At 72.4% G+C, this 57,671-nt stretch carries 44 protein-coding genes and 1 pseudogene (1 of these 45 running past the window's edge); 28 read left to right on the forward strand and 17 right to left on the reverse strand.

All coding sequences use genetic code 11. The features are described 5' to 3' along the window. Positions 1 to 859, reverse strand: partial view of a GH12 family glycosyl hydrolase domain-containing protein gene (locus RM704_RS01190; RefSeq protein ID WP_033528770.1) — the 5' portion only. It extends 269 nt beyond the left edge of the window; the window shows 859 of its 1,128 coding nt (coding positions 1-859); its start codon is at positions 857 to 859; its stop codon lies off the left edge, out of view. Positions 860 to 1,083: 224 nt separating this feature from the next. Continuing rightward, complete coding sequence (locus tag RM704_RS01195; protein ID WP_192829712.1) at positions 1,084 to 2,421, reverse strand: ferredoxin reductase family protein; 1,338 nt, start codon at positions 2,419 to 2,421, stop codon at positions 1,084 to 1,086. 272 nt (positions 2,422 to 2,693) lie between these two features. On the opposite strand from RM704_RS01195, the gene RM704_RS01200 reads away from it, so the two are divergent. Beyond that, entirely contained in the window at positions 2,694 to 3,854 is a 1,161-nt protein-coding gene (locus tag RM704_RS01200; RefSeq protein ID WP_033528771.1) for a PP2C family protein-serine/threonine phosphatase, read from the forward strand. Between the two features lie 99 nt (positions 3,855 to 3,953). On the opposite strand, the gene RM704_RS01205 is transcribed toward RM704_RS01200, so the two are convergent. From RM704_RS01205 to RM704_RS01215, 3 genes are read right to left on the reverse strand one after another with little or no spacing between them, the layout of a single operon-like run. Next, positions 3,954 to 6,257 (reverse strand): ABC transporter permease, encoded by a 2,304-nt coding sequence (locus RM704_RS01205; RefSeq protein ID WP_033528772.1) that lies wholly within the window; start codon positions 6,255 to 6,257, stop codon positions 3,954 to 3,956. 3 nt (positions 6,258 to 6,260) lie between these two features. Then, on the reverse strand, positions 6,261 to 7,010 hold the full coding sequence (locus RM704_RS01210) for an ABC transporter ATP-binding protein (RefSeq protein WP_033528773.1): 750 nt from the start codon (positions 7,008 to 7,010) through the stop codon (positions 6,261 to 6,263). Further along, positions 7,007 to 7,525, reverse strand: coding sequence for a PadR family transcriptional regulator (locus RM704_RS01215; protein ID WP_033528774.1), 519 nt, complete (start codon positions 7,523 to 7,525; stop codon positions 7,007 to 7,009). Before RM704_RS01215 ends, RM704_RS01210 begins: the two co-directional genes overlap by 4 nt. Before the next feature lie 124 nt (positions 7,526 to 7,649). Here RM704_RS01215 and RM704_RS01220 point away from each other — a divergent pair, with 124 nt between their 5' ends. The 7 genes from RM704_RS01220 to RM704_RS01250 all read left to right on the forward strand — a co-directional run bounded on the left by RM704_RS01220 (position 7,650) and on the right by RM704_RS01250 (position 17,919). Further along, positions 7,650 to 8,915, forward strand: a complete 1,266-nt coding sequence (locus RM704_RS01220) for an ABC transporter substrate-binding protein (protein ID WP_033528775.1) — start codon at positions 7,650 to 7,652, stop codon at positions 8,913 to 8,915. Between the two features lie 153 nt (positions 8,916 to 9,068). After that, positions 9,069 to 10,754, forward strand: coding sequence for a glycoside hydrolase family 13 protein (locus RM704_RS01225; RefSeq protein WP_311588778.1), 1,686 nt, complete (start codon positions 9,069 to 9,071; stop codon positions 10,752 to 10,754). Positions 10,755 to 10,835: 81 nt separating this feature from the next. After that, positions 10,836 to 12,170 carry an ABC transporter substrate-binding protein gene (locus RM704_RS01230; RefSeq protein ID WP_033528776.1) on the forward strand — a complete coding sequence of 445 codons (1,335 nt, stop codon included), beginning with the start codon at positions 10,836 to 10,838 and terminating at the stop codon, positions 12,168 to 12,170. Between the two features lie 5 nt (positions 12,171 to 12,175). Further along, positions 12,176 to 13,531 carry an ABC transporter permease subunit gene (locus tag RM704_RS01235; protein WP_033528777.1) on the forward strand — a complete coding sequence of 452 codons (1,356 nt, stop codon included), beginning with the start codon at positions 12,176 to 12,178 and terminating at the stop codon, positions 13,529 to 13,531. Beyond that, positions 13,528 to 14,373 (forward strand): carbohydrate ABC transporter permease, encoded by an 846-nt coding sequence (locus tag RM704_RS01240; protein WP_033528778.1) that lies wholly within the window; start codon positions 13,528 to 13,530, stop codon positions 14,371 to 14,373. The genes RM704_RS01235 and RM704_RS01240 overlap by 4 nt, the downstream gene beginning before the upstream one ends. Positions 14,374 to 14,537: 164 nt before the next feature. Then, positions 14,538 to 15,728, forward strand: a complete 1,191-nt coding sequence (locus RM704_RS01245; RefSeq protein WP_033528779.1) for an alginate lyase family protein — start codon at positions 14,538 to 14,540, stop codon at positions 15,726 to 15,728. Positions 15,729 to 15,939: 211 nt separating this feature from the next. Next, positions 15,940 to 17,919, forward strand: a complete 1,980-nt coding sequence (locus RM704_RS01250) for a M20/M25/M40 family metallo-hydrolase (RefSeq protein WP_033528879.1) — start codon at positions 15,940 to 15,942, stop codon at positions 17,917 to 17,919. Positions 17,920 to 17,973: 54 nt separating this feature from the next. Here RM704_RS01250 and RM704_RS01255 read toward each other — a convergent pair whose 3' ends face one another. Then, positions 17,974 to 19,023 (reverse strand): polyprenyl synthetase family protein, encoded by a 1,050-nt coding sequence (locus RM704_RS01255; protein ID WP_052146174.1) that lies wholly within the window; start codon positions 19,021 to 19,023, stop codon positions 17,974 to 17,976. Positions 19,024 to 19,035: 12 nt separating this feature from the next. Next, positions 19,036 to 19,551 (reverse strand): hypothetical protein, encoded by a 516-nt coding sequence (locus tag RM704_RS01260; protein ID WP_033528780.1) that lies wholly within the window; start codon positions 19,549 to 19,551, stop codon positions 19,036 to 19,038. Between the two features lie 96 nt (positions 19,552 to 19,647). Between RM704_RS01260 and RM704_RS01265 the strand changes: the two genes are divergently transcribed. Both RM704_RS01265 and RM704_RS01270 read left to right on the forward strand, forming a co-directional pair. Further along, positions 19,648 to 21,672, forward strand: a complete 2,025-nt coding sequence (locus tag RM704_RS01265) for a LodA/GoxA family CTQ-dependent oxidase (RefSeq protein ID WP_033528781.1) — start codon at positions 19,648 to 19,650, stop codon at positions 21,670 to 21,672. A gap of 77 nt (positions 21,673 to 21,749) precedes the next feature. Beyond that, positions 21,750 to 22,904, forward strand: coding sequence for an NAD(P)/FAD-dependent oxidoreductase (locus RM704_RS01270; protein ID WP_033528782.1), 1,155 nt, complete (start codon positions 21,750 to 21,752; stop codon positions 22,902 to 22,904). A gap of 23 nt (positions 22,905 to 22,927) precedes the next feature. On the opposite strand, the gene RM704_RS01275 is transcribed toward RM704_RS01270, so the two are convergent. From RM704_RS01275 to RM704_RS01290, 4 genes are all read right to left on the reverse strand, one after another. After that, a complete protein-coding gene (locus tag RM704_RS01275) occupies positions 22,928 to 24,481 on the reverse strand; it encodes an FAD-dependent oxidoreductase (protein WP_078937225.1) in 1,554 nt (517 codons plus the stop codon). Beyond that, positions 24,478 to 25,206 carry a class I SAM-dependent methyltransferase gene (locus RM704_RS01280; protein WP_033528784.1) on the reverse strand — a complete coding sequence of 243 codons (729 nt, stop codon included), beginning with the start codon at positions 25,204 to 25,206 and terminating at the stop codon, positions 24,478 to 24,480. The genes RM704_RS01275 and RM704_RS01280 overlap by 4 nt, the downstream gene beginning before the upstream one ends. A 70-nt stretch (positions 25,207 to 25,276) precedes the next feature. Further along, complete coding sequence (locus tag RM704_RS01285; RefSeq protein WP_311588787.1) at positions 25,277 to 26,530, reverse strand: lycopene cyclase family protein; 1,254 nt, start codon at positions 26,528 to 26,530, stop codon at positions 25,277 to 25,279. Between the two features lie 260 nt (positions 26,531 to 26,790). Next, entirely contained in the window at positions 26,791 to 27,417 is a 627-nt protein-coding gene (locus RM704_RS01290; RefSeq protein ID WP_033528785.1) for an RNA polymerase sigma factor, read from the reverse strand. A gap of 311 nt (positions 27,418 to 27,728) precedes the next feature. Between RM704_RS01290 and RM704_RS01295 the strand changes: the two genes are divergently transcribed. From RM704_RS01295 to RM704_RS01310, 4 genes are read left to right on the forward strand one after another with little or no spacing between them, the layout of a single operon-like run. Beyond that, the gene (locus tag RM704_RS01295) at positions 27,729 to 28,991 is read left to right on the forward strand and encodes a polyprenyl synthetase family protein (RefSeq protein WP_033528786.1); all 1,263 of its coding nucleotides are present in this window, start codon (positions 27,729 to 27,731) and stop codon (positions 28,989 to 28,991) included. Further along, positions 28,988 to 30,532 carry a phytoene desaturase family protein gene (gene crtI / locus RM704_RS01300; RefSeq protein WP_033528787.1) on the forward strand — a complete coding sequence of 515 codons (1,545 nt, stop codon included), beginning with the start codon at positions 28,988 to 28,990 and terminating at the stop codon, positions 30,530 to 30,532. Before RM704_RS01295 ends, crtI begins: the two co-directional genes overlap by 4 nt. Further along, positions 30,529 to 31,608: a phytoene/squalene synthase family protein gene (locus RM704_RS01305; protein WP_078937226.1), complete on the forward strand. Its 1,080-nt coding sequence runs from the start codon at positions 30,529 to 30,531 to the stop codon at positions 31,606 to 31,608. The genes crtI and RM704_RS01305 overlap by 4 nt, the downstream gene beginning before the upstream one ends. Beyond that, positions 31,605 to 32,609, forward strand: a complete 1,005-nt coding sequence (locus tag RM704_RS01310) for a Rieske (2Fe-2S) protein (RefSeq protein ID WP_033528788.1) — start codon at positions 31,605 to 31,607, stop codon at positions 32,607 to 32,609. Before RM704_RS01305 ends, RM704_RS01310 begins: the two co-directional genes overlap by 4 nt. Positions 32,610 to 32,664: 55 nt before the next feature. On the opposite strand, the gene RM704_RS01315 is transcribed toward RM704_RS01310, so the two are convergent. Next, on the reverse strand, positions 32,665 to 33,312 hold the full coding sequence (locus RM704_RS01315; RefSeq protein ID WP_033528789.1) for a class I SAM-dependent methyltransferase: 648 nt from the start codon (positions 33,310 to 33,312) through the stop codon (positions 32,665 to 32,667). Positions 33,313 to 33,460: 148 nt separating this feature from the next. On the opposite strand from RM704_RS01315, the gene pgm reads away from it, so the two are divergent. The 3 genes from pgm (at position 33,461) to RM704_RS01330 (ending at position 36,946) form a co-directional block, all read left to right on the forward strand. Beyond that, the gene (gene pgm / locus RM704_RS01320; RefSeq protein ID WP_033528790.1) at positions 33,461 to 35,101 is read left to right on the forward strand and encodes a phosphoglucomutase (alpha-D-glucose-1,6-bisphosphate-dependent); all 1,641 of its coding nucleotides are present in this window, start codon (positions 33,461 to 33,463) and stop codon (positions 35,099 to 35,101) included. Positions 35,102 to 35,649: 548 nt separating this feature from the next. Beyond that, positions 35,650 to 36,675: a trypsin-like peptidase domain-containing protein gene (locus RM704_RS01325; protein WP_033528791.1), complete on the forward strand. Its 1,026-nt coding sequence runs from the start codon at positions 35,650 to 35,652 to the stop codon at positions 36,673 to 36,675. A 22-nt stretch (positions 36,676 to 36,697) separates the two neighbouring features. Further along, on the forward strand, positions 36,698 to 36,946 hold the full coding sequence (locus tag RM704_RS01330; RefSeq protein ID WP_311588797.1) for a hypothetical protein: 249 nt from the start codon (positions 36,698 to 36,700) through the stop codon (positions 36,944 to 36,946). 82 nt (positions 36,947 to 37,028) lie between these two features. On the opposite strand, the gene RM704_RS01335 is transcribed toward RM704_RS01330, so the two are convergent. Further along, on the reverse strand, positions 37,029 to 38,834 hold the full coding sequence (locus RM704_RS01335) for a serine/threonine-protein kinase (RefSeq protein ID WP_033528793.1): 1,806 nt from the start codon (positions 38,832 to 38,834) through the stop codon (positions 37,029 to 37,031). 575 nt (positions 38,835 to 39,409) lie between these two features. Here RM704_RS01335 and RM704_RS01340 point away from each other — a divergent pair. The 3 genes from RM704_RS01340 to RM704_RS01350 are packed head-to-tail and all read left to right on the forward strand — an operon-like array spanning position 39,410 to position 42,247. Beyond that, a complete protein-coding gene (locus tag RM704_RS01340) occupies positions 39,410 to 40,315 on the forward strand; it encodes a universal stress protein (RefSeq protein WP_033528882.1) in 906 nt (301 codons plus the stop codon). A gap of 25 nt (positions 40,316 to 40,340) precedes the next feature. Beyond that, positions 40,341 to 41,363 (forward strand): zinc-dependent alcohol dehydrogenase, encoded by a 1,023-nt coding sequence (locus tag RM704_RS01345; protein ID WP_033528794.1) that lies wholly within the window; start codon positions 40,341 to 40,343, stop codon positions 41,361 to 41,363. Positions 41,364 to 41,368: 5 nt separating this feature from the next. Continuing rightward, positions 41,369 to 42,247 carry a universal stress protein gene (locus RM704_RS01350; protein ID WP_033528795.1) on the forward strand — a complete coding sequence of 293 codons (879 nt, stop codon included), beginning with the start codon at positions 41,369 to 41,371 and terminating at the stop codon, positions 42,245 to 42,247. Between the two features lie 17 nt (positions 42,248 to 42,264). On the opposite strand, the gene ppk2 is transcribed toward RM704_RS01350, so the two are convergent. Beyond that, complete coding sequence (gene ppk2, locus RM704_RS01355; protein WP_033528883.1) at positions 42,265 to 43,068, reverse strand: polyphosphate kinase 2; 804 nt, start codon at positions 43,066 to 43,068, stop codon at positions 42,265 to 42,267. A gap of 49 nt (positions 43,069 to 43,117) precedes the next feature. Between ppk2 and RM704_RS01360 the strand changes: the two genes are divergently transcribed. Continuing rightward, positions 43,118 to 45,496, forward strand: coding sequence for a phosphoketolase family protein (locus RM704_RS01360; RefSeq protein ID WP_033528796.1), 2,379 nt, complete (start codon positions 43,118 to 43,120; stop codon positions 45,494 to 45,496). 18 nt (positions 45,497 to 45,514) lie between these two features. On the opposite strand, the gene RM704_RS01365 is transcribed toward RM704_RS01360, so the two are convergent. After that, entirely contained in the window at positions 45,515 to 45,907 is a 393-nt protein-coding gene (locus RM704_RS01365; protein WP_078937227.1) for an STAS domain-containing protein, read from the reverse strand. A gap of 615 nt (positions 45,908 to 46,522) precedes the next feature. Here RM704_RS01365 and RM704_RS01370 point away from each other — a divergent pair. The 6 genes from RM704_RS01370 to RM704_RS01395 all read left to right on the forward strand — a co-directional run bounded on the left by RM704_RS01370 (position 46,523) and on the right by RM704_RS01395 (position 54,620). Continuing rightward, entirely contained in the window at positions 46,523 to 48,241 is a 1,719-nt protein-coding gene (locus tag RM704_RS01370; protein ID WP_311588812.1) for a sensor histidine kinase, read from the forward strand. Between the two features lie 329 nt (positions 48,242 to 48,570). Further along, the gene (locus RM704_RS01375) at positions 48,571 to 49,641 is read left to right on the forward strand and encodes a zinc-dependent alcohol dehydrogenase family protein (protein WP_033527597.1); all 1,071 of its coding nucleotides are present in this window, start codon (positions 48,571 to 48,573) and stop codon (positions 49,639 to 49,641) included. A gap of 232 nt (positions 49,642 to 49,873) precedes the next feature. Further along, complete coding sequence (locus RM704_RS01380; protein ID WP_033527598.1) at positions 49,874 to 50,314, forward strand: pyridoxamine 5'-phosphate oxidase family protein; 441 nt, start codon at positions 49,874 to 49,876, stop codon at positions 50,312 to 50,314. Between the two features lie 370 nt (positions 50,315 to 50,684). Continuing rightward, a complete protein-coding gene (locus RM704_RS01385) occupies positions 50,685 to 51,377 on the forward strand; it encodes a response regulator (RefSeq protein WP_033527599.1) in 693 nt (230 codons plus the stop codon). Positions 51,378 to 51,575: 198 nt separating this feature from the next. Next, positions 51,576 to 53,303 (forward strand): sensor histidine kinase, encoded by a 1,728-nt coding sequence (locus RM704_RS01390; protein ID WP_311588819.1) that lies wholly within the window; start codon positions 51,576 to 51,578, stop codon positions 53,301 to 53,303. Positions 53,304 to 53,453: 150 nt separating this feature from the next. After that, complete coding sequence (locus RM704_RS01395; protein WP_311589033.1) at positions 53,454 to 54,620, forward strand: pentapeptide repeat-containing protein; 1,167 nt, start codon at positions 53,454 to 53,456, stop codon at positions 54,618 to 54,620. A 208-nt stretch (positions 54,621 to 54,828) separates the two neighbouring features. Here RM704_RS01395 and RM704_RS01400 read toward each other — a convergent pair whose 3' ends face one another. Together RM704_RS01400 and RM704_RS01405 are read right to left on the reverse strand one after the other, a co-directional pair. Beyond that, positions 54,829 to 55,089 carry a DUF1876 domain-containing protein gene (locus RM704_RS01400; RefSeq protein ID WP_311588821.1) on the reverse strand — a complete coding sequence of 87 codons (261 nt, stop codon included), beginning with the start codon at positions 55,087 to 55,089 and terminating at the stop codon, positions 54,829 to 54,831. 228 nt (positions 55,090 to 55,317) lie between these two features. Beyond that, positions 55,318 to 56,664 carry a phosphoribosyltransferase family protein gene (locus RM704_RS01405; protein WP_033527742.1) on the reverse strand — a complete coding sequence of 449 codons (1,347 nt, stop codon included), beginning with the start codon at positions 56,662 to 56,664 and terminating at the stop codon, positions 55,318 to 55,320. A gap of 347 nt (positions 56,665 to 57,011) precedes the next feature. Here RM704_RS01405 and RM704_RS01410 point away from each other — a divergent pair. Further along, a pseudogene (locus RM704_RS01410) lies at positions 57,012 to 57,383 on the forward strand (Acg family FMN-binding oxidoreductase); the annotation flags it as partial. Positions 57,384 to 57,671: the final 288 nt, after the last annotated feature.

The raw sequence follows: 57,671 nt of genomic DNA on the forward strand, positions 1-57,671 counted from the left end.
TGAAGCCGCCCTGCCACACGGTGGTGGCGTACGACACCGCGCAGGCCGCGCCGCCGCCCGGGGTGCCGGGACCGCTCCCACTGGTGTCGACGGTCGACGAGAAGGAGTGCACCGTCAGACCGGTGCCGTTCTGCCAGGGTTCGAAGCCGGCCTGGACGCTGGTCAGGTACCAGTTGTTCTGGGCCAGTCCCCGGGACACGGCCTGGCGCACGAAGTCCATCACGTCGAAACTCCAGCTCGCGATGGCCGAGGGGGCGACGAAGGACAGCACGTCGTTGGTGCCGTTGTTGCCCTGCCACACCTGCCAGGAACGCCCGCCCACGGCGGCCGTACCCACCTGGGAGCCGATGGGCTGGATCGGGCCCACCTTGTTGAACCAGATCATGATCTCGGTCCGGTTGACTCCGTCGGTGCGCGGCGTCGGGTCCAGCCAGATGTCGTACGAGGCGTTGTAGACGGCGTCGCCGACGTAGCCGTACGAGATGCTGCTCGGCGCGCCGGAGATGCCCGAGAGCTGGGCGGGCAGGCTGGTCCCGGGCGAGCAGTTGGTGTAGTGGCAGCCGTTGAAGACGGAGGGGTACGACTTCGGGGCGCCGTTGGTGGGGACGGAACCGTCGGCCCGGGTGACCCGGAAACCGGTGTCGGTGGTGGTGACGCACTGGGGCTGGCTCGTGCCCCAGCGGTTGTTCTGGACGACGTAGCGCCCCTGGACGACGCTCGATCCGTACTGCTCACAGACGGTGGTGTCGGCCTGGGCCGACGGTGTGGCGGCGAAGAGCGCCGCGAGGGTCGCGAGCGCGGTGACGAAGGCGGCCAACGCGCCGCGCGCGGTGCGCGGCAGAGGTGGTGACGGTCGCATGGGGGACCTCTTTCGGAGGTACGGCCGGGAGGTGGGGGCGGCGCGGGCGCTCCACGGTTCCCCCGTATGGGAGCGCTCCCATTTCCGTTCTGTCACGGACTGTAGGAGTGCAGGCATGCCCCTGACAACCCTGGTGCGGCGGTTCGTCGCACAAGCGGTGGTCGCCCACGCGGTGCCACGGCGTCGGCAGGGAGCCTGCCGACGCCGCGAGCACGGCCGGTCCGTCAGGCGAGACCGAACCGCTCCGCGTGCACCTGCCGCCGCGGGACCGCCAGTTCGCGCAGGGCGCCGAGAACGGCCGAGGTCATCGCGGGCGGACCGCAGACATAGACATCGCGTTCGGCGATGTCGGGGACCAGAGCCCGCAGAGCGCCCGGCTCGAACGGCGGTGCTCCCTCACCCCTGCGGCCGGTGAGCAGGTGCAGGCGCCCGCCACGGTCCGCGACCAGCGCCCGTACCTCGTCGACCAGCACGGCATCGCTCTCGCTGCGCACCCGGTAGAGCACGACCACATCGCCCGCCCCTTCCTCCTCCAGCAGGGAACGGACCGGTGTGATCCCCACTCCTCCGGCGATCAGCAGGGCGCCGGGCCGCGTCCGATGCAACGAGGTGAACGCCCCGTACGGCCCCTCGACGAACGCGCGGCTCCCGACGGGGAGGTCGCGCAGACCGGCGCTGGCGCTGCCGACCGCCTTCGCGGTCAGCCGCAGCGTCCGGCCGTCGGGTGCCGCCGACAACGAGAACGGGTTGGCGAGCCACCAGTGGTTGTGCCCGGGGAACCGCCAGACGCAGAACTGCCCGGCGCGGGCCGGCAGCCGGTCGAGCCGGCGACCGGTGACGTGCACCGACACCACGTCGTCCGACTCCCGCACGACCGCGGCGACCCGGAACCGGTGATACGCGTTGCGCCACAGGGGCATGACGATCCGGCCCACGACCAGCGCACCGAACGCGAACAGCCACAGGGCCCACCAGTAGGTCCGCGCGAACGCGGAGGAGCTGAAAGTCGTGGTCTCCTGCAACTGGTGGACGAACGCCAGCCCCAACGCCAGGTACAGCAGCAGATGCAGACCGTGCCACGTCTCGTACCGCAGCCGGCGGCGCACCTCTCGGGCGGAGACCGCGGCGACCACGACGACGATCGCCGCGGCCAACATCCCGAGGAGGGAGGCCGGCACTCCGGCGAGCGCGAAGAAGGTCTTCGTCATCGACACGTCTTCGAGCCGCGCGTACCCCAGCACCACCAGCACGGCGTGGGTGAGGAGGGTCCACAGCAGGGTGAAGCCGACCCACCGGTGCCACACCGTCAGCCGGTCCATGCCGATACGACGGTCGAGCCACGGCACCCGGGCCACCAGCAGCAGTTGGAACAGCATCAGCACGGCCGCGTGCAGACCGAAGAACTTGGCGACCGTGAGCACCCCGTTCTTGCCCGTGCCCGTGGTGAAGAACAAGATCTCGACGATCGCCAGATTGACGATGACGAACGTCCACAGCGCCCACCGCGCCGCGGTGACGGGAGATGTGGTGCCGTGCCGCACCCGTGTACTCGTCGCCTCCATCGCTTCCCCCTCCGGTCCCTGTGATGGACTGCACCGCCCACTCCTGACGAGGTCGCGAGGACCGGGCGTTCGTATCCGATACGGCCCCTGGGCGGGGCAAGAATATGGAACGTGGCAAGAAGTAGACCCCGCTGGGTCCCGACCGGTTCCTCCCCGCCTCCGGGGCGCGCGAGGCGCCCACGCCTTGCCCGGTGCGCCCCCCGGCCGTGAGCGCGTCGGGTGATGTCACGAAAACTCGGGGAAGAAGGTGCGGCAACCGATCGGAGGTTGTCGTGGAAGGTGCAGACCTGGAACTGGGTGCGTTGTTGGCCGCTGCGGAGGCGGCCCCACCCGGCGATTCCGTCGAAGTCGTGGCGCACGATCTGCAGAAGCGGCTGGGTGCGCAGCGTGTGTCGTTTCTGTTCGCCGACCTCATGGGGCAGCGGCTGGTGCGGCTCACCGCGCCCGGCGGTGAGGTCCTGGACCGGGCCGAGCCGCTCGATCTGCGCGGCAGCGTCTACGACGACGTTCTGCGGAGCCAGCGCCAGCACGTGGAGCCGGACGGACAGGGCGGCCAACGCGTCATCACGCCGGTCACCAACCGCGGTGACTGCATCGGCATTTTGGAGGTGACCCTGCAGTACACCCCGGACACCGTGCTCCGACAGGTCCGCGACGCGGCACACGCGCTGGCCTACATCATCGTCACGGACCGCCGCTTCACCGATCTCTACCACCTCGGCAGACGCACCACCCGCACCAGTCTGGCCGCCGAGATCCAGCATCAGCTGCTTCCCTCGTCCCCCTGTTGCGAGGCGGCCCAGTTCACCCTCGCGGCCGGCCTCGTCCCGGCCGACGACATCGGGGGCGACACCTACGACTACACGCTCGACCGCGACACCCTGCACCTGTCCATCACCGACGCCATGGGCCACGACACGCAATCCGCCCTGCTCGCCACGTTGTTGGTCGGCGCGCTGCGGCAGGCGCGCCGCAGCGGCTGCGACGCGCTCAGACAGGCGAACCACGCCCATCAGGCCCTGCTGCGCCACAGCCGGGGCCTGGCCACCGGACAGTTGCTGTGCGTCGAACTCGACACCGGCCTGTGCGAACTGGTCAACGCCGGACACCCCTGGCCCCTGCGGCTGCGTGACGGCGTCGTCGAGGAGGTCGAACTCGCCGTCAATCTGCCCTTCGGAGTGTCGGCACCCGTCCCCTACCGCGTGCAGGAACTGCGACTGCGTCCCGGCGACCGCCTGATACTGCTCACCGACGGGATGCAGGACCGCGGCGCGGCGGCCGCCGATCTGTTCTCGGTCCTGCGGGAGACCCGCGCGCTGCATCCGAGGGAAGTCGTCCGCAGCCTGACCGCCGCGGTGCTCGACGCCTGCCACGGCCAACTCAAGGACGACGCCACGGTCGTGGTACTGGACTGGCACGGCAGTCCCGACTGAGAGCCGCCGTCTCCCGTGGCCGAAGGCCAGGAGGCCAGGAGGACCGAGGCGCCCGCTCGTTCGGTGTGCTGATCCGGTCGGGTCGGAGGACGAAGGCCGCTACGCCACCGCGCTCAGCGTGTCCGCGAGGCGTCGGCGGGCGGCGCGGGCCGCGGGGACGGCGGCGAGGGCCAGCGCCCCCAGGAGCGCCGCGGCCCCGAAGGCGGACAGCGCCACGGGGGAGGGGCTCTGCGCGATGCCGGCCCCGACGCCGCTGGACCGGCCCTGGGCGTCGATCAGCCAGCGCGCGAGGGGGAGCCCCAGCGCCAGGGCGACCGCGATCGCGGCCAGGGCGGTGCAGCCCGTGGAGGTCACGGTGATCGCGGTGATCTGGCGCGGTGACAGCCCGGCCGCCTTGAGCGCCAGCAGGTCCCGTTCGCCCTCGCGCACGGTGCCGCCGATGACGGTCAGCAGTTCGACGAGCCCGATGAGCGCGAGAACGCCGAGCAGACCGACGACGACACCCCGCAGCGGCGAGAGGCCGTCGACGGGGTTCGTCACGGCGTGCACGTCCAGCTGTCCTCGGCCCGCCGTGCGGGTCAGATCGGCGGCGACCGCGTCCGGATCGGCGTCAGGGCGCAGGCGCAGTTGGTAGAGCGTGGGGCGCAGCCCCGGGTCGTTCTCCCGGAGGGTGTCGAGGGAGGTGGAGACCACGCGGCCGGCGTTGTCCGGTTCGATGCTGCGGCCCACGATGTGCAGGATCTGCGGGCGGCCGCCCACCGTCATGCGCACCCAGTCGCCGACGCGCACGTCCAGCAGGTCCAGCAGGCCCTGCCCGGCCACCGCCTCGTCGGGTCCCCGGGCGGTACGGCCCTCGGCCAGCGCGAAGGGGTAGGGGTCCTCGTCCGTGCCGAGGCCGCGCAACGCGATCGTGGCCGTCTGCCCCGGCACCAGCGCGGCCACCTCGACACCGGGATGGGCGGCGGTCACCTCGGGATGACGGGCCAGGAGGGCCCGTGTCGCGGGGGCGGGCGTGCCGTCGTCGACGTGCACGGTCAGCGCGGCGGGCAGACCCATCCGCTCCGGACGGCTGTGGAAGCGGTCGATGGTCGTCCACGCGCTCATCGCCACCACGATCAGCGTCAACGGCAGCGCGAGTCGGGCGACGGTCGCCAGGGTGCGCGGTCGGCGGGTGAACGCCTTGTGCCAGCCGAGGACCAGCGCGGGCGGCAGCCTCAGGGCCAGCGCCCGGCGCGCTGCGGCGGACAGGCGTCCGCCGGCCGGTACGGCGGTCCGGGGCACCGGCACCGGGGGCACCCGCCCCGCCCGCCAGGCCGCCAGGCCGGTGGTCGCGCCGATGAACAGCACCACCGCCACCGGCACCGCGACGAGCGCGGCCGTGTGTCCGGGCAGCCCCTGCCACACACCGACCGCGTCCCCGAGCCGGCCCGGCAGCCGGGGACCCAGCGCCTCGGTGAGCGCTGCCGCGGCCAGCGCCCCCAGCAGGGCGTAGGCGAGGTGCTGGAGCAAGAAGACGCGCACCAGCTGGCCCGGGGTGAAACCGATCGCCTTCAGGATCGAGATGTCCCGCAGATGCCCTCGGATCCGGGTGCCGATCGCCCCGTGCACGGCGAGCCCCGCGGCGACCAGCGCGCCGAGTCCGAACAGCCCCAGCACCTGGCCGAGCAGCCGATCGCCGCCCTGGGCCTCGGACCGCGCCTGCTGCCAGGAGGACACCTCGCTGACGGCACCGGCACCGAGCAGGGTGACGGCACGCTGGACGGCGTAGTCGGTGGCGTCCGGGTCGGTCAGCCGCAGTCCGATCACCTGGCCGCCGACGGCGCCGGTACGGGGCAGGGCCGCCGGCGCCACCCAGGCAAGCCCGGGCCGCTCGCCCTTGCGGTAGCCGGGTTCGGCGCTGTCGGCGACACCGAGGACGGTCAGGGGCTTGGCGTTCCCCGGCAGGGTGAGGACGTCCCCGGGCCCGGCCAGCAGCGCCTGGGCGAGGCGGCTCTCCAGCACCACCCCGTCGGGCCTGTCGGCATCCAGCCAACGGCCGGAGGTGAGCAGCGGGCGGCCGGTGACGGGCCGCTCGCCGGTACCGCGCAGTTCGACCGGGGCGCGGGTGCCGCGGGAGGCGACCGTGGTGGCGGTGGTCGGGTAGGGGCCCGCCACGGCCTCGACCCCGTCCAGGTCGTCCAGCGCGGTGAGGTCCGAGGCGTCGGTGGAGGCGGCGGTGTGGATCCACACATGGGCGCCCCGGGACTGGGTGAAGACGCGCTGCCAGGGGTTCGTCGCGTAGCCGAAGAGGGCCGCCGCCAGCAGCAGGGAGGTGACGACGCCGACGGTGGCGAGGACCAGGAACAGCGCCTCACCGCGATGGGTCCGCAGGTCCGAGTGCGCCCAGCGCAACATGGCTCGCATCGGTCAGTCCTTCAGCTCCAGCACGGCGGGGACCCCCGCGCCGGGCGTCGGTGTGCCGTCCAGCTCGACGTCGTCGGCGATGCGGCCGTCGAAGAAGCTGATGACCCGGTCCGCCGCACTCGCCAGCCGTGCGTCGTGCGTGACCAGGAGGATCGTCTGCCCCCGCCGGTGGAAACGGGACAGCACGCGCGTCACCTCGCGGGTCCCCTTGCTGTCCAGGCTGCCCGCCGGCTCGTCGGCCAGCAGCAGCGGGGGCCGGTTCACCAGGGCCCGGGCGAGCGCCACGCGCTGCTGCTCGCCGCCGGAGAGTTCGCCCGGCATGCTCCGCTCCTTGCCCGTGAGGCCCAGCTCGGCCAGCAGTTCCTCGCGCTCGGCGCGCGCCCGCTTGGCGGAGGCCCCGGCCAGCAGTGCCGGAAGTTCCACGTTGTCCGCGACGGACAGGTCGGAGACCAGGTTGAAGAACTGGAACACGATGCCGATACGGCGTCGGCGCTCGACGGCCCAGCGCGCCTCGCTGTAGTCGTCCGTGGGCTCGCCACCCAGCCAGACGCTGCCGCTGTCCGGGCGCTGCAACCCGCCGAGCAGATGCAGCAGCGTCGACTTGCCCGCCCCGGACGGACCGGTGACGGCCACGAACTCGCCCTCGCGCACACACAGGTCCACGCCGCGCACGGCATGGGCGGGCGCGCCCTGCCCGTGGTGGGTCTTGACGAGGCCCTCGGCCCGCAGCACAGGGATGGGCGCGTGGCTCACCGAGGCTCCTCCAGTTCCTCCTGGCAGCGCTCCAGCCAGTCGAGGTCGGCCTGGAGGTGCAGCATGGCGCCCTCGATCAGCAGCCGGGAGACACGGTTGTCCCGGCCGTTCTCGGCTGTGGAGAGCTTCGACAGGTTGCGCATGGTGTTCAGGTAGTGGCGCCGTTGTCTGTTGATCAGGGCGATCTGGTCGGCGAGACCGGTCTGCGGGGCGAGCGCGAGTTTCATGAAGAACTCGTCCCGGACCCGCGGCTCGTCCGCCGTCTCCTCGTACCAGGCGCGCAGCGCCTCCCGCCCGGCGTCGGTGAGGTGGTAGATCTTCTTGTTGGGCCGGCTCGACTGCTCGACCTCCTCGCCCTCGATCAGGCCCGACTTCTCGAGGCGGCCGAGGGTCACATAGATCTGGCCGACGTTCGGCTGAGGGTACGCGGCGCCCAGCAGTTGCTCAAGGTCCTGCTTGAGCTCGTAGCCGTGGGCCGGGCCGCGCGCCAGCAGGGCCAGGAGGGGCAGGCGCACTCGAGCTGTCCTCCTCGCAGCCTCGTATTGTGTTCCAGGCCCTAGTATCGCCCATACCTAACAGGTATACATGGCCTCTGACTCCGGGCGAAGGTGCCCGGTGCCGGTGTACAGGGAGGAACCTATGCGGTGGATACGCGCCGCCGGTAGGGGCCTTCTCGTCCTCGCGGTCGTTCTGGCCGGTTATGGGGCCTCGGGCGCCCAGGCCGACGGCGGACTCAGGGGCCGGGGTCCGCTGACCCTCGCCACCGCGGGTGACCTCACCGGCTATCTCGGCCCGCTCCTGAAGGGCTGGAACCGCGCTCACCCCGGGGAGAAGGTCACCCTGGTCGAACTGCCGGACTCCGCCGACGAGACCCGCGCCCAGATGATCACCGACCTGCGCGCCGGTGAACGCGGCCGCTTCGACGTGCTCAACATCGACGTCACCTGGACCTCGGAGTTCGCGGCCGCCGACTGGATCCGCCCGCTGCCGAGGAACCGCTTCCCGCTCGGCAGCTTCCTCCCGCCGGTCGTGGACACGGCGACATACGACGGACAGCTCTACGCCGTCCCGTACGTCACCAACGCCGGCCTGCTCCTCTACCGCTCGGACGTCCTCGCGGAGGAGGGCGTCCCGCCGCCCCGCACCTGGGCCGACCTGGAGCGCTACGCGAAGACCATCGCGCCCCGGCACGGACTCGGCGGCTATGCGGGCCAGTTCCTGCCCTACGAGGGCCTCACCGTCAACGCGGCCGAGGCCGTGTACTCGGCGGGTGGCACCATCCTCGGCGACGAGGGCGAACGCGTCACCGTCGGCTCGGCGGCCCGCGAGGGGATCGGCTTCCTCGCCCGCGGTGTGCGCGAGGGTTGGATCCCCCGCGAGGCGCTGGAGTACAAGGAGGAGGAGTCCAGGCGGGCGTTCCAGGACGGCCGGCTGCTCTTCCTGCGCAACTGGCCCTACGCGTACGTCAGCGCCTCCGCCGAGGGCTCCGCGGTCGCCGGGAAGATCGGCGCCGTGCCGCTGCCGGGTCCGAACGGGCCCGGAACCAGTGTGCTCGGCGGCTCCAACCTGGCCGTCGGCGCCCACGCCGAACACCCCGACACCGCCGCGCGCCTGATCGCGTATCTCACCGGCGAGCGCGTCCAGCGGCAGGTCCTCACGCGGGGCGCGCTGCCACCCGTACGCGCGGAGCTGTACGAGGATCCTGAACTGGTCCGGGAGTTCCCCTACCTGCCGACGCTGCGCGCGAGCGTTCTCGCGGCCGCCCCCCGCCCGAAGAGCCCGCGATACGACCAGGTCAGCATGGTCGTCCAGGCGGTCGTGCACGACGCCATGGCCGGGCACCGCACGCCCGAGGCGGCGGTGCGGCGACTGACCCGCGAACTCGCGGCGATCTCCCGGGGCTAGTTCTTCCCCCGACACCCCCCTAGTTACATGTTAGGTAACGCGCGTGTCTCATGTGGCATTCGGCTGACCTGATAAGTCCGCATTTGGCTGCCCAACTGCCCGGTAGCTTCTGTCTACTCGTTGACACCTCCTCGACATGCCTACCTAACATGCATGCATAACCGTCAGGTCGCACAGACAGGTCAACGGGTGAGCTCCAAGCACATCGACACACGTCGTCGCTGGTGGCGCGACGCAGTGATCTACCAGGTGTACGTCCGCAGCTTCCTGGACAGCACGGGCGACGGCGTCGGCGATCTCGCCGGAGTCCGGGCCGGACTGCCGTACCTGAGGAAACTGGGCGTCGACGGGATCTGGCTCAGCCCCTTCTACCCCTCGCCGCAGCACGACCACGGCTACGACGTCGCCGACTACCGCGACGTCGACCCGCTCTTCGGTGATCTCGCCGAGTTCGACCGGCTGGTGGCGGACGCCCGGCGGCTGGGCATCAAGGTCCTGCTCGACATCGTCCCCAACCACTGCTCCAGCGAGCACCCCTGGTTCCGCGAGGCGCTCGCCGGACCGCCCGGCGGCACGGCCCGCTCCCGCTTCCACTTCGCCGACGGGCGGGGACCGGACGGGGCCGAACCGCCCAACAACTGGCACGCCATGTTCGGCGGCCCGGCCTGGTCCCGCGTCACGGAGGCCGACGGCCGCCCCGGCCAGTGGTACCTGCACATGTTCACGCCCGAGCAGCCCGACTGGAACTGGCGTGACCCCGAGGTCGGCGCGTACTTCGACGGCGTCCTGCGCTTCTGGCTCGACCGGGGCGTCGACGGCTTCCGCATCGACGTCGCCGCGGGGCTCTTCAAACACCCCGAGCTGCCCGACTCGCCGGACCCGGAGGCCGACGCCCGCACCCGCGACTCGGTCAACCCGCTCGCCTGGAACCAGCCCGAGGTCCACGACGTCTGGCGGCACTGGCGCGCGGTGTGCGAGGAGTACACGGCACACGACGGCCGGGAGCGGCTCCTGGTCGGCGAGGTCTCCGTCCCGACGGCCCGCGAACACGCCCGGTACGTCCGCCCCGACGAACTGCACCAGGCCTTCTTCTTCGACCTGTTGAGCGCCTCCTGGGACGCCGACGCCTTCCGCAAGGTCATCACCGAGGCCATGCAGGACATCGCCGGCACCGGCTCGACCGTCACCTGGGTCCTGAACAACCACGACCAGGTCCGCACCGTCACCCGCTACGGCGAACCGGCCACCGAGGGCAGCGGCCTCGGCGCCGCCCGCGCCCGCGCGGCCGCCCTGCTGATGCTGGCCCTGCCCGGCGCCGCGTACATCTACCAGGGCGAGGAGCTGGGCCTGCCCGAGGTGGTCGACCTGCCCGACGACGTGCTCACCGACCCGATCTTCCGCCGTACCGGAAGCCGTGCCCGCATCCGGGACGGCTGCCGGGTCCCGCTGCCGTGGTCCGGGCAGGCCTCACCCTTCGGCTTCACCTCCGGGGTGGAGGGCGCCAAGCCCTGGCTGCCGCAGCCCGAGTACTTCGCCGAGTACGCCACCGACCGGGCCCTCGCCGACACCCGGTCCTTCTGGCACCTGTACCGCGACGGACTGCAACTGCGCGCGGCCCTGCCCCAGTTGGGCGAGGGCACGCTGCGCTGGCTGGACACCCAGCCCGGTGTCCTCGGCTTCGTCCGCGGCGACGGCCTGGTCTGCGCGGTCAACTTCGGAACGGCACCCGCGCCGGCGCCCGTTCCCGGCACCCCTCTGCTGTCCAGCGGCCCCTGCCCGGCCGGGGTCCTCCCCGGCGCCACGGCCGCCTGGTGGATCGGCGACGACACCGATTCCTGAGCCCCACACCTCCCACACCTCCCGCACCGGCCCGCCCCGTTCTGGCCGTCTGCTCCATCACCTCCCGAAGGGACATCGACGATGATGCGACCACGTACCACCCTGCCCGCGAGCGGTACCGCCCTCGTCCTCACGCTGGCGCTCGGCGCGACCGCCTGCGGAGGCGGGGACCCCGTCGCTGCGGGCGGCGGCGACAAGCCGCTCGGCGGCCAGACCGTCTCCGTCGCCGGCGTGTGGTCCGGCACCGAGCAGAAGAACTTCCAGAAGGTCCTGGACGCCTTCACCGAGAAGACCGGCGCCAAGACCCAGTTCGTGTCCACCGGCGACAACGTCTCCACCGTCGTCGGCAGCAAGATCGAGGGCGGCAACGCCCCCGACGTGGTGATGGTCCCGCAGGTCGGCGTGCTCCAGCAGTTCGCCGAGGCGGGCTGGCTCAAGCCGCTGTCCGCCACCACCGCCAAGTCCGTCGACGCCGACTACGCGAGCGTCTGGAAGGACTACGGCAGCGTCGACGGCACCCTCTACGGCCTGTACTTCAAGGCGGCCCACAAGTCGACCGTCTGGTACAGCCCCGACGCCCTCGACCAGGCGGGCGTCCAGCCGCCGAAGACGTACGACGAGATGCTGCGGGCCGGGCGCACCGTCTCCGACTCGGGCCTCGCCGCCTTCTCCGTCGCCGGACAGGACGGCTGGACGCTCACCGACTGGTTCGAGAACGTCTACCTCTCCCAGGCCGGCCCCGAGAAGTACGACGCCCTCGCCGCGCACGAGCTGAAGTGGACCGACCAGAGCGTGGTCGACGCGCTCACCACCCTCGGCGACCTCTTCGAGGACAAGCAGCTCCTGGCCGGCGGGCAGAAGGGCGCCCTGAACACGGACTTCCCCGGTTCCGTCGAGAAGGTCTTCGGCCCCGAGCCCGAGGCCGGCATGGTCTACGAGGGCGACTTCGTCGCCGGTGTCGCCAAGGACCAGTTCGGCCGGAAGATCGGCGAGGACGCGGACTTCTTCCCCTTCCCGCCGGTCGGCGGCGGGAAGGCGCCCGTGGTCAGCGGCGGTGACGCGGCCGTCGTCCTGAAGGACGGCAAGAACACCAAGGCCGGCATGGCCCTCCTGGAGTACCTGGCGACCCCCGAGGCCGCCGCCGTGTGGGCCGAGGCGGGCGGTTTCCTGTCCCCGAACAAGGGACTCGACCTCTCCTCCTACGGCGACGACGTCACCCGCTCGACCGCCAAGTCCCTGATCGAGGCGGGTGATTCGGTCCGCTTCGACATGTCCGACCAGGCACCGGCGGCGTTCGGCGGCACGAAGGGCGCGGGGGAGTGGAAGATACTCCAGGACTTCCTGCGTGACCCGTCCGACCCGAAGGCGACCGCGACCCGGCTGGAGAGCGCCGCGGCCAAGGCCTACCAGGGCTGACCGCGATGACCGCCACACTCACGAAGGTGGCCGGTCCGCCCGCCGCCGGAACCGCCGCTCCCGAGCGGCGCGCCCGGCGGCGGGGCCGGATCGTCGCCCTGCTCTTCGTCTTTCCCGCGCTGCTCCTGCTCGGCGCCCTGGTCCTCTACCCGGTGCTGTTCTCGGTCGGCCGCAGCTTCTTCGACGCCTCCGGCACACGGTTCGTGGGCGGCGACAACTACACCGAGATGTTCCGTGACCCGGCCACCCTCAAGGCCGTGCGCAACACCACCGTCTGGGTCGTGGTGGCGCCCGCCCTGCTCACCGGGCTGGGGCTGATCCTCGCGGTGCTGGTCGAGAAGGTCCGCTGGGCCACGGCGTTCAAGCTGCTGCTCTTCATGCCGATGGCCGTCTCCTTCCTGGCCGCCGGCATCATCTTCCGGCTCGCCTACGACGAGGACCCCGACAAGGGCGTCCTCAACGCGGCGGTCGTCGGCGTCCACGACGCCTTCCAGGGCACCTCCTCCTACCCCACGGCCCGCGCGCGTGACGGACAGGGCCTCACCGCGGGCGGCGGCGGTTCGTACCGTACGACCGAGACCGTGTCGCCCGGCGACACGGTGGCGCTCGGCCTGGTCGGCGTCGCGCCGAAGGACCTCGACGGCGCGGCACCCGCGCACGCGGCGGCGGCCCGTGCGGCGGGCCCCGACGAGCTGCGCGGCGTCGTCTACCTGGACTTCACCCCTGGCGGTGGAGGCGAGCAGGGCGCGGTGGACCGCCGGGAGAGCGGACTGCCGGCGATGAAGGTCGAGGCGGTGCGCGAGGGGAGGACGGTCGCGAGCACGACCACGGCGTCCGACGGCTCCTTCCGCTTCCCGGACCTGGAGGCGGGCTCGTACACCGTCACGCTCCCCGGCTCCAACTTCGCCCCGCCCTACGAGGGCATCTCCTGGCTCGGTCCGACGCTCGTCACCCCGGCCGTCATCGGCGCCTACCTGTGGATCTGGACCGGCTTCGCGATGGTGCTCATCGGCGCCGGTCTGTCGACCCTGCCACGGGACACCCTGGAGGCGGCGCGGATGGACGGCGCCAACGAGTGGCAGGTGTTCCGCCGGATCACGGTGCCGCTGCTGGCCCCCGTACTGACCGTGGTCTTCGTGACCCTCGTCATCAACGTGATGAAGGTCTTCGACCTCGTCTACATCATCGCGCCGGGGCCGGTGCAGGAGGACGCCACCGTGCTCGCCACCCAGATGTGGCTGGTGTCCTTCGGCGGCGGCAACGACCAAGGGCTGGGCAGCGCGCTCGGCGTTCTGCTCCTCCTGCTGGTCGTGCCCGCGATGGTCTTCAACGTCCGCCGCTTCAAAGGGAGTCAGCGATGAACGTCACCGCGCTCAGGCGGGCGCTCGGCAACAGTCTCGTCCAGGCCTTCCTCGTGGTCGTCGGTCTGATCTGGCTCACCCCGCTCGCCGGGCTGCTCCTGTCCTCCCTCAGGTCCACCGAGGACACGGCCACGGGCGGCTGGTGGACGGCGCTCACCAGTCCGGGGCAGCTGTCCCTCGACAACTACTCGGCGCTGCTGGGCAACTCGGGCATCACCCAGGCGTTCTGGAACACGGTCCTGATCTCGGTGCCCACGACCGTCCTCGTCGTCGTCATCGCGGCCCTCGCCGGGTATGCCTTCGCCTGGCTGGACTTCCCCGGCCGCGACCCGCTCTTCCTGCTGGTGGTCGCCCTGTTGGTGGTGCCGGTGCAGATCGGCCTGCTGCCGGTGGCCAAACTCTTCGGTCAGCTGGGACTCTTCGGCACCATCCCGGGGGTCGTCCTCTTCCACGTCTCCTACGGGCTGCCGTTCGCGATCTTCCTGCTGCGGAACTACTTCGCCGAGATGCCGAAGGAGATGCTGGAGGCGGCCCGGATGGACGGGGGTGGCGAGTGGCGCATCTTCACCCGTCTCGTCCTGCCCGTGGGCCGGCCGGCCATCGCCAGCCTCGCCATCTTCCAGTTCCTGTGGGTGTGGAACGACATGTTGGTGGCGCTCCTGTTCGCCGACAGCTCGGCACAGCCGCTGACCGTGGAACTCCAGTCACAGATCAGGCAGTTCGGCAGCAACATCGACGTGCTGGCCCCGGGTGCCTTCCTGTCCCTGATCGTGCCGGTCGCCGTGTTCTTCGCCTTCCAGCGGCACTTCGTCCAGGGGGTGATGGCGGGATCCGTGAAGTAGTGCCGGTGCCATGACGCATGACAGGGGATGCGCGGGGAGCGCCCGCGCATCCCGCACCTCGCGCGCGCCGCTCGGTTGACATGTGCACGCTTGCTTCTTATGGTCCGGACCAAGCTTCTGTATTCGGAACGGCGTTCCCATTCCTGAACGGAAGAGGTCATCGGATGCCACGCACCAGAACCGCCCTGCTCGGTGTACTCGCCCTCCTGGCAGGCCTGTTGAGCGTTCAGTTCACCGGATCCGCCCCCCGCGCGACGGCCGCACCGGCCACCTTCACCCACCCGGGTGTCCTGGTGAGCCGGGGTCAGCTCGACCACGCCCGGTCGAAGGTGCAGGCCGGCCAACAGCCCTGGAAGGCCGCCTACGACGCCATGATGGCCAGCTCCTACGCCTCGTTGACCCGTACCGCCAGACCGCGGCCCGTCGTGGAGTGCGGCTCGTCGTCCAACCCCAACAACGGCTGCACCGACGAGCGTCAGGACGCCATCGCCGCCTACACGCAGGCTCTCGCCTGGTACTTCACCCGGGACAGCCGGTACGCCAGGAAGTCCATCGAGATCATGGACGCCTGGTCCGCGACCATCACCGACCACACCAACAGCAACGCCCCGCTGCAGACCGGCTGGGCGGGGTCCACCTGGCCGCGCGCCGCCGAGATCATCAAGTACACCTACGACGGCGGCTGGCCGGGTGCGAGCCGTTTCGCGACCATGCTGCGCGACGTCTACCTCCCCGAGGTGATCAACGGCGCGTCGACCAAGAACGGCAACTGGGAGCTGGTCATGACCGAGGCGGCGCTCGGCATCTCCGTCTTCATCGAGGACCGCGCCGCCTACGACAAGGCCGTCCGCACCTATCTCGCCCGCGTACCGGCGTACGTCTACCTGAACGCCGACGGTGACCTGCCCGAGCCACCCGCCGGCAGCGGCATCGACACCAGCGCCGAGATCATCAAGTACTGGCAGGGGCAGAGCACCTTCACCGACGGCCTCGCCCAGGAGACCTGCCGCGACTTCGGACACACCGGCTGGGGCATCGCCTCCCTCGCGAACATCGCGGAGACCAGCCGGATCCAGGGCCAGGACCTCTACCCCCGGATCCAGGACCGGCTGCGTCACGCACTGGGCTTCCACACGGCCTACGAGAACGGCGCCGCCGTACCCTCCTGGCTGTGCGGCGGCTCGGTCGACAAGGGGCTCGGCCGGGTCACCGAGGTCGCCTTCAACGCCCTGCACCACCGCCTCGGCATCGCGATGTCCCACACCCAGAGGTACACCGAGACACACCGACCGTCGGGCACGGACAACTACTTCAACGCGTGGGCGACGCTCACGCACGCCGGCAATCCCAACTGATCCACGACGCCCCCGCTCCGTGCCGTCTTCAACTGTCCGAAGTCGAACGGCCTTCGCCTACATCCCGGGATGCGCGTGCGCAACCGAAGGCGGACGATGGAGTGGTCGGGAGCCCGGTCCGGCAGTGGGGACCTGGGCGGCGGCCCGGAAGGTCCACCAGGTCACACGCGGATTCCGGGCCGTTCACTTCGTGGTTCGTGGAGGCACCGCCATGCCCGTGCTCTTCTTCGACGTAGGAGCGACCCTGGCCGATGCCCGGGAGGAGGCGGACGGATCGTTGACGCTGCGGCCACGACCCCGCGTCCTCGCCGTGCTCGACGCCTTCCCCGACCTGCGCAAGGGGGTCATCTCCAACCCGGGCTCGGGCGAAGGCGCCGCGGAGCGGGCGGCGTCAGCCCTGCACGAGGCGTTTCCCGGCCGGTTCACGGACGACTCGCTCGTCCACTGGGGCCCCAAGAACAGCCGGGCGATCTTCGACGAAGCCGTTGCCGGGACGGCGGCCGGGGGCGATCCGGCCTCCGCCGCGGACGAGTGCGTCTTCGTGGGCGAGGACCATCAGGAGCGCGCGTTCGCCCGCCGGGCCGGACTGCGTACGGCGGCGCATCCCGTGTTCACCGGCGCCGCCCTGGAGAACCGTCCGGTCCTGTGGGCGCGGATCGAGCCGGCGGAAGGGCTGGAGCTGTCCGCACTGGAGTCCGTCGCCAACCGGAGCGAGGTCGTCCCCGTGCACGTCGCCTCGACGCGGCTCGTGCTGGCCATGGTGAGCACGCGCGGTGCCGAGGCGCTGGAACAGGCCGGATTCACGGTCGACCTGCGGGGGCCGGTGGGGGACACGGCGGCCTTCCTGATCCGTGACGACCGTCCCCTCGCCCCCGGCCACGGCCTCGCGGGCGCCCAGGACCCGGCGACGAGCCGGGCCATGTCCGCCTTCGCGATCGTCGCCGAGGAGGTCGCCGGCTCCACGGCCTCGCCCCTGCTCCCGCTGGGTCCCGCTCCCGGCGGTGTCTACGTGGCGGCGCCCGCCGACGCCCCGATCGAGGAAGTCCACCTGCCGGGCGCGAAGCCGGGCCACACCGAGCGACTGCTCCCGGACCCGACGCTCCTGTCCCGGCCCGCCGAGGCGTGGGCCCGCGGGCTCGCCGGGGGCTTGGCGGAAGACCTCGCGGAGCCGGGTGGGCCCGACGCGGCGGCCGGTGACGGCCGTGCCTCACCGCGGACGATCGCCGCGGTACGCGCCGCCGTGACCCCGGAGGTGCTGCGCGGCCATGTCGCGCGCATCTCCGGAGTCGAACCGCTCAGGGAGGGCGAGGCGCTGCTGGTGCGCAGCCGTCACTCGTCCGCCGAGGACAACCCACGCGTCGTCGAGGCGCTCGCCGACCGCTTCCTCGGCCTGGGCCTGAGGGTGCGGCTGCACCGGTTCCGGTGGCAGGGACGCCGGCTGTTCAACGTGGAAGCCGAGCACCATGTGGACGGAGCGGACTCGACGGTCCTCATCACCGCGCACCTGGACTCCACCGCCTCCGGCGGTGAGTTCGTCGACGACAACGGCGACCCGCGCCCCTACGACCCCGCCGTGGACCCCGCGCCGGGCGCCGACGACGACGGCAGCGGAACCGCGGCCGTCATGGCCGCGGCCGAATGCCTGCACCACCTGCTCGAAGAGGGCAGGACACCGACGCGGAACGTCCGCTTCGTACTGTTCAACGCCGAGGAACAAGGCATGGTCGGCAGCAAGTTCTACGCGCGGGCCGCCGCGGCCGAGGACGACCGCATCGCCGGTGTCTTCCAGATGGACATGATCGCGGGCCGCCAACCGGGCAGCACACCCGTGGTCGAGATCCACGCCGGTTCCTCGGTGCCGGGGCCGGTCGTCGGCGCGTCCGACGCCCTCGGCGCCCTCCTCGCGGACACCCTCCCCGCCATCGACCCCACGGTGACGGTCCAACAGCTCACCGGCCCCTCCGATCCGGCGATCGGACGGAGCGACCACGCCAGCTTCCACGAGCGGGGATGGGCGGCCGTCGCCGTCTCCGAGGACCTCTTCGGCCCGACGGGCGAGCAGGACGGTACCGGCACCAGGAAGTACCACACCCCGGGCGACACCCTCGTCGACGTGGACCACAGCCCCCAGCACGCGGCGACGGTCGCCCGCTCCGTCACGGCGACCGCGTTCACCCTCGCGGGCCTGTGACCTCTGATCCGCCGGACGACCACCGGACGTCCAGCGGACCGGACCGAGGGCGGCTCAGCTGTCCCGCTCCACCATGTAGAACGGCAGGTCGAGCAGGAACTGTCTCTCCTCGGTCTCGGGATGGTCGGCGAACGCCTCCAGCGCCTCCCTGTGCGCCTCCTCGGCAAGGGCCCGCGCCCTCGCCCGTACCGTCTCGACACACCCCGAGCCGAGCAGTTCGTCCCGTACCCACTGCACCTCGTCCTCGGTGCGTTCGGCCCGGGTCCTGCCCAGGAACCGCTCCATCCGCGCCCGTCGCGCCGGAGTGCACCGGCGCATGTACTCGATGAGGACGAGTGTGCGCTTGCCCTCCCAGAGGTCCCCGGAGATCTCCTTGCCGTACCGCGCGTAGTGACCCGTCAGATTGAGCAGGTCGTCCTGGATCTGGAACGCGGCACCGAGATAGCAGCCGTAGCGGTCGAAACGGACCGTCGCGCTGTGCTTTCCCTCGGCCACGAGGGCGCCGACACGACACGGATGGATACACGTGTACCAGGACGACTTCTTCATGCACATCCGGTAGTAGTCGTCGTCGGCGAGGTCGCAGGCGTTGTTCCGGATCCAGCCGACCTCGATCGCCTGCCCCTCCAGCGAGTGCCGCATCATCAGCGCGGACTCCTGGAGGATCGCCCACGCGAGGTTGGGGCCGAGTGCCCACCGGTTGGCCATCAGGTGCTGCAGTGCCAGCAGATTGGTCGCGCTGCCGACGTTGACCGCGACCCCGAGGCCGTACTCGGCGGGCAGCGTCGGCGCGCCGCGGCGCATCTGGCTGCCGTCCTGCACGTCGTCGAGGATGAGGAACGCGTTGTGGGTGAGTTCGATGGCGACCGCCGAGTCGATCGCCTTCTCGATGTCGCCGCCGAGCGCCCGGCACACCGCCAGACACAGCGCCGGGCGCAGCCCCTTGCCGGACCGGCTGGGGTAGTCGCGCACGAGGCTGTACAGCTCGTCCGGCGTCGAGTCCGGAATGCCGGACAGCAGTCGCGCGATGGTGAGGTCGCGGTAGCGCGCGAGAACCGACTCCACGGCTGAGGGACCGACGCCCACGCCCGGTTCAGCGGTCATGGATCCGCCCTCTCAGACGCCGGGTCGCGGTGGTTCGCCGCCGGATTCCGCACCGGATTCCGCACCGGATTCGGCAGCGGTACCGGCAGTGGGATCCGACGCCGACGTCTCGCCCGTCGCCGGCATGGGGCCCGTCGGCGGCGTGGTGAAGCCGAGATTGGCCAGGGTCTTGGCGGTCGCGGGCGCGTTCTCGACGAGGTTCATCGTGGTGTCGACCACGTCGTGCGCGTCGGTGGCCATGCGTGACACCAGCGACTGGACCTCAGTGGTCTTGAGTTCGGTGAACATCTCCGCGGCCATCGCGATGAGGTCGTGCACGTCCTTGCGGACGCGGCTGCTCAGCATCTGGAACTCGTTGGGGTCGACCTTCTTCGTCGCCGCGTACTTCTTCTGCATGGCCGTGGCACGGCCCGAACCGTCGGTCAGCTCCTGCTGCAGGATCGTGGCCGCCTGCTTGACCACCTGGGAGACCGCGCGGGAGAGCTGAAGGCGCTCCGCGTCGACCCGATTGAGGTGCTCGTCGGACATTGGATCTCCTCATGTAGAGAAATGCACGGTTTGTAGAGATATGTGAGCGTAGTGGAAAGTGTCGGCGAGCCCGCGGAGCACAACGAAAGGTTCTCGATGGACGGTCACATCGTGCGGGTGAGGATCCACCCGGCAATCGGCGTCGCGCGGGTCGGCAACAGCGTCGAGGCGCCCTTCGTCGGCCCGGAGTCACCGGACCAGAAGCCCGCGGACCCCGGCTCCTTCAAGGACGCCGCGGGGGCGATCCGGAGGCAGGCCGCGCGTTTCCGGGTGTACGGCCACAACGCCGCGGGCGAGGTAGTGCGGGAACTGAAGCCGGGCGAGGCGGGAGTGTCCGAGATCCGGTGGACGGTGCACCTGGCCAACAAGAAGGCCGCCTGGTACCAGTTCCACGTGCCGCTCGACATTCCCGAGGGCGAGACACTCGCCCCCGAACAGTACGGCCGGCGCAACGCCGGCGTCGTGGGCGCCGACCGGAAGAAGCTGGTCAACGACCCCGGGAGCCGCACCGTCCGCGGCTCCCTGACGGAGACGCAGAAGTTCGAGACCGGCAAGATCATGGGAAAGGCCGTGTACCTCGGGGAGATCTCCACCCGCGCGGACGGCCGCTTGCTGGTGCTCGGCGGCAGGGGGCACTCCGCCTCGTACGCGAACGCTCCGATCACCGGAGTCGCCAACAACGACACCTGGTACGACGACGTGTCCGACGGCCCGGTGACGGCGAAGGTCCTCATCGACGACAGGGAACTGACGGCCACTCCGGCCTGGGTCGTGGTGGGGCCTCCGCACTACGCCCCGGGGGTGCGGTCCATCCGCACCCTCTACGACCTGCTCTTCGACGTCTTCGTCAAGGCCGGTTCACTGGCCCGCCCGCAGCAGATCTCGTACACCGATCACATCGAACCGCTGCTGCGCCGCTTCTGTGATCTGCAGTGGGTCAACCAGGGCTTCGCCACCCAGTTCGGCTGGAACGGTCCGAACCACTTTCTCTCTCCCGCGCTGCGCGCAAGACTCGCCGATCCGTCCCAACGGAACAGGGAACTGCGCCGGCAGACGTACGTGGCCCTGCGCGACTGGGACCGCGACGGCGTCTCCCCGCTGCCGTGGCCGTGGCTCTACGGCGACGCCATGGCCAGTAGGCCCAGGTCCGTGCGTCAGCACATCACGCTGTCCCCGACCCAGGACTGGATGCTGCGACGCTGGGCGGACGGCGCGTTCCAGCCCGGGCCGCTGCGGCAGCCCCGGCCCACGCTCGACGACGCCCCCGTCGCCGAGCAGCCGGGGCTGCTGGACCGGGCGGCCCTGGAGAACTGTGCCGCCGACGCCTTCCACCCCGGGTGCGAGGTCACCTGGCCGATCAGGTCCCCGACCATGTTCACCGCGCCCTTCCGCATCCGGCACCGCGCCCCGGGCACCACGGAACCCGACTTCGGACCCACCCTGACCCCGCAGGAGGCCGCCGCCGTGGGCGGCCCGCTGTACGCGCAGGGGCCGGGAGACCTCACCCGCTGGATGGCCGCCCCCTGGCAGGCGGACACCGCGAGCTGCCGTTCCGGCTATGAGGTGCTGGCCAACCTCGGGCCGCGCTACAGCCCGTACCTGCCGACCTTCTGGCCCGCCCAGGTGCCCAACCACGTGCTCAAGCTGGCGGACTTCGAGACGGTGAACACCCCGCCGAGCGGCGGCGACGACAGCGCCAGGGAGGAGGCGTTCGAGCGCCGGGCGACCTGGCTGCGCGGCTTGACCGGCACCATGAACGAGCAGCGCACCCAGATGATCACGGACTGGTCGAAGCTCGGCGTCGTCGAGGTGCGTGACTACACCGTGGGCGACGGGAAGTTCCCCGAACGGATCCAGGTGGAGTCCCGTCCCGGCTCACCGCTCGACCAGGCGTCGGACACGGCGAACCTCGTCAACCTGCACGTGCCCGAGGCGGGGCCGCCCACGCTGGCCGCCGCGGCGGGCGGCGTCCGGCCCGAGGACAGCACGGCCCTCATGGCGGACGAGGCCGCGTACGTGGCGCGGGCGGTCAGCGAGGCCGCGCGGGCGACGGGCTACCGCGAGGAGGAGATCGCCGCCGGGTACCTGGAAAGACTCGACCCCTTCCACGAGGCGCAGTGAGGTCCGTGCCTGCGGCTGTGCCTGTGCCTCTGCGGGGGCCTGCGCCCGCGCCCGCATGCGATCCCGCTTTCGGAACGGTGCCTTTCGATGTGGTGGTGGCGGGCGGCGGCCCGGCCGGGTGTGCCGCGGCGCTCACCCTCGCCCGGGCCGGCCGTAGGGTCCTGCTGGCGGACGCCGGCACCGGTCCGCCGAAGGTGGGTGAGACGCTCGTGCCCGCCGGACGGGTGGTGCTGGGCGATCTCGGCGTCACCGACCGCGTCCTCGGACCGGGGCATCTGCACTGCTACGGCACCCTGTCGGCGTGGGGCTCGGCCGACCTGCGCGCCACGGACTTCGTCAACGACCCGCACGGGCACGGCTGGCACCTCGACCGGCAACTGTTCGACCGACGGCTGCGTGACGCCTCCCGCGCGGCCGGGGCCGAGGTCGCCGAGGACACGGCCGTACGCGGAACCGCACGGTGCCCGGACGGCAGGTGGACCGTGACCTTGCGCTGCGGCACGAGCGGTGCCGGTAGCGGCGTAGACGTAGGCGTAGGCGGTGAGCGTACGGTGCGCTGCCGTTGGTTGATCGACGCCACCGGTCGTGCCGCCGCGATCGCCGTCCGGTGCGGGGCGCGGCGGCGGGTCCGGGATCGGCTCACCGCCCTCCTGGCTCCGCTAGCGGCGGACCCCCGGGACACCGAGCGCTGTTCGCTCGTCGAGTCCGACGAGGACGGCTGGTGGTACACCGCCCCGCAGCCCGTCGGCGGGCGCCTGGTCGCCTACTTCACCGACACCGACCTGCCCGCCGCCCCTCACGCCGCGCACCACTTCCGGGAACGGATGCTGGCCACCCGGCACGTGTCCCGGCGGGTCCTGCTGCAGGGCGCTCCGTCTGCGCCGTTCGACGCGCCTCGCCGGGCCGCCGCGCACACCGCGCACCTGGACCGGGTGTACGGAGACGGCTGGACCGCCGCCGGTGACGCGGCCCTCTGCTTCGACCCGCTGTCCTCCCAGGGCGTCCTGACCGCCCTGTACACCGGGCTGAGCGCGGGCCGCGCCGTCGACGCCCACCTGAGCCGCACGGGGCGCGGCGACGACTCGGCCCTCGCCGACTACGCGCACCAGGTCGCGGCCGCGCGGACCGCGTACGTGCGCGGCCACCGCTCCGTCCACGCCCAGGAGACCCGCTGGAGCCACCACGCCTTCTGGGCGCGCCGCCTGACCGATCTCCCTGACTCTCCTCAGTGATCGCCCCGGCGCCCACGACGGACTCAGCCGAGCCGGGCGAGGCGGCGCAGCAGGGGGCCGCGGGCGCCGTCGGGGACGGTCCACAGGGTCTGGCCCCTGACCCCCCACCGCTCCAGCAGCGCGTTGGCGGCGAGGAATCCGCTCGTGGCCGCCCGCTCCATGAGGGCGACCGGGAGGCCGGTGCGGACCAGATCCCCTGCCACCACCAGAGCGGGGTCGCAGGTGCGGACCGTGGGCCGGGCGTCGTACCCGCCGACCGGGAACAGCGGGCAGTCGGCCCGCCATTCGTGCCGTTCGTCCAGTACCGTCGCCGCCCTCGTCTCCGGGTACACCCGGTGCAACTGCTCCAGCAGACGCTTCTGTTCGACGTCGTGGGGCGCGCGGTCGGACAGGGCGTAGGCGTGCAGTTCGACGACGGATCCGCCGGTGCGGGCCGCCCAGCGCGCGGCCTCGCCCTCCCAGCGGTCGAGCACGCTGACGTTGTCGAGCGGCCCGTAGCCGGCCGTGCCCAGGAAGCCGGGACGGTCGGCGGCGACGGGGCGGTCCAGCCACAGACGGGAGACCAGGAAGGGGGGCGCGCTCCGCAGTCCTGCCACCCGTTCGCGCCACGCCGCGTCCGCCAGCCGTGGGGAGCCCTGGACGAGGCGGCGCAGGCCGACCGTGTCGAGGGCCAGGACGACCGCGTCGTACCGTCGTTCCTCCTGACCGGCGACGACGAGGAAGCCGCCGTCGGGCGTGGGCTCGACCGCCTCGACCGGGGTCCCGGTGCGCAGGTCGGCCCCGTGGCCGCGCAGATAGGCGGCGAGGGGGTCCCACAGGGCGGTGGGGAAGGGCTCGTCGGGGACGTCGAACAGGAGTCCCTCGGCCGAGCCGAGGAAGTAGATGTGGAACATGAGGACCATCTCGGCCGCGGACAGTTCGCGTGGATCGGCGAAGAAACTGCGGGAGAACACCTCGAACGCGAGATGCTGCGCGGCCTCGGGGAAACGGATCGCGTCGAGGAAGTCGTGGGCGCTGACACCGTCGAGACGGGTGTGGACCTCGGGGACCCGCACGTCCAGAAGGGGCAGCGCGGCGACCGGGTTCATACGGAAGAGGTCCCGGAGCCCGAACGAGGGGCTCAGGGCGACGAATCCCAGCGCGCTCCACGGCGGGGTGCGCGGGACGTACCGGAAGCCGTCGTGGAGACCGTCGGCGTGTCGCAGGGGGTAGTCGGGCAGTCCCCGCAGGCGGGTCAGGGCGGGGTCGGTCCGCCGCAGCAGCCCGCGCAGGTTGTAGTACTGGCGGAAGAACGCATGGAAGCCGCGGCTCATCGTGACGGTGGTCCCGTCGGACAGGACGGTCGGCCAGCCGGCCAGACGTCCGCCGAGGGTCGCCTCCCGTTCGTGCAGGGTGACCCGCACGCCGCGTTCCGCGAGGGCTGTCGCGGCCGCCAGGCCGGCGATACCGCCGCCGACGACAGCGGTCGTCGGCGGCCGGTCGCCCATGCAGCGCGGAGCGCCCGGTACCGCGTTCAGTCTGCGGACCCGCCGGTCCCTGCCGGGCCTCAGCGGGTCGGTGCCCCGGCGGACCCTCATCGGCCGTCCCCGGCCGTGGCCGGTCGGCGGGCGACGATCGTGTGCGTGATGCCGGTCTGCCATCCGGGCAGGGGGAGTACCCGCACCGCTTCGAAGCCCTGGGAGCGGGCCCGCGCGGCGAAGTCGTCCGCCGTGTCGAACTCCACCACGCTGCGCCACAGATGGCGGTAGAGACCGCCGTCGCCGAGGACGGTGGCGACGGGCAGGACCAGGCCACGGCACACGCCCGTCCACACGGCGCGGTGAACGGCCCGGCCGCTGAGGGTGTACTCGTGCACCGCCAGGCGGCCCCCGGGAGCCAGGACGTCGCGCACCGTCGACAGGACGCGGTCGGGATCGGTGACGTTCCGGAAGAGATAGGCGGCGAACACCGCGTCGAAAGGCCCCTCCACCCCTGCCTGCGCCAGCCGCTCGGCGGGCGCGTGCACGAAGCTCACCCCCTCGCGCCAGGGTTTGCGGGCCGCACGCTCCAGCATGCCGGCGGAGGCGTCCACCGCGGTGATCGCCGCCTCGGGGAGCACGGCGGCGAGCGCGGCGGTGGACGCGCCGGTCCCGCAGCCGAGGTCGAGGACGCGCAGGCCGGCCCCCCGCCGGGGCAGACGGAGGCGGCGCGCCGAGCGGCGCAACTGGCCGTGATAGCCGGGGTTGGCGGACACCAGCGTGTCGTAGCTGCGCGAGGCGTGGTCGAACGCGGCGGACAGGTCCTCGTCGCGGAGCAGCGTCATGAGATCTCCTCGGTTCGGTGCACGGAAGGTCGCGGCCCTCGGTCCGGGGCACGGAAAATCGCCGTGCCGGTCAGGGGCGGCCGGGGTCGCGGTCCTGGAACGGTCCGCCGGCGAAAGGCTGTTCGGCGGAGAAGGGCTGTTCGGCCCATCCGCGGGGCAGCCAGGACAGCTCCACCGCGGAGCGGAGCATCGGGAGCACGGGCGTGCGCAGGCCGAGGGCGAGATCCTCGTGCAGTCGGGTCCCCCCGTCCAGGAACCGCAGCAGGCGTTCCGCCGGAACCCGAGAGAAGAGCCGGGTGAAGAAGGCGGCGCCGTCGACCCGTCCGCTGTCCAGGGCTCTCAGCAGTACGGCGTCCATCGCGCGCGAGCGGGCCGAGTGGGCGGGGGGAGGGACGGGGTTCCGGCCCGCGCGCAGCGCGGCGGCGATCGCTCGTGTCTGCCGCTGGATCGCGGAGAACGTATAACCGGTGGACGGCCGGGTGGCGCCTCCGGCCGTACCGATGCGGAACACCGAGGGCCCCGATCGGCGGTCGAAGCGCGCGTCGGTCATGGGGATCACGCCGCTCTCCGTCGCGACGACCTCGAAGCCGCGCAGACCCAGCACGTCCTCGCTGTAGCGGCGCAGCGCGGTGTCGTAGGTGGCACGGGGCAGGACGGCACCGGAGAACTCGGTGTACTCCACCAGCGCCCGGTCGCTGCCGGTGGGCAGGACATAGCCGAAGGCGAGTCCGCCGGGCGGCTGCGGCACCCGGAAGTCCATGAACTCCACCGTGTCGCTGTCGAACACCGGTCGCCGGGTGCGGACGAACCAGCCGTGGAAGTGCTGCAACAGGGTGGTGCGGGCGGCGGGCAGGCTCCCGAGGGGCCGGGAGTCGAAGACCCAGCGGGCGCGGACGGTCAGGGCGGAGCCGTCGCCGGAACGGGCGCGGACCTCGGCTCCGTCGGCGACGCCGTCCACCGTCTCGACGGCCGCTTCCAGACGGTGGACGGCGTCGCCGCGGGCCAGTTCGCGCGCGACCAGGTCCTCGAAGTCGTCCGAGCGGAGCATCTTGTAGGTCAGGGGCGCGATGTCCCTCTGAAGGATCCGGCCATCGGGCGTGCGCACCCGCAGCCGCCGCCAGGCGGCGCTGAGGGCGGCGTCGTACGGGCCGGTTCCCTTCTCCCAGAAGCACCAGGTGCGGCTCGGGGGACGCAGCGGGCCGGGTGGCGCGTCCACCAGGACCACCGACATACGGGGGGCGCCGGGGGCGCGTCGCGACAGCCGGTGGGCGAGGGACAGGCCGGCCGCTCCCGCGCCCACGATGACCACGTCGGCTTCCAGCACCTGCGGCTCCCTCCTCGTTGTCCCGTGTTTCAGCGGCGCTCACCGGCGTCCACCGCGTTCACCGGCGCTTCTTCGCATATGTGCGCGTGCCTCAGCGCCGACCGGGTCGGGCGCGGCGGTCGGCCCTCCGTCAGTTTTCCGTCTCGTGGGCGGCCTGGGTGGCAGGCTCGACCGAGGGGGAGCGGTTTCCGCGCCGACCGTAGGGCGCCGCGCGTCGCGCCCTGTCGAGCTAGCGCCTCGATCGCGCATCGATTCGCGCGTCACGCCGAGCGGTCCAGGATGCCTTCCTGGCGCAGACGATGGCTCAGGCGTCGCAGTCCGCGCCGCGCGTGGCTCTTGACGGTCCCCAGCGGCCAGCCGGTGACCTCGGCGATCTGTGTCTGCGTCAGGTCGTCGTAGAAGGCGAGCGTGAGCACCAGGCGCTGCGGTGCCGGGATCCGGGTGAACTCGCGGCCGATCAGGACCCGGTCGAGCACGGCGTCGGGCAGCGCGTCCGGGTGCACGGGCGCCTCGGTCAGGTGCGCTCCGGCCGTCGCCACGAGTTCGGCCTGCCGCGTCCGTGCCGCCAGGGCATCGGCGATCTTGCGTCGGGTGATGCCGACGAGCCAGGCACTCAGGGGGCCGCGCTCCGGGGCGTATCCGGCCCGGCCGCGCCACGCGGCGAGGAACACCGACTGCCTGACGTCCTCCGCCTCCCGGGCGTCGCCGAGGGAGCGCCGGGCCAGGGTGAGCACGAGTGGGCCCCAACGGTGGTAGACGGCGGTCAGGCAGCCCTCGTCCCCGGCGACGAAACCGGCAGCCAGGTCCTCGCAGGCAGCAGGGTCCTCCGCCGGGGCCCGAGACGGGACACCGTCGTGGGTGTGCCTGGTGGCCTGCTGTGCGGTCATGGGCGTCTGCTCCTTGTGCGGGCTGAGGTCCGTCGCGCCCCACGGGGGTGACGGGCGTGCTGCCCGGGGGTGCCCGTCCCCTCCGAGCCGGGCCGCTGCGACTCCTCCACCCTGCGAGGGCCGACCCGAGCGGGACAACTCGCATCGCCTGTGCAGCGCTTTGCGTCGTATCGCGCCGCGCCGTCGCACGCGCGGCGGCCCGTGGCGCGAAACGGCCGTGCCTTTTCACTCTTCCGGCGCATCCGTGCGCGCCTCTGCCACGGAAGGCGTTGAAGCAGACACCGCTGTTGCCGGCGACGGAAGGAACCCTGATGGGCCCCAGCGACGCGAAGGATCACCCTGCGGCAGCGTCACCGCCCGGATCCCCTGAGGAGGACCCTTCCCACGCCCCGGCGGACGCGTGCGACCCGCACGCCGTCGACAGCGACGTCCCCGGGGCCGTGCGACGCGTGCTGGAGGGCCTGCTGGCGGAGCGCACCGAACGGGCCGCCGCGCTCGACCCGGTCTTCGCGGCGGATCTGGCCGAGCGCGTCGCACGTTTCGCCCTGGACGGAGGCAAGCTCATGCGGCCGCGCTTCGTCTGGTGGGCCCTGCGCGCGTGCGGGGGAGGAGCCGCCGAGGCGGAGTCCGCCCTGCGCATCGGCGCCGCACTCGAACTGATCCAGACCTGCGCGCTGGTCCACGACGACGTCATGGACGGCTCCCGGCTGCGCCGCGGCCGACTCGCCCTGCACGCCGACGTCGCCGCGCAGTACGCCGACGTCACGGAGCCGAGCCACGGGGCGCGCTTCGGAGAGGCCGCGGCGATCCTCGCGGGCGATCTGGCCCTGGCCTGGGCGGACGACATCGTCGCGGCCACCAGGGCGACACCGTCCGCCGACCACACCGTCCGCGAGCTGTGGAGCACCATGCGCACCGAGATGGTGGCCGGGCAGTACCTGGACATCCAGGGCCAGGCCACCTCCTCCAGGTCCCTGGCCCGCGCGATCCGCGCCGCCTGTCTGAAGAGCGCCCTGTACTCCGTGGAGCGCCCCCTGGCCCTCGGGGCGGCGCTGGCGGGCGCGGACGCCGCGCGGACCCGGGCCCTGTGCTCGGCGGGCCGGTGCGTCGGCATCGCCTTCCAGCTCCGGGACGACCTCGGCGACGTCTTCGGCGGTCCCCGGCACGTCGGCAAACCCACCGGGGGCGACATCCGGGCCGGCAAGCCCACCTACCTGGTCGCCGTGGCGCAGGCCCGGGCCGAGGCGGCCGACGACCGGGGCGCCCTCTCCCTGCTGCGGCACTCCCTCGGCCGGGCCGATCTGTCGGAGCCCCGTCTCGCCGAGGTCCGCGACGTCCTGGTCCGCACCGGCGCGCGTGACATCGTCGAGGCGAAGATCGACCGTCTGGTCGCCCAGGGCCTGCGTCATCTGGAGTCCGCCCCGCTGGAGGCGGAGGGCCGACGGCGTCTGCGGGAACTGCTGCACACCACGGCCGGCAACCCGCCACCGCCTCCGTCCTCCGCCCCTCACGGCCCCCTGGACGGCGTGCCGGTCTCCCTCCTGCTGGGCGCCGTCGAGGGGGCCGCCCGATGACCAGGACCGTTCCCGGACGCACGGACCACGTCGTGGTCGTCGGTGCCGGACTCTCCGGCCTGGCGGCCACCCTGCACCTGCTCGGAGCGGGCCGCCGGGTCACGCTCGTCGAGCGCGACGCGCTGCCCGGCGGCCGCGCCGGACGCCTGGAGCGCGGCGGCTACCGCATCGACACCGGCCCCACCGTGCTGACCATGCCCGAGATCGCCGACGAGGCCTTCGCCGCGGTCGGCGGGACCCTGCGCGACCGGGTCGACCTCATCCCCCTCCACCCGGCCTACCGGGCCCTTTTCGCGGACGGCAGCAGCATCGACGTCCACACCGACGCCGACGCGATGGAGGCGGAGGTCGAACGCTTCGCGGGCGCCGAGGAGGCGGCAGGTTACCGGCGGCTGCGCGGCTGGCTGGAGCGGCTGTACCGGGCACAGATGGGTCGCTTCATCGACACCAACTTCGACTCCCCGTTCCAACTCCTCACCCCGGACCTCGCGCGGCTCGCCGCGCTCGGCGGCTTCGGACGGCTGGACGCGGGGATCGGCCGTCATCTGCGCGACGAACGCCTGCGCCGGGTCTTCTCCTTCCAGGCGCTGTACGCGGGCGTCCCGCCGGCGCGGGCCCTCGCCGCCTACGCCGTGATCGCCTACATGGACACCGTGGCCGGGGTGTACTTCCCCCGCGGCGGGATGCACGCCCTGCCCCGGGCCATGGCGGACGCCGCCGCCGAGGCGGGCGCGGACCTGAGGTTCGGGCGGGACGTCGTCCGGCTGGAACGCTCCGGTGACCGCGTCACCGCCGTGGTCACCGCGCACGAGCGCATCCCGTGCGACGCCGTCGTCCTCACTCCCGACCTGCCCGTCGCCTACGCCCTGCTCGGTCGACCGCCCCGCCGTCCGCTGCGGATCAGGCACGCCCCGTCGGCCGTCGTCCTGCACGCCGGCACCGACCGGACCTGGCCCGAACTCGCCCACCACACCCTGTCCTTCGGCACCGCATGGCGACGCACCTTCGACGAACTCACCCGCACCGGCACTCTGATGAGCGACCCGTCCCTGCTGATCACCCGCCCCACCGCCACCGACCCGACGCTCGCCCCGCCGGGCCACCACCTGCACTACATCCTCGCGCCCTGCCCCAACACCGACATCGGACCCGACGCCGCCGCGTGGGGCGACCTGGCCCCCCGCTACCGCGACAGCGTCCTGCGGGAGCTGGAACGGCGCGGATTCGACGGCCTCGCCGACGCCGTCGACGAGCAGGCGCTGGTCACCCCGGCCGACTGGCACGCCCAGGGGCACGCTGCGGGCACCCCCTTCTCGGCCGCCCACACCTTCGCGCAGACCGGCCCGTTCCGGCCGCGCAACCTCGTACGCGGCACCGCCAACGCCGTACTCGCCGGCTGCGGCACCACCCCGGGCGTCGGCGTGCCGACCGTCCTGCTGTCCGGCAAGCTCGCCGCCGCCCGGATCACCGGACGGCACGCCACCCCCGTCCCCAGGCGCCGGCGCACCGCGTCGGCCGCACCGGAAGGAACCCCCTCATGACCGCCCGCGAACTCGACGCGGCGGGCATCACCGAGCCGGTGCTGCGCGACGCCTACACGCGCTGCCGCCGCCTCAACGCCCGGCACGGCAGGACCTACTTCCTCGCCACCCGGCTGCTGCCCGTGGAACGCCGCCCCGCCGTGCACGCGCTCTACGGCTTCGCCCGCTGGGCCGACGACATCGTCGACTCCCTGGACACCGACGCGCCGGCGCAGCGCCGCGCGGCGGACCTCGCACTCCTCCACGAGCGCCTGGAGCGCGGACTGCGGGACGCCCACGCCGGCGGCGAGGGCCGGGGCGACGACGTCGAGCCGGTCGTCCTCGCGCTCGCCGACACGGCCCGTCGGTACGCCATCGACCACCGGCACTTCAGCGATTTCATGGCGTCCATGCGCAGCGACCTGGAGGTCACCGACTACCCGACCTACGACGACCTGCGCGCCTACATGCACGGTTCCGCCGCCGTGATCGGGCTGCAGATGCTGCCGATCCTCGGCACGGTGGTCCCGCGCGAGGAGGCCGCCCCGCACGCCGCCGCCCTCGGGCTGGCCTTCCAACTGACCAACTTCCTGCGGGACGTCGGCGAGGACCTGGACCGGGGCCGCCTCTACCTGCCCGCCGACCTGCTGAGCGCCCACGGCGTGCACCGGGAGCTGCTGTCGTGGAGCCGCCGCACCGGCCACCGCGACCGGCGGATCACCGAGGCACTGCGGGCCTTCGAGGACCTCACCCGTGGCGTCTACCGCGAGGCCGCCCCGGGCCTCGCCATGCTCGACCCCGTCTCACGCCCCTGCATCCGCACCGCGTTCGTGCTGTACGGCGGCATCCTGGACGCCGTCGCCCGCGACGGGTACGCGGTGCTGCACCGCCGTGCCGTGGTCCCCAGGCGCCGGCGCGCCGCGGTGGCCGTCGACGGGCTCGTGCGCCTGACGGCGGCACGGACGGCCGCACGGACCGGGGCGCGCGCCGGGGCACGGCGGACGGTACCGCCGGCGCCGGCCGCCCCGCCCGCCGCCGGACACGAGCCGACCGCCGTCACCGTCTCGCCCAACCCGCTCCACGAGGAGGTCGCGTGAGCCCCCGACGTCCCGCCCGCCGCCGGCGGTATCCCCTCTCCCTGCACCGCGACCCGGTGCCCTGGGAACGACAGCGGCCCACGTGGCGCGAGGCCCGTCCGGCCGTGATCGCCGAGGCCCTCAAGCGGGCGCAGGCACGCCCGTCGGGCAACTGGTACGTCGTCGGCGCGACCCGGGACCTCCGGGACGACCGCCCGCTGGCCCGGACGATCGCCGGCCGGGAGGTCGTCGTATGGCGCGACGCGGACGGCCGACTTGTCGCCGGACCCGGCATCTGCCCCCATCTGGGCGCGCCGCTGAAGGACAGCCCGGTGCGCTGCGGCACCCTCATCTGCCACTGGCACGGACTCGCCCTGTCCGGCAGCCCGTTCGCGGGGTGGGAGCCGCTGCCCGCCCATGACGACGGAGTGCTGGTGTGGGTGCGTCTGGACGACGTGGGCGGCGAGTCGCCCCTGGAGGCGCCGGTGGTGCCGGTGCGGCCTGCCCGTGCGGCGTCGCTGTCGGCGGTCTACGTCGGTGTCGGCGTCTGCGAGCCGGAGGACGTGGTCGCCAACCGGCTCGATCCCTGGCACGGCGCATGGTTCCACCCGTACTCCTTCGTCGACCTGACCGTCGTCGACGCGCCCGCCGGAGCGGACGACGGGTTCACGGTCGACGTGTCGTTCAGGCTCGCCGGGCGGCTCGTCGTGCCGGTGCGGGCGGTGTTCACCGCGCCCGAGCCGCGCACGGTCGTCATGCGCATCACCGAGGGCGAGGGCGAGGGTTCGGTGGTGGAGACCCATGCGACCCCGCTCGCTCCCGACGACCGGGGTCGGCCCCGCACAGCCATGGTGGAGGCCGTCGTGGCCGCCTCGGACCGGCCCGGTTTCGTCCTGGCCCGTAGGGCGGCGCCGCTCCTGCGACCGCTCGTGCGGGCCGCCGCGGGCCGCCTGTGGCGCGACGACCTCGCCTACGCGGAGCGGCGCTGGCACCTGCGCTCCACGGGCCGCTTTCCCGGGTGACCCGGCTCGGGGGCCGCGTGCGGCCCGGACTCGCCCGAGGGGCGGGTCCCGTCCGTCAGCCGCCGGTTCCGTCGCGACGGCAGTACAGGAAGAGATGGGGCTCGGGCCCGGCGCCCGGATGGTCCGGGGTGAAGACGGTGCTGTGCCGGGACAGGACCGTCAGCCCCGCCGCCTCCACCATGTCGATGACGCCCTCCTCGGCGAAGCTGGTCGCGCGGACCGGCCGGCCCATGAAGACCACCTCGACGTCCTCCACGTCCGCGGGCACCGTGGCCAGCACCAGATGCCCACCCGGCCTGAGGGCGAGTCCGAGGCGCCGCATCACCGCAGCCTGCTCGGCACGGGTCATCTGCAGCAGCGAGAAGAACACGCACACGCCGTCGAACGCGTCGGCGTCGAGAGGCAGATCGCGGATGTCCACGCGACGGAACTCGGCCTCGGGGACCTGGCGGGCGGCGAGTTCGACCATGACGGGGGAGACGTCGACGCCCAGCACCCGGTGGCCCGCCCCGATCAGCGCGGCCGCCGTCGGCCGCCCGGTGCCGCTGCCCACGTCCAACGTCCGCGCGGCCGGCGGCAGCCGCTCGACCAGCCACTCCAGGGCGGACAGATGGGCGGGGGCACGGGCGAACGCCTTCTCGTAGGCGGGGCCCAGCGCGTCGAACAGCACGGCGGCGGGCGGCCGTCGGTCCCCATGGCTCACGTCGACGTCCCTTCGCCTCAACGACCCGTATCGTCGCACCCACCGCACACAGCCACAACGGGCGCCCGGTGCGCGTGCGTCCCCGCGGGCCGGGCAGGGGACAATGAGCACCGTACTCAACGGTCGACCTTTGCGGAGGAGCGGGGACATGCAGAACGCGCGAGCGGGCCAGGTCGCCGGGCACGAGGACCTCATCGACGTGGCCCGTCTGGTCACGGCGTACTACGCCCTGCGTCCGGACCCGGCCGAGCCCGGGCAGCGAGTGGCCTTCGGCACTTCAGGACACCGAGGGTCGTCCCTCGCGACGGCGTTCAACGACGACCACATCGCGGCCACCAGCCAGGCCATCTGCGAGTACCGCGCCGCCCAGGGCACCGACGGCCCCCTCTTCCTCGGCGCCGACACCCACGCCCTGTCCGAGCCCGCGCGGATCACGGCCCTGGAGGTGTTCGCCGCCAACGACGTGACCGTCCTCATCGACCAGGCCGACGGCTACACGCCGACTCCGGCGGTCTCGCACGCCATCCTCACCCACAACCGCGGCCGTACGTCCGGCCTCGCCGACGGTGTGGTGGTCACCCCCTCGCACAACCCGCCCGCCGACGGCGGCTTCAAGTACAACCCGCCGAACGGCGGACCGGCCGGTTCCGACGCGACCTCCTGGATCCAGGACCGTGCCAACGACATCATCGCGAGCGGCCTGAAGGACGTACGGCGCATCCCGTACGCCCGTGCCCTGGCCGCCCCCGGCACCGGTCGCCACGACTTCCTCGGGGCCTACGTGGCGGACCTGCCGAACGTGCTGGACCTGGAGGCGATCCGGGCCGCCGGCGTCCGCATCGGCGCCGATCCGCTCGGCGGCGCCTCGGTCGCCTACTGGGGCCGCATCGCCGAACAGCACCGGCTCGACCTGACGGTGGTGAACCCGCTCACCGACCCCACCTGGCGCTTCATGACGCTGGACTGGGACGGCAAGATCCGCATGGACTGCTCCTCGCCGTACGCCATGGCCTCGCTCATCGAGCGGCGCGACCGGTTCGACATCGCGACCGGCAACGACGCCGACGCCGACAGGCACGGCATCGTCACGCCGGACGGGGGCCTGATGAACCCCAACCACTACCTGGCCGTGGCGATCTCGTACCTCTTCTCGCACCGGGAGCAGTGGCCCGCGACCGCCGGGATCGGCAAGACCCTGGTGTCGTCCGGCATGATCGACCGGGTCGCCGCGGACCTCGGCCGGCACCTGGTCGAAGTCCCGGTCGGCTTCAAGTGGTTCGTGGACGGACTGTCCGACGGCACGCTCGGGTTCGGCGGCGAGGAGTCGGCCGGCGCGTCCTTCCTGCGCCGCGACGGATCGGTGTGGACCACCGACAAGGACGGCATCATCCTGGCGCTGCTCGCCTCCGAGATCACGGCCGTCACCGGCAAGACGCCCTCGCAGCACTACGCCGGGCTCACCGAACGCTTCGGCGCCCCCGCGTACGCGCGCGTCGACGCCCCGGCGTCCCGCGAGGAGAAGGCGCTGCTCGCCAAGTTGTCCCCGCGCCAGGTCACCGCCGACACCCTCGCCGGTGAGCCGGTGACCTCGGTCCTCACCGAGGCCCCCGGCAACGGCGCGGCCCTCGGCGGCATCAAGGTCGCCACGGCCAACGCCTGGTTCGCGGCCCGCCCTTCGGGCACCGAGGACGTCTACAAGATCTACGGCGAGTCCTTCCTCGGCCCGGACCACCTGCGCCGCGTCCAGGACGAGGCCAGGTCGGTGGTGCTCACGGCACTGGGCAGCTGACGCGCACGGCCCGAGCAGGCGGACTGACGGCCTGACCGACTGTGGTCTGACGGTCTGACGGTCTGACGGCCTGACCAACTGGGGCCTGCCCAACTGCTGACCTGACGCCCTGACGCCCTGACGGACTGACGGACTGACGGTCTGAACGCCGTCGGTCCGTCCACCGTCGCGCGCTGGTTACCCGCCAAAACCATGGCCGTCGCCGTCCCGGCACCTCTCCCTGCCCGGCCGGTTCACGACAGCCCGGCATACGGCGGCGCTGCCGTTGACAGGTGTCGGCAGGATCCCCGGCGGGAGCGGCCTGTCCACCTCTCGCCGGTCCGGGAGCGGGCGTGCCCCGCACCACGACGCTGCCCACGACTCCCGGGCCCGCACAGCAAGCGACAATCCGGACCGGCCGGATAGCAGGTCTCCTCGTGGCGAGGAACAGAGCGGCTTGTCTGGTGCTGTTTGGCATGTCCCTGTCCCGCCTAGGTTCGCTGTGCTCCGCACACTGATCGGCTCTGCCGTCAGACAGGCACTGCACCGACCATCGAGGGAGACAGTTCGTGCGCAGTCTCAGACACGCGATACTTCCGCTGGCCGCGGCCACCGTACTGGCCCTGATCGGTACGGCGACGGCCGCCGAGGCGGCACCCGTCCCCGGCGCGGCCAAGTCCCGGGTCACCGCGGGTGATCCCGCCGCCGGGAACGGTGCGGCCGACGTCAGCCACATCGCGCGGTTGTCGAGCGGGGCCCCGGTCGACTCGGCCCAGGACCTCGCCGCACTGGAGCGCTACTGGACGCCCGAGCGGATGGCGAAGGCCGTCTCGCTCGACAAACGGCCCGCCGCGCCAGGGCCGCGCGCCGGCGAGAAGCCCGGCCCCACCGGGAGGCCGGGGAAGATCCCGGCCGCTCCTGCCCGTTCCGACGCCCCGGCCCCACGCATCAACGAATCCGCCGCGGTGGGCAAGGTGTTCTTCACCAATCCCAGCAACGGCGGCACCTACGCGTGTTCGGCGAGCGCTCTCAACAGCGACTCGAAACAGATGGTCGTCACCGCCGGGCACTGCGTCCACGGCGGCAGTGGCGGCACGTGGATGACGAACTGGGTCTATGTGCCGCGTTACCGCTCCGGGGCCCGGCCCTTCGGCACCTTCGCCGCCAAGCAGATGCGCACGTTCAACGCCTGGATCAACAGCAGCGACCTCAGGCGCGACGTGGCCATGGTGACCACCTGGCCGCTCAACGGGAACAAGATCGTCAATGTCACCGGCGGTCACGGCATGAGCTGGAACTACTCGCGCACACAGCCCGTGACGATTCTGGGCTACCCCGGGAACCTCGACAGCGGAGAGCTCCAGTGGGCGTGCACGGGCACGACACGGGCAGCCGGTGACGGCGGCATCGAGCTCCAGTGCAACTTCGGCGGCGGCTCCAGCGGCGGGCCCTGGCTGCGGGAGTTCAACGACTCCAACGGCCTCGGATCCGTCAACGGGGTGATGAGCACCGTCACCTCCACCGGCTGGAACGAGGCCGCCTACTTCGACGACGCGGTGAAGGCCATGTACGACGCCCAGGGCGGCGTCACCTGACGACGGACGAGGAGGCGGACCTGTGCGTCGTAAGGGGCTGATGCGCCGGCCAGGGGCGGCGGTCGCCGTTCTCGCCGTTCTCGCAGCTGTCGTCGCTGTCGTCGTGGTGGCCGCACGGCGTACGGCGGCCACCGCCACGGAAGCCGAGCAGCAACCGGCCCCGGGTACCACGGCCCATGACGTCCGGCAGGACCCGGAGAAGGTCCGGGACCACTGGACGCCCGAGCGGATGAGGGAAGCCGGGAACGCGCCCATGCCGAAGCGCGAGTGAGAGGGCGGACAGGTCCTCCGGAAGCACGACACCCGGGGGTGGGGGCGGGGAGACCTCCGCTCCCACCTCCCCGGGGGGCATGTCAGTCCGCCGCGGGGTACACGCGGGTCACCTTGCCCTTGGTGTCGGCCTCCAGGTAGCCGGACTGGTTGTACTCGTCGCTCAGGTAGACGGCCATGCCGGCCGGTGTGTCGAAGATGTCGTTGGGCTGCCTGACCAGCAGATAACGGTTCTCCGGGTCGGGGACGTTGAGCTTCTTCTCCGCCTGCTTCAGGAGCGAGGGAACCTTGTCCCAGTCGAAGTCGTCGAGGCTGACGGGCTGTTCACCGCCCGCGAGGGTGCCCTTGATGATGCCCTTCTCCACGCCCTGCCCCGGACGGTAGCTGTAGGTGTCGTACTTGGTGTCACTGCCCTCGACCATGAGCTGGGCCGACACGTAGTCCGGGTAGACCGAGAAGTCCCCGTACCTGTCGCGGCCGGTCTCCTCCTCGAACGCCTTGATGGCCGTGCGGATGCCGTCCGGGGTCAGCATGTCGCCGGTCTCCGCGTCCTGCGGCTGCCGCGTCGCCGGGTCGTCGGAAGGTGAGGCGTCGCCGGTCGGTGAGGCGGTCGACTTCGACTTCGAGGACGAGGCCGAGGTCGAAGTGGTCGGCGGGACGGTCGCGTTCGTGTCGCGGGCGTCGTCCAGGGGCAACAGCCACCACAGCAGGACCAGGACACCGGCGAGCGACACTCCCGACACGCTCAGCGGAACGGCGAGGCGCGGCCCACGTCGCCCCACGTCCTTCACGGGCGCGGTCGTCGGCTGGTACGGACCCACCCCCGGCAGCGACTGGACCAGCGGTGGGTGGCCCAGCGGCGCGTGGACGGGCGGGGGCTGGACGGGCGTTGACTGGAAGGGCGTCGACTGGAAGGGCGGCGGACCGAATCCCGCGGCGGTGACACGCGTCGTTCCGGGAGCGCCCGGGCCGACCCCGGTGGCGGGCGTCGGCGGGTTCAGCGGATACGACGTGGGCTCGTCCCACACGGCCGCGGTCGTGGGCCCCGACTCGACCTCGGCGAGTCGACGGTCCAGTTCGGCCGCCGACGGCCGTGCCGACGGGTCCCGTACGAGCACGCGCATCAGGACGTCGCCCAGGGCACCGGCGCGCACGGGGGGCGCCACGTCGTCGTTGAGGACCGCGGCGAGGGTCGCCAGGGTGGAGCTCCGGCGCAGCGGGTGGTGGCCCTCCACGGCGGCGTACAGCATCATCGCCAGCGACCACAGGTCGGAGGCGGACCCGCCCTCGTGCCCCGATATGCGCTCCGGGGCCATGAAGTCGGGCGTCCCGATGACGGAGCCGGTGGCGGTGAGACCGCTCGTCTCACGGATCGCCGCGATACCGAAGTCGGTGAGGACGGGACGCCCGTCGGGGCGCAGCAGGACATTGGCCGGCTTGACGTCCCGGTGCTGGATACCGGCCTCGTGCGCTGCCGTCAGCGCGCCCAGCACCTGCCTACCGAGGTGTGCGGCCTCGGCCGGCGGCATGGGGCCCTCGGCCAGCCGGTCGGCCAGCGAGCCGCCGCTGACCAGTTCCATCACGATCCACGGGTAGGTGCCGTCGCCGCCGTCGACGATGTGGTGGATGGTGACGACGTTCGGATGGTCGATGCGGGCGAGCGCCCTGGCCTCGCGCAGCACCCGCTCCCGCAGCGTCCGCGCGCCCTCGGGGTCGTACTCGGCGAGGTCCCGGTCGGGCGGGCGGACCTCCTTGACGGCCACGAGCCTGTGCAGCACCAGGTCCCTGGCCCGCCAGACGGTCCCCATCCCACCCCCGCCGAGGCGGGTCTCCAACTCGAAGCGCCCGTCGACGACTCGTCTCGCGGGGCCTCTGTCGTCCTCGTTCATGGGCGGGAGCATAGTGGCCGCAACCGACAGCATTCGCCGCCCCCGTGGACCAGCAGCCGGTTCGGGGTCAGCCGACGGGCCGACGGTGCGGCGTCTCCAGGGCGGCGGCCAGGATGTGCGGGTCGTTCGGCGAACTGGCCGATGAAGGCGAGGTCGACCGATCCCTCGGTCCGCCCCGTCGACACCGCCCTCGCGGATCAGGAACGCCGTCGCCACGAGCCCCGCGACGCCACCGCCCACGAGATATGCCTTCGCCATCACCGAACTTTTCGTCCTCGCCCCGAGGCCCTGTCGTTCTCGCCGCCACGGCCGCCGGAGACACCCTCGGCCTCGGCAGGGCCTGGGCCGGGCTCCCGCTGGTGCGCCGCACCCCCTGGCTGCGTTGACCGCGGAGGAGCGGCGGGCCCGACGGTGGGCCCGCCGCCCCACGACCGCGCGGGGCAGGGCCGGTCGGCCCTCCCCGGGGACCTGCGGCCCCTGCCGGGGAACCGGCCCGCGGAAGAAGCTGTGACCGGGACGCGGACACCCCCGCCCGAACCCTCCGATCAGTACCCACGACCCCAGAGGTGGAGACCATGAACCGCACCGTCACCGTCGGCCTCGACGGCTCCCGCGAGAGCCGCTCGGCGGCCGAGTGGGCGGCCCGCGAGGCACAGCTGCTCGGCGTGCCGCTGAAGCTGGTGCACGTCTGGGAGCCCGTCCCGGTCCCGATGGCGCAGGCACCGCTGCTCGGCGCGGAGACCCGGCAGCACTGGACCGAGCGCGTCCCGCGCGAGGCCGCCGAGGGCCTTCGCCTGCGCCACCCGGGGCTGGAGGTCGTCACCGAGCACGTCTCCGGTCGCCCCTGCGAGGTGCTGGTCGACCAGGCGAAGAACGCCGAGCTGCTGGTGCTGGGCTCCCGCGGGCTGAGCGGCATCGGCGGTTTCATTATCGGCTCGGTCGCACTGGCGGTCGTGGCGCACGCCGAACGGCCGACCGTCCTGGTCCGCGCCGAGGAACTGGCCGCGGACGAGCACGAGATGGACCCGGCCGGCATCCCGTCCGCGGCGACACCGTTCCGTCCCGTCGTCCTCGGCCTCGACGTCGAGAGCCCCGACGAGGAACTGATCGAGTTCGCCTTCGCGGCGGCCGCCCGCCGCGGCACCTCCCTGCGGGTCGTGCACGGCTGGAGCCCGCCCCCCTACTACGCGTACGGCCTCTCCGTCGACCTCGAACTCCACGGCGCCCTCGCCCGCCGCGAGACCACCGTCCTGACCGAGGTCCTGCGCCCGTGGCGCGAGAAGCACCCGGACGTCGAGGTCACCGAGGAGTCGTACTACGGCACCCCCGGCAACCACCTGGTCGACGCGTCCCGCGAGGCCTCCCTGGTCGTCGTGGGCCGCCGGATCCGCCGCAACCCGTTCGGCGCCCACATCGGCCCCGTCGCCCATGCGGTCCTGCACCACAGCGCCGCCCCCGTCGCCGTCGTCCCGCACAACTGACGCCACAACCCGAGGAGTTGACCCCATGAAGGCAGCGGTCGTCCGAGCCTTCGGCGAGCCCCTGGTCATCGAGGACCGCCCCGACCCCGAGCCCGGCCCCGGCCAGGTCCGCGTCCCTGTCGAGGCGTCCGGCCTGTGCCACACCGACATCCACGCTGCCCACGGCGACTGGCCCGTCAAGCCGAACCCGCCGTTCGTCCCCGGCCACGAGGGCGTCGGCCTGGTCGAGAAGCTCGGCGACGGGGTCACCCACCTCCGCCTGGGCCAGCGGGTCGCGGTGCCCTGGCTGGGCCGGGCCTGCGGGCGGTGCGAGCACTGCCTGTCCGGCTGGGAGACGCTGTGCGAGCAGCAGATCAACACCGGCTACGGCTGCGACGGCGGGTACGCCGAGAAGATGCTGGCCTGGGCCGACTTCGCCCAGCCGGTGCCGGACGGTGTCACCGCCGTCGACGCGGCACCGCTCACCTGCGCCGGCGTGACCACGTACAAGGCGCTCAAGGTCGCCGACGTGCGGCCCTCGCAACTGGTCGCCATCTCCGGGATCGGAGGCCTCGGCCACCTCGCTGTCCAGTACGCCAAGATCGCCGGAGCTACCGTCGCCGCGATCGACGTCACCGACGAGAAGCTCGAACTGGCCGCCGAACTCGGTGCCGACATCCTCATCGACGCCCGCAAGGAGGACGTCGGCGAGGTGCTCAAGCGGCACGGCGGCGCCCACGCGGCCATCGCCCTCGCCGTGAACGACGCCGCCTTCGCGGCCGTCAACGCGGGCCTCAGGCGCGGCGGCAAGCTCGTCATGGTCGCCCTGCCCGCCCACGGCACCGTCCAGGTCCCGATCTTCGACACCGTCCTGAACGGCACGAGTGTGATCGGCTCGATCGTGGGCACCCGGCAGGACCTCGCCGAGGTCTTCCAGCTGCACGCGGCCGGCCGGACCAGGGTCGTCTGCGAGACCCGCCCGCCGGCCTCCGTCAACGACTCCATCGACGAGGTGCTGCGCGGCCAGGTCAAGGCCCGGATCGTGTTCGACCTCGGCACGGGACGGTGAGCGGGATGACGCACGACCTGCCGATCGTCGTCGGCGTGGACGGCTCCGAGCCGAGCCTGCGGGCCGTGGACTGGGCCGCCGACGAGGCCGCGCTGCGCGGTACGCCGCTGCGGCTGGTCTACGCCTCACTGTGGGAGCGGTACGAGGGCGCCCACCTCGCCGAGGACGTCGGAGGGACGCCCGAGGGGGTGCGGGCGGAGGTGATCGTGGACAGCGCCGCCCAGCGGGCCGGCCTGCGCCGCCCGGAGGTGAAGATCACCACCGACGTGGTGCCGGAGGAGCCCGAGTACACCCTGCTGCGGGAGAGCCGCACCGCCTCCCTGCTGGTGACGGGCACCCGCGGCCGCAGCAGCCTCACCGAGGCGCTCCTGGGCTCGGTGAGCCTGACGGTGGCCGCGCACGCGCACTGCCCGCTGGTCGTCGTACGCGGCAGTCACGACAACCGGGCCCTGCCCGCCACGCACGGCCGGATCGTCGTCGGCGTCGGTGAGCAGCCGACGTCATCGGCGGCGGTGCGGTTCGCCTTCGACGAGGCCCGGCGGCGCGGGGCCGAGGTCGAGGCGGTCAGGGCCTGGCGGTGCCCCGCGCACGAGGGCACCGACCACCCGTTGCTCACCGGGGAGCCGGCGCGGCTGCACGAGGAACGGGCCGTGGAAGGCCTGGAGGAGGCTCTCCGGAAGGCCCCCGACGACGTCCGGCTGCGCCGCCGTACCGTCGAGGGCCATGCCCGGATCGCGCTGGCGGACGCCTCCCACGGCGCCGACCTCCTCGTCGTGGGAGCCAGGCGTCGCCGACGGCACTTCGGACTCCAACTGGGCCGGGTGACACACGGGGTGCTGCACCACTCCGCCTGCCCGGTCGTGATCGTGCCCGAGCCGGAGTGAGCACGGTGACCGGCTGCTCACACACCTGCCGCGTGATCCGGGACGTAGGTCCGCAGATCGCGCGGCGGGCGCTCGTAGCCGGTCGACGGCGGGCGCTCCGGCAGTTCCAGCACCGGGGGCGGCACCTCGCTGTACGGCACCGACGCCAGCAGATGGGCGATCATGTTCAGCCGGGCCCGGCGCTTGTCGTCGCTCTCCACGACGTACCACGGCGCCTCGGCGATGTCGGTGTGCACCATCATCTCGTCCTTGGCACGCGAGTACGCCTCCCAGCGGGTGAGCGACTCCAGGTCCATCGGCGAGAGCTTCCAGCGCCGCAGCGGGTCCTCCAGACGACGCCGGAAGCGCTCCTGCTGCTCGGTGTCGCTCACCGAGAACCAGTACTTGCGCAGCAGGATCCCGTCCTCGATCAACATGCGCTCGAAAATCGGGCATTGCCGCATGAACAGCTGGTACTCCTCTTTGGTGCAGAAACCCATGACGTGCTCCACACCGGCCCGGTTGTACCAGGACCGGTCGAACAGCACGATCTCCCCGGCCGCCGGCAACTGCTCGACGTACCGCTGGAAGTACCACTGGGTGCGCTCGCGCTCCGTCGGCTTGGGGAGGGCCGCGATCCGGGCGACACGGGGGTTGAGGTGCTCGGCGACCCGCTTGATCGTGCCGCCCTTGCCCGCCGCGTCACGCCCCTCGAAGACCACGACCAGCCGGGCGCCCTCGGCCCGCACCCACTCCTGGAGTTTCACCAACTCCGTCTGCAGCCGCAGCAGTTCCTTCTCGTACACCGCACGCGGCACCTTCGTCGCCTTCTTGTCGGCCATGCCGTCCTCCACCGCCCGACGACCCCGTCGATGAGTTCCGGAGTCACCCATGACCCAGGTCGAACACCAGAACGTCACCGTACTTTCCGACGACGAACTGCGCACCCTGGACGCCCACTGGCGGGCCGCCAACTACCTGGCGGCCGGGCAGATCTATCTGATGGCCAACCCCCTGCTCACCGAGCCGCTGCTCCCGGAACACATCAAGCCGCGGCTGCTCGGGCACTGGGGCACCTCCCCGGGCCTGAACCTCGTCTACACCCACCTCAACCGCGTGATCAAGGCGCGCGACCTGGACGCCCTCTGCGTCTGGGGACCCGGGCACGGCGGGCCGTCCGTGCTCGCCGGCTCCTGGCTGGACGGCAGCTACAGCGAGACCTACCCGGACGTCACCCGCGACGCCCCCGGCATGGAACGGCTCTTCCGGCAGTTCTCCTACCCCGGCGGCGTACCGAGCCATGTGGCACCGGAGGTCCCGGGCTCGATCCACGAGGGCGGTGAGCTCGGCTACTCCCTCGCCCACGCCTACGGCGCCGCGTTCGACAACCCCGACCTGCTGGTGGCCTGCGTCATCGGGGACGGCGAGGCGGAGACCGGGCCGCTGGCCGCCTCCTGGCACTCCAACAAGTTCCTCGACCCGGTCCACGACGGGGCCGTCCTGCCGATCCTCCACCTCAACGGATACAAGATCGCCAACCCGACCGTGCTCTCGCGCCTGCCCCAGGACGAACTCGACGCCCTGCTGCGTGGCTACGGCCACGCCCCCCTCCACGTCACCGGAGACGACCCGGCCACCGTGCACCGCGCCCTGGCCCACGCCTTCGACGAGGCGCTCGACCGGATCGCCCTGGCGCAGCGCACGGCACGCGAGGACGGCGTCGCCGAACGCGTGCACTGGCCGATGATCGTGCTGCGCACCCCGAAGGGCTGGACCGGCCCCGCCGAGGTCGACGGCCAACCGGTCGAGGGCACCTGGCGTGCCCACCAGGTCCCGCTCGCCGGGGTGCGGGAGAACCCCGAGCACCTGCGACAGCTGGAGGCCTGGCTGCGCTCGTACAAACCGCGGGAGCTGTTCGGCCCGGACGGACGGCCCGTCGACGACGTCCTCGCCTGCGTCCCCTCGGGCACCAGGCGACTGGGCGCCACCCCGCACGCCAACGGCGGACTCCTCGTCCGCGATCTGCCCGTGCCCTCCCTGGACGACTTCGCCGTCCCCGTCGACAAGCCGGGCACCACGCTGCATGAGCCGACCCGGGTCCTCGGTGACCTCCTGGCACAGGTCATGAGGGACACCCACCTGCGCCGGGACTTCCGGGTCGTCGGACCGGACGAGACCGCCTCCAACCGCCTGCAGGCCGTCTTCGACGCCAGCGGCAAGGCCTGGCAGGCCGAGCACCTCGCCGTCGACGAACACCTCGACCGGCACGGACGGGTCCTGGAGATCCTCTCCGAACACCTCTGCCAGGGCTGGCTGGAGGGCTACCTCCTCACCGGCCGACACGGACTGTTCTCCTGCTACGAGGCGTTCGTGCACATCGTCGACTCCATGGTCAACCAGCACATCAAGTGGCTCAGGACCTCGCGGGAATTGCCCTGGCGGGCCCCGATCGCCTCCCTCAACTACCTGCTCACCTCGCACGTCTGGCGCCAGGACCACAACGGCTTCTCCCACCAGGACCCCGGCTTCGTCGACCACGTCCTCAACAAGAGCCCCGAGGTCGTACGCGTCTACCTGCCCCCGGACGCCAACACCCTCCTCTCCGTCGCCGACCACGCCCTGCGCAGCCGCGACTACGTCAACGTGATCGTCGCCGGCAAACAGCCCTGCTTCGACTGGCTCTCCATGGACCAGGCCCGCGCCCACTGCGCACGGGGCGCCGGGATCTGGGAGTGGGCGGGCAGCGAGAACGGCGGCGAACCCGACGTCGTCCTCGCCTGCGCCGGAGATGTGCCCACGCAGGAGGTCCTGGCCGCCGCGCAGCTGCTGCGCCGCCATCTGCCCCAGCTCGCCGTCCGCGTGGTCAACGTCGTCGACATGACCCGGCTGCTGCCGCGCGAGGAGCACCCGCACGGCATGACCGACTTCGAGTACGACGGCCTGTTCACCACCGACAAGCCGGTGATCTTCGCCTACCACGGCTATCCGTGGCTCATCCACCGCCTGGCCTACCGCCGCGCGGGCCACGGCAACACGCACGTCCGCGGCTACAAGGAGTCGGGGACGACGACCACACCGTTCGACATGGTCGTCCGCAACGACCTCGACCGCTACCGCCTGGTCATGGACGTCATCGACCGGGTGCCGGGGCTCGCCGTCCGCGCCGCCGCCGTACGCCAGCAGATGGCGGACGCGCGCACCCGCCACCACGCGTGGATCCGCGAGCACGGCACCGATCTGCCGGAGATCGCCGACTGGCACTGGGCCTGACGCCGCCGGGCCGCGGCCTCACCCGCGTGAGGCCGCGGCCCGTGCCACCGGTGTCCCGTCGGCGAGCGCCTCGGCCAGGTCCGGGTGCACCTCGAAGGCTCCGCCCAGCCCCGCGCACCGCAGCAGCCGCCGGAAGGTGCTCGCGGGCGTGACCAGCCGCAGCCGGCCGTGCCGCGCACGGACCCGGCTCTGTGCCCGGCACAGCAGGCCGAGCCCGGAGCAGTCGATGAAGGACACGGGACGCAAGTCGAGCACCACATCGGGGCGGGACACGGCCGTCAGGGTGTCCAGGGCCGCCGAGATCGCGGAAACCGCCAGCAGGTCGAGTTCGCCGTGCAGCGACACGATCGTGCTGCCGGCGGCGCTCCGGGTCGTGTGATACGCGGAGGACCTCGTGGGTTCGTCGTCCATGAAGACAGACAAGCCAAGCCCGTCCGACCTGCGGAAGGGCCGTTCGGTCCCTTTCGCGGGTCCCCCACAGACCCTCCGAGCCGCGACATGGTCCGTTACGTGTACGACTTCGCGGGGGGCGGCCGTGAGACGGCCGACCTGTTCGGCGGCAAGGGGGCGAGTGCAGGACGCGCAGGTGAGCGCCGCGTCAGCGCTCTCCCGCGCCAGCGCCCGCACAGCACCGCCCTCGGCCGCGACGGTCCGGACCGGACCGGGAGACGGAGGCGGTGCACACCAGACGCAGCTCGGCACCGCGCCGGATCGCTTCCCCGGCGGCCACGGGTCTCCCGGCTCCTGCCCGGGGCGGAGGTCCACGGCGAACATCGAGGGTGGGGGGCCACCATCCGGTGCTCCTCGGTCACCGTCCGTCGAAAAGGAAGCGGAGCCATGACCCACAACGATGTGGTCGTAGGTGGGGACGGCACCCTGTCCTCCACCAGGGCCCTGGAACGGGGTCCGCTGTTGGTCTCCGGCCGCCCGGATTACCGTGGCTCATGACCGGAACGGTCGGTGCCCCCTGGCCGGGACAGCGCAGGACAGAGCAGGACAGCGCAAGGCAGAGCAGGGAGGAGCGCGGTGGCAGGCTCCGACGACGCCCGTGTGCGGCTGCCGCAGCTGAGGTTGGACGAGCTGTTGGAGGAGTTGCAGGCGCGTCTGGATGCGGCGCGGGGGACGCGGGATCGGGTGCACAGTCTGTTGGAGGCGGTGCTGTCGGTCGGGCGTGAGTTGGAGTTGGAGCAGGCGTTGCGGGGCATCGTGGAGGCGGCGGCGGTGCTGGTGGATGCGGAGTACGCGGCGTTGGGGGTGATCGGGCCGGACGGCAGGCGGTTGTCGGCGTTCCATACGGTGGGGGTGGGTGCGGAGGAGATCGCGGGGATCGGTGCGTATCCGGAGGGGCATGGGATTCTGGGTGAGTTGATCAGTCATCCGGTGCCGTTGCGTCTGGCGAAGTTGTCGGAGCATCCGTCGTCGTACGGTTTTCCGCCGAATCATCCGCCGATGAATTCGTTCCTGGGTGTGCCGATCCGGGTGCGTGAGCAGGTGTTCGGGAATCTGTATCTGACGGAGAAGCGGGGTGGGGCGCGGTTCGACGAGGAGGACGAGTCGGTTCTGTCGACGTTGGCGGTGGCGGCGGGTGTGGCGATCGACAACGCGCGGTTGTATGAGGAGTCCCGGTTGCGGGAGCGGTGGTTGCGGGCCAACGCGGAGATCACCCACAGCCTGATGTCGGGAGCGGAGCAGGCCCTGGTGCTCCGGTTGATCGCCGAACGGGCCAGGCAGATCACCGGCGCCGCCCTCGCGGTCGTCGCGGTGCCGATGGAGGGCACCGAGTCCCTCACGGTGGACCTGGCCATCGGCGAGGAGGCCGAGACGCTGAGCGGGCTGGTCCTGCCGGTCGAGGGCAGCCTGATGGGGGAGGCGTTCGTCGGCGCTACCGCCGTCACCAGCGAGGACGTGTCGCACGACGAGCGGGTGTGGGCCGGACCGCCCCGCCTCACCGGTCTCGGCCCCGCCGTGGCCGTTCCCGTCGGCACCCGCGACGAGGGCATCCGGGGCGTCGTTCTGCTGGTCCGGGAGGCGGGACAGGCGCTCTTCACCACGAAGGAGACCGAACCGCTCCGCGTCTTCGCCGCCCAGGCGGCCATCGCCATGGAACTGGCCGAACGCCGTCGGGACGCCGAGGAGATCGCGGTCCTCAAGGACCGCGACCGGATCGCCCGGGACCTGCACGACCTCGCCATCCAACGCCTCTTCGCCACCGGTATGACCCTGCAGAGCGCGGGCCGCCTCATCGAACACCCGGAGGCCTCCGAGCGAGTGCTGCGCGCGGTGGAGGACCTGGACGAGACCATCAAGATCATCAGGTCGACCATCTTCGGCCTGCGCACACGGGACGGCGCGGCCGACAGCGGCCTGCGGGCCCGCGTGGTGCGGGTGGCCGCCGAGGCGGCACCGGTCCTGGGTTTCGGCCCGAGCATCCGGATGGAGGGGCTCATCGACACGGACGTACCGAAGGAGACCGCCGACCACCTGGTCGCCGTGCTCTCCGAGGCCCTGGCCAACATCGCCCGGCACGCCCACGCCGACCGCGCCGAGATCGTGGCGACGACCGACGGGCGGGAACTGGTGCTGACGGTCCGGGACGACGGGGTGGGCATACCGCCGTCGGGCCGCCGTGGCGGGCTGCGGAACATGGCGGAACGGGCCGGGCAGCTCGGCGGCCGGATGGAGTGGCACTGCCCCGAGGAAGGCGGCACCACGCTGGTGTGGCGGGTGCCGGTGGCGCCGCCGTAGGGGAGGCGAGGGAGCGGCCGGGGCTCCCGGAGGACCCGGAGGGGAGCAGCGACCGGCCGGGGCTCCCGGAGGACCCGGCGGGGACCAGCGACCGGCCGGCTCTGCCGCGAAGCCTTCGCCGGGAGTCACGGGCGCCGGCCCGGCGAGTGGGCCCCCTCGGGCTCCGGCACCGGGGGCCCGGTCGGCCCATGCGAGGTCCGGCGGAGAGGACCAAGCTGGATCTGCGGGGCCAACTGGGCACCGCACCGCACCGGCGTCCGGACGTACCGGCCTGTCAGTGAATCGCCGGTCCGCAGGACCCGGGGAGACGGAGAAAGGCAGGGATCGTCATGAAGGGCTTGGTCTTCCACGGCCCCGGACAGTCGTCCTGGCAGGAGGTGCCCGACCCGGGGATCAAGGACCCCACCGACGCGATCGTCCGAGTCGACACCGTCACGATCTGCGGGACGGACCTGCACATCCTCAAGGGTGACGTGCCCGAGGTCCGCCCCGGCACGGTCCTGGGCCACGAGGCCGTCGGGGAGATCGTCGAGGTCGGCAGCGACGTACGGACCGTGCGGCCCGGCGACCGGGTGCTGGTCTCCTGCATCACCGCCTGCGGCCGGTGCCGCTACTGCCGGGAGGGCGCGTACGGCCAGTGCCGGGGCGGCGGAGGCTGGATCCTCGGCCACCTCATCGACGGCACCCAGGCCGAGTACGTCCGGGTCCCGTACGCCGACCTGTCCGTCCACCCGCTGCCCAGCACGCTGGCCGCCAAGGACGCCGTACTGCTGGCGGACATCTTCCCCACCTCCTACGAGGTGGGCGTGGTCAACGGGTGCGTCCGCCCCGGCGACACCGTCGCCGTCGTGGGCGCCGGTCCCATCGGCCTCGCGGCGATCGCCACCGCCCAGCTGTTCTCGCCCGAGCGGATCGTCGCCGTGGACCCGGCCCCGGCCCGTCTGGAGGCCGCCAGGCGGCTCGGGGCGGACGCCGTGGCCGACGCCCGGGAGGCTCCGGAGCAACTGGTCACCGACCTCACCGAGGGACTCGGCGCGGATGTCGTGATCGAGGCCGTCGGCGTACCGGAGAGCTTCGAGCTCTGCACCCGTATGGTGCGCCCCGGCGGGCACGTGGCCAACGTCGGCGTACACGGCAAACCGGCGACGCTGCACCTCGAAGACCTGTGGATCAAGAACGTGACCATCACCACGGGCCTGGTGGACACCCACTCCACTCCCACCCTGCTGCGGATGGCGGCCGCCGGCCGGCTGCCCACCTCGTCCCTGGTCACGCACACCTTTCCGCTGGACGACATGGAACAGGCGTACGACATCTTCTCCCGGGCGGCCGACACCGGCGCGCTCAAGGTCGTGCTCGGTGAGCCCCCGCACGACGTCGTCGCCGTCCCGGCGGCCTGACGCGACCGTCGCATGCGATCGACTTCCGCACTGCGGCGACTTCCGCACCACGTCCGGCGGATCCCGCGTCGGGCGGAGTGGGGCGGAGTCGGGCGGACGGCCACGGATCTGGGCCGCTCTCCGGCCCGATCGGGACCGATGGGCCCTGATCGGGGGCGGGCGGCGGAGGGACGATGGTGCGCATACCCGACGTACGGGTGGGCTGGGCACGAGGCATGGGACGGGCGGGCTGATGTACGCCAACGACGGATTCCGCGAACTGGACAGGCAGGAATGCCTCCGGCTGCTGGCGAAGGCGACCGTCGGCCGCATCGTCCACACCCGCCAGGCGCTGCCGGCGGTCCTGCCGGTCAACTTCTCCCTGGACGGGGAGGGTTCGGTCCTGCTGCGCACGTCGGCCGCCTCGGAACTCGCCCGCGCGGTGGACGGGGTGGTCGTCGCCTTCGAGGCCGACGAGGTCGACCCGGTCGCCCACTCAGGCTGGAGCGTCGTCGTCACCGGCCGGGCCTCGATCGTGACCGATCCGGCCCAGCGCGCGCGACTGGCCCACAGTGGCCCGCGCTCGTGGGTCGCCTCGCCGCAGGACGTCTTCGTCCGTATCGAGGCGGAACTGGTCACCGGCCGTGAACTCGTCGGCGGCCGGAGGATGTACGGCCTTGACCTGACTCCCTGACTCCGTGACTCCCTGACTCCGTGACTCCTTGACTTCCTGGTTGGTGGCAACGGGGCCGGGTCCGGCTCCGACCCCCTCAGGCGTCGGCCCAGGGCGGCCACCGACGCCTTCGTGACGGGTCATGAGGAGTGCCTCCGGGGTCGACGGCACCTTCGTGCGACCGGTGGCGTACGGGGTGGGACGGTGCCGTACGAGGCAACCGCCCTGGGACCGATGTCGCTCACCCGCTCACGATCCGTCGGTGATCCGCCCGTGAAACAGGGCCGACCGGCCCTGGCCGTTCGGCCCGGACACGACGAGGATCAGCGGGTCGAGGCCGATACTGTCCGCGGACGGGACGGCGTGAAGTGCGGATCCGAGGAGTGCAGCGATGCCGGTCAGCGAGCAGCCGGGCCCGGACAGTCCGATCCGGGTGTTCCTGCTGGACGACCACGAGGTCGTACGCCGGGGTGTACGCGACCTGCTGAACGACGAGCCGGACATCTCGGTGATCGGCGAGGCCGGCACCGTGGAACAGGCCCTGGTGCGCGTGCCCGCCCTGCGCCCGCAGGTGGCGGTGCTCGACGTCCGCCTGCCCGACGGCGACGGGATCACCGTGTGCCGGGAGCTGCGGTCGCGCATGCCGGAACTGTTCTGCCTGATGCTGACCTCCTTCGACGACGAGGAGGCCCTCCTGGACTCGATCATGGCGGGCGCGTCCGGGTACGTCCTGAAGCAGATCCATGGCTCGGATCTGGTCTCGGCGGTGCGCACGGTGGCCGTCGGCCAGTCCCTTCTCGATCCCAGCGCCACCGCCCGGCTGATGGCGCGGCTGCGGCAGGGCCCGAAGGAGGAGCAGGAGCCCGAGGCACTGCCGGGCCTGACCGAGCGCGAGCGCGAGATCCTGGCCCTGATCGGTGAGGGCCTGACCAACCGACAGATCGGCCAGCGGCTCTTCCTCGCCGAGAAGACGGTCAAGAACCACATCTCCCGGCTGCTCGCCAAGCTCGGTGTGGAACGGCGCGTGCAGGCCGCCGTCATCGCCACCCAGGCCCAGGACAGGCTGCGGCAGAACGGGCGGTAGGCCGTACTCCCCGGTGAACCCGCAGGCCACGCACCGTTCGTCCGGAAGGTCCGGGCGGGTGCGGCCGGACTCCTTCCAGGCCGGACCCGCGCACGACCGGATCCGCTACGGTGCCCGGTGACGGGTCGTTACCGTGGCTCAGGACAGCGGCGGAACGGGCGGCTGCCGGCAGGCTGTGGGGAATGGGGAGGGGCGCCGGTGGCACGCGTGGAGAGGGCCGGGGAAGCTCGAGTACTGCTGCCGCAGCTGAGGTTGGACGAGCTGTTGGAGGAGTTGCAGGCGCGTCTGGATGCGGCGCGGGGGACGCGGGATCGGGTGCACAGTCTGTTGGAGGCGGTGCTGTCGGTCGGGCGTGAGTTGGAGTTGGAGCAGGCGTTGCGGGGCATCGTGGAGGCGGCGGCGGTGCTGGTGGATGCGGAGTACGCGGCGTTGGGGGTGATCGGGCCGGACGGCAGGCGGTTGTCGGCGTTCCATACGGTGGGGGTGGGTGCGGAGGAGATCGCGGGGATCGGTGCGTATCCGGAGGGGGATGGGATTCTGGGTGAGTTGATCAGTCATCCGGTGCCGTTGCGTCTGGCGAAGTTGTCGGAGCATCCGTCGTCGTACGGTTTTCCGCCGAATCATCCGCCGATGAATTCGTTCCTGGGTGTGCCGATCCGGGTGCGTGAGCAGGTGTTCGGGAATCTGTATCTGACGGAGAAGCGGGGTGGGGCGCGGTTCGACGAGGAGGACGAGTCGGTTCTGTCGACGTTGGCGGTGGCGGCGGGTGTGGCGATCGACAACGCGCGGTTGTATGAGGAGTCCCGGTTGCGGGAGCGGTGGTTGCGGGCCAACGCGGAGATCACCCACAGCCTGATGTCCGGCGGCGAGCCCGCCGAGGTCCTCCAAGTGATCGCCGAACGGGCCAGGCAGATCATGGCCGCGGCCCTCGCGGTCGTCGCGGTGCCGATGGAGGGCACCGAGTCCCTCACGGTCGATCTGGCCATCGGCGAGGGAGCGACAGCGCACCGCGGGCTGGTGCTGCCCCTGGAGGGCAACCTGATCGGCCAGGCCTTCTCCGGCGCCGCTCCCGTCACCAGCGCGGACATCTCCCGTGACGACTCCGGCGTGACGGGTGCCCCGAGCCTCACCGGTCTCGGCCCCGCCGTGGCCGTTCCCATCGGATCGGGCGAGGGGACCCGGGGCATTCTGCTGCTGGCGCGCGCGGTGGGCCACACGGTGTTCACCGAGCCGGAGATCGAGCGCCTCCAGGGCTTCGCCGCGCAGGCCGCGGTCGTCATGGAGCTGGCCGAACGCCGTCGGGACGCCGAACAGATCGCGCTGCTGGAGGACCGCGACCGGATCGCCCGGGACCTGCACGACCTCGCCATCCAACGCCTCTTCGCCACCGGTATGACCCTGCAGAGCGCGGGCCGCTTCATCGAACACGCGCAGGCCTCCGAGCGAGTGCTGCGCGCGGTGGAGGATCTGGACGAGACCATCAAGATCATCAGGTCGACCATCTTCGGCCTGCGCTCACGCGAGGGCGCCACCGGTGTCGGTCTGCGGGCCCGCGTGGTGCGGGTGGTCGGCGAGGCGGCACCGGTCCTGGGCTTCGCTCCCAGCCTGCGGCTGGAGGGACTGCTGGACACCGAGGTGCCCAAGGAGGTCGCCGACCATGTGGTGGCCGTGCTCTCCGAGGCCCTGACGAACGTCGCCCGTCACGCCCAGGCGTCCCGGGCCGACGTGGTGGTGGAGACCGCCTCGGGGGAGGTGCGCCTGACGGTGTCCGACAACGGGGTGGGCATCCCCGCCGAGGGCCGCCGCAGCGGACTGCGCAACATGGCCGAGCGCGCCCGGCAACTGGGCGGCGAACTGGAGGCGACCAGCCCGCCCGGCGGCGGCACGACCCTGGTGTGGCGGGTGCCGTCGGCCCACACCCGGTAGCGGGGAGCCCCTCGGCGGGGCCCGCCACGGGTGGGCGATTGGTCTCACGGGCGAGAGTGGGCAACCCCTGTCGGGCGAGTGGGAGGGGAGGGCCGCCTCCAAGTCGTGCGTCTTGATCGTTTTTTGAGCGGCGCCTAGGCTCCCATGCCCATGGAAACGGGGGAGCCGGACCGCGGTCGCAGGCCGTGGCGCGACCGGCTGGTCAGGCATCGTGCGATCGGGGCCCTGCTGGCCGGGGCGGCGGTGCTGGCCGCCCTGGGCGCGATGCTCGTCGTCGTGCCGGGTGCGGTGGTCGACCACGACCTCGCCGGGGCGAGCGTCGCCGCGCAGGACCGGTTGAAAGCGGTGAACGACGTCCGTACGACACTTCTGCAGGCCGTGGGCGGGGTGGTCGTGCTCTTCGGCGCCTACGCCACCTGGCGGCAACTACGTGTCAGTCAGGACGGCCTGCGCGCCACCCAGGAGGGCTATGTCACCGACCGGTTCAGCACGGCCGTCGATCAGCTCGGCAGTGACAAGCTGGAGACCCGCATCGGCGGGCTCCACGCGCTGTGGCGGATCGCGGAGCACTCGGCCCGCGACCGGGAGGCCGTCATCTCCATCCAGGCCGCCTACCTGCGTACGCACCTGCCCTGGCCGCCCGCCGGACCGGAAGCTCCAACGGCGGACGTGCCCATCAACGACGTCGTGCCGCTGGAGGTGCGTGCCGCCGACGCCCAGGTGGCGCTGACCGGGCTCGGCGTATTGCTGTTGCAGCCCCGGGAGCAGTCCTGGGTCAACCTCAGCGTCACGGACCTGCGCCGGGCCGACTGCGACGGCCTGTGGCTGCACGAGGTCAACCTCGACCGGTCCTGCATGGAGGCGGCGGGCCTGTACCACGCCAACCTGACGCAGGCGTCTCTCGTCTCGGTCAACCTGCGGCACGCCGACCTCAAGACGGCGATCCTGCGCCGGGCCCGCTGCGTTCTCGCTGACCTGCGGGGCGCACGGCTGGTCGAAACGGACCTGCGTGACGCGGACTTCACCGAGGCCGACCTGCGCGAGGCGAACCTGCGCAAGGCCGACGCGGGCCGCGCTGTCTTCCGCGGCGCCGACCTGCGCCTGGCCGACTTGCGCGGCACCGACCTGAGCACGGCCGACCTTCTCCAGGCACGTCTGACCGGCGCGATGGCCAGCGAGCGCACGCGCTGGCCGGCCGGTTTCGACCACGCGGCCGCCGGCGTGGTGGTCACCGAGGATCCCGGCCCCGAACCTCCGCCACTGCTCCAGCCCTCAGGGATAACGACGCGGCACCCGCCCCTGCGGTCCATGCCGTGACCGAGGGGGCCCTGGCCGACTTCCCCAGCCGCGCCCTTGCGGTCGAGGTGTCTACGGGCGGGCGAGGGATTTGCGCACCGCCCCCGTGAGCAACCGCTCAGCCCGAAGGCGCTCCTCGGCGGGACCGGGGTGGGACGACGCCGGAGCGTAGGGAGCGAGTGGGCCCGGGCCGAGAGGGCTCGCCCGCACGCCGAACGGGCTCTTGGTGTCAGGCCTGGACAGGGCCGGTGAGTTGAACGATGTCGTCGGAGGCGACGTCGTGCAGGCGGATGGCCAGGTCCTCCAGGGCACGGCTCGCGGCGAGCTCGTCGCCTATCTCCGGGATGGGACGGTCGATCGGGTTGCGCCGGGCCACCCCCCTGCCCATGAGGCGCGAGGTGTCACGTGTGGCCAGGACGGCACGCGCGTGCGTCTCGTCTCCTTCTTCGCTGATGTAGATCTGCACGGTCCACTGCTTGGCTTCCATCATGATCACTTCCATCCGGCTTCTCGTCCTGCGCTCTCGTCCTCTGCTCCAGCCGTCTGCGTTCGCTCTTCGCTTCTCAGCGTGCGTCGGTTCCGACGGCCGGTCCAGCAAGGGGAGGCGACCGGCAGTAGGGCGGCCCGGCGCTGCGGCCGTGATCCGGTGACCGCGGACGCCGACCGCGTACCGGCCCCGGTCCCCGGCCCCGGCCCCTGGCCCCGGTCCCGACCGTGCTCAGGCCGACCGGCGGTGTCCTGCACCCGGCTGGGCGAGATGGGTGGTGAACCAGTCGCGGGCCAGTTCGGCGACCGTGGCCAGGGTCCCGGGCTCCTCGAAGAGGTGGGTCGCGCCGGGGACGACGGCGAGGCGGTGCTCACAGCGCAGCCGGTCGGCGGCCAGGCGGTTGAGGCTGAGCACCCTGGTGTCCAGACTCCCCACCACGAAGAGCGTCGGGGCCCGCACACGGCCCAGGGCCGCCGGGGTGGCCAGGTCGGGGCGCCCGCCCCGGGAGACGATCGCGCGGATGTCGGCCCCGGGCGCGCTCGCGGCCTCCAGGGCGGCCGCGGCTCCGGTGCTGGCACCGAAGTAGCTCACCGGTACTCCGGTCCCGTCGTGCAGCCAGGTGGCGGCCGCCTGCAGCCGGCCCGCCAGAAGAGCGACGTCGAAGACATTGCGGCGGTCGCCCTCCTCCTCCACCGTGAGCAGGTCGAGCAGCAGGGTGCCCAGGCCCGCCCGGTTGAGGGTGTCGGCGACATACCCGTTGCGCGGACTGTGACGTCCGCTGCCGCTGCCGTGGGCGAAGAGCACCACCGCCGGGGCCGCGTCGGGCAGCACCAGCCGGGCGGGCAGCCGTACGTGACCGGCGGGCACTTCCACCTCACCATCGCCCGGCCTCTCCGCCCGCGGACCCGCGGACGTCGCCCTGGGGGCGGGCGCCGGCGACCGAGCGGACGCGGCACGCGTGAGGAGATCGATCACCTTCGCGTCGGGGGTCTGCGTGAAGTCGCGGTACCAGGCGCCGACAGAGCCCAGGTTTCCCAGCGCTTCGAGGCAGACGACCTGGTCGGTGACTCCGCGCAGCCGGGCGACCGCCTGTGTCGATCCCACCGGGACGGCGAGAACGACCCGTGCCGCACCCTGGCTCCGCACCACCCGGCAGGCCGCCTCGGCGGTGGCGCCGGTGGCCAGCCCGTCGTCCACGACCAGCACGGTGCGACCCGCGAGGGTCACAGGGGCCCGCCCGGCGCCGTAGCGGGCCACACGCCGGTCCAGTTCCGCCCGCTCGTCCCTCTCGACACCGGCCTGTTCCTCGTCCCGTATCCCGCAGCTGTCGATCACGTCCTGGTTGAGGACCTTGACACCGTGCTCACCCAGAGCGCCGAAGGCCAGCTCCGGCTGCCACGGCACCCCCAGCTTGCGCACCACGAGCACGTCCAGTGGCGCCTTCAGTGTTCGGGCCACCTCGTACGCGACCGGAAGGCCGCCCCGAGGCAGCCCCAGGACCACGATGTCCTCGTCGCGCAGGTGTTCAAGACGTCGGGCCAGCCGGCGTCCGGCGTCCGTACGGTCGTCGAAAGGCATACGCCACCTCCTCGTGCGCCTACCGCGACGATGCGGAGGAATCGGCGGGACGGAAGGATGCCTCCTGCCGTCGTCTCCATTGCAGCGCGCCTCCTCCCGTCGCGCGAGGGGCCTTCGGCCCGGGTGAGGGTCGGACGGTCCCTCCCGGTGGCGGCGGCACCGCCGCAGACTGGGGGCGAAGCGGACACTGCGAATGTCTCGCCGGGCGGGACGCCGCACCGACACGACGGGCTCCGGGAGGCCGTGGCCACCGAGCCGCGGCCCTGAGCCGGGGCCCGGGAAGCGGCCGGGGGAGGGGCCCGCGGTCTCGGGCGGTCGACGCTCGGCGGGCGAGGAGGTGGCGATGACCGCGCCGCGGGGACGGCTGGGCCCCGCTGCGGGACTTCGCCGGCCGACGGCCGGTGGCCGACCGCGGCGGTTCGGCGGCACCGTCTTCGAGAAGAGCCCGCACCTGGCCCTGCTGTACACCGGCGGTGACGCGCCCCTCGACTGGCTGCGCGCCGGGCAGGGTCTGGAGCACGTCCTGCTGGAGGCCACCACGGCCGGACTGGCCGGCTCGCTGACCTCCCACCCGCTGGAGAACGACAACCTGCGCACACTCGCCCGAGACCCTGGTCTGCGGGCGGGGGTACGTCCAGATGGTGCTGCGCCTGGGCTATGGGCCGCACGGCCCGGCCACGCCCCGCCGAGCCGTCCGGGACGTCCTGGACATCACCTGAGCGGCCGCACGACCACCTCGCCGACGCGCCCGGGAGTGGGGGCCAGGGTGCGCACGGAGCCCGGGCGGCGCGGGCGCGGGCGTACACGCCGGTGTGGCGGGTCCGCACGTCGGCGGCCCTCGTCTCCCGTGCCGTCGGGGGAACGATCAGCATCGGCGAGTGTCTTCGCGGGAAAGCGGTGGGGTGAGGGCCGGACGGGGCGCCCCCAAGGCCGTCCGGCCCAGTGCGGGATGCGGCCGGCGGGGAGACGCTGAAGTCCGGAAGAGCGCGCCGGACCGCCGGCCGACG

This window comes from Streptomyces gottesmaniae (assembly GCF_031845845.1).
GTDB lineage: Bacteria > Actinomycetota > Actinomycetes > Streptomycetales > Streptomycetaceae > Streptomyces > Streptomyces akebiae.

Bases quoted from the DNA above. Each gene is read 5' to 3' on its own strand.
- RM704_RS01195 (WP_192829712.1), bottom strand. From the start codon at position 2,421: ATGGAGGCGACGAGTACACGGGTGCGGCACGGCACCACATCTCCCGTC.
- RM704_RS01205 (WP_033528772.1), bottom strand. From the start codon at position 6,257: ATGCGAGCCATGTTGCGCTGGGCGCACTCGGACCTGCGGACCCATCGC.
- RM704_RS01220 (WP_033528775.1), top strand. From the start codon at position 7,650: ATGCGGTGGATACGCGCCGCCGGTAGGGGCCTTCTCGTCCTCGCGGTC.
- RM704_RS01225 (WP_311588778.1), top strand. From the start codon at position 9,069: ATGCATAACCGTCAGGTCGCACAGACAGGTCAACGGGTGAGCTCCAAG.
- RM704_RS01230 (WP_033528776.1), top strand. From the start codon at position 10,836: ATGATGCGACCACGTACCACCCTGCCCGCGAGCGGTACCGCCCTCGTC.
- RM704_RS01235 (WP_033528777.1), top strand. From the start codon at position 12,176: ATGACCGCCACACTCACGAAGGTGGCCGGTCCGCCCGCCGCCGGAACC.
- RM704_RS01240 (WP_033528778.1), top strand. From the start codon at position 13,528: ATGAACGTCACCGCGCTCAGGCGGGCGCTCGGCAACAGTCTCGTCCAG.
- RM704_RS01245 (WP_033528779.1), top strand. From the start codon at position 14,538: ATGCCACGCACCAGAACCGCCCTGCTCGGTGTACTCGCCCTCCTGGCA.
- RM704_RS01250 (WP_033528879.1), top strand. From the start codon at position 15,940: ATGCCCGTGCTCTTCTTCGACGTAGGAGCGACCCTGGCCGATGCCCGG.
- RM704_RS01255 (WP_052146174.1), bottom strand. From the start codon at position 19,023: ATGACCGCTGAACCGGGCGTGGGCGTCGGTCCCTCAGCCGTGGAGTCG.
- RM704_RS01260 (WP_033528780.1), bottom strand. From the start codon at position 19,551: ATGTCCGACGAGCACCTCAATCGGGTCGACGCGGAGCGCCTTCAGCTC.
- RM704_RS01265 (WP_033528781.1), top strand. From the start codon at position 19,648: ATGGACGGTCACATCGTGCGGGTGAGGATCCACCCGGCAATCGGCGTC.
- RM704_RS01275 (WP_078937225.1), bottom strand. From the start codon at position 24,481: ATGAGGGTCCGCCGGGGCACCGACCCGCTGAGGCCCGGCAGGGACCGG.
- RM704_RS01280 (WP_033528784.1), bottom strand. From the start codon at position 25,206: ATGACGCTGCTCCGCGACGAGGACCTGTCCGCCGCGTTCGACCACGCC.
- RM704_RS01290 (WP_033528785.1), bottom strand. From the start codon at position 27,417: ATGACCGCACAGCAGGCCACCAGGCACACCCACGACGGTGTCCCGTCT.
- RM704_RS01295 (WP_033528786.1), top strand. From the start codon at position 27,729: ATGGGCCCCAGCGACGCGAAGGATCACCCTGCGGCAGCGTCACCGCCC.
- crtI (WP_033528787.1), top strand. From the start codon at position 28,988: ATGACCAGGACCGTTCCCGGACGCACGGACCACGTCGTGGTCGTCGGT.
- RM704_RS01305 (WP_078937226.1), top strand. From the start codon at position 30,529: ATGACCGCCCGCGAACTCGACGCGGCGGGCATCACCGAGCCGGTGCTG.
- pgm (WP_033528790.1), top strand. From the start codon at position 33,461: ATGCAGAACGCGCGAGCGGGCCAGGTCGCCGGGCACGAGGACCTCATC.
- RM704_RS01335 (WP_033528793.1), bottom strand. From the start codon at position 38,834: ATGAACGAGGACGACAGAGGCCCCGCGAGACGAGTCGTCGACGGGCGC.
- RM704_RS01340 (WP_033528882.1), top strand. From the start codon at position 39,410: ATGAACCGCACCGTCACCGTCGGCCTCGACGGCTCCCGCGAGAGCCGC.
- RM704_RS01345 (WP_033528794.1), top strand. From the start codon at position 40,341: ATGAAGGCAGCGGTCGTCCGAGCCTTCGGCGAGCCCCTGGTCATCGAG.
- RM704_RS01350 (WP_033528795.1), top strand. From the start codon at position 41,369: ATGACGCACGACCTGCCGATCGTCGTCGGCGTGGACGGCTCCGAGCCG.
- ppk2 (WP_033528883.1), bottom strand. From the start codon at position 43,068: ATGGCCGACAAGAAGGCGACGAAGGTGCCGCGTGCGGTGTACGAGAAG.
- RM704_RS01360 (WP_033528796.1), top strand. From the start codon at position 43,118: ATGACCCAGGTCGAACACCAGAACGTCACCGTACTTTCCGACGACGAA.
- RM704_RS01365 (WP_078937227.1), bottom strand. From the start codon at position 45,907: ATGGACGACGAACCCACGAGGTCCTCCGCGTATCACACGACCCGGAGC.
- RM704_RS01375 (WP_033527597.1), top strand. From the start codon at position 48,571: ATGAAGGGCTTGGTCTTCCACGGCCCCGGACAGTCGTCCTGGCAGGAG.
- RM704_RS01380 (WP_033527598.1), top strand. From the start codon at position 49,874: ATGTACGCCAACGACGGATTCCGCGAACTGGACAGGCAGGAATGCCTC.
- RM704_RS01385 (WP_033527599.1), top strand. From the start codon at position 50,685: ATGCCGGTCAGCGAGCAGCCGGGCCCGGACAGTCCGATCCGGGTGTTC.
- RM704_RS01395 (WP_311589033.1), top strand. From the start codon at position 53,454: ATGGAAACGGGGGAGCCGGACCGCGGTCGCAGGCCGTGGCGCGACCGG.
- RM704_RS01400 (WP_311588821.1), bottom strand. From the start codon at position 55,089: ATGATGGAAGCCAAGCAGTGGACCGTGCAGATCTACATCAGCGAAGAA.
- RM704_RS01405 (WP_033527742.1), bottom strand. From the start codon at position 56,664: ATGCCTTTCGACGACCGTACGGACGCCGGACGCCGGCTGGCCCGACGT.